Genomic DNA, 56531 nt, shown 5'->3' on the forward strand with positions numbered 1-56531 from the left:
CGCGGGCGAGCGCTGGTCGCGCGCGGGGGCGCGGGCGGCGGGGGGGGGGCGGGGCGTCCGGCGGCGCCCCCCCCCCCCCCGCCCGCGCGGCGCGGGGGCGCCCCCGGCCCCGCACACAACGACGACAGTGGAGGTGGCACAGCCATGACACACGAGGACTTCGACAGCACCGACCCGGTGGACCTCTTCCGGCTGGACGGCCGGGTCGCGGTGGTCACCGGGGCCTCCAGCGGGCTCGGCGCGCACATCGCCCGGGTGCTGACCGCGGCGGGCGCCCGGGTGGCGCTGGCCGCACGCCGGGAAGCACCGCTGAAGGAGCTGGCCGAGCGGCTGCCGGGGGCGCTGGCGGTGCCCTGCGACGTGACGCTGGCGGCGGACCGGGAGCGGCTGGTGCGCACGGTCACCGAGGAACTCGGGCCGGTGGACGTGCTGGTGAACAACGCGGGCCTGTCCGAGACGGTGCCCGCCGAGCAGCAGTCGGTGGAGACCTTCCAGAACATCCTGGCGGTCAACCTCACGGCGGTGTTCGCGCTGAGCCAGGCCTTCGGGACGGGCATGCTGGAACGCGGCCGCGGCTCCATCGTCAACATCGCCTCGGTCTACGGCCTGGTGGCGAGCGGCAGCCTCCCGCAGGCCGCGTACACCGCGAGCAAGGGCGGGGTGGTCAACCTGACCCGGGAACTGGCCGCCGAGTGGGGAGCGCGCGGGGTCCGGGTGAACGCGCTGTGCCCGGGCTGGTTCTGGTCGGAGATGACGGAGTCCATGCTGGGCACGGAGAAGGGCCGCGCCTGGGTGGAACGCCGCACCCCGATGCGCCGCCCCGGCCGCCTCGACGAACTGAACGGCGCCCTCCTCTTCCTCACCTCGAACGCCAGCTCCTACATCACGGGCACGGCCCTCCCGGTGGACGGCGGCTACGTGGCCGTGTGAGCGCGGCTTGGCGGGCGGGTGAGCGAAACGCCCACCTCACGCCGCCCCCCGCCTCCGCTGCCGTACCCCCGGCACCCGTATCGCCCCCACCTCCACCGCCTTGTTCACCGCGTCCAACCTCGACACCGCCCCCAACTTGTCAAAAATCTTCCGCATATGCCGCTTCACCGTCCCCTCCGTGATCCCGAGCCGCACCCCGATCTGCCGGTTGCTCAGCGCCACGGCGACCAGCGTCAGCACCTCCGCCTCCCGCTCGGACAACCGCTCCCCCGGCGCCACCCCGGCCCCCGCCTGGTGCGGACCCCCGGTCGGCATGGTCACGGTCACCGTCCGCCGCCCGGCATCGGCCCGCTCCCGTATCGCCGCGACCAGCGTCTCCCGGCTGACACTCTTGTGCAGATAGCCCCGCACCCCGAGCCCGAGCAACTGCCGTACCAGCACCGGGTGGTCGTCCATGCTGACGACGATGATCCGCAGCTCGGGCCGCCGGGCGAGCAGCCGGCGCACGGTGGCGGCCGGGTCCTCGTTGTGCGGCATCTGCACATCCAGCAGGGCCACGTCGGGCCGTACCTCGGCGGCCTGCCGGATCGCGGCCTCGGCGTCACCGGCCCGGGCGACGACCTCGAAGTCCGGCTCGGCGGCGAGCAGATCGCACAGCGCGTCCCGCAGCAGGGTGTGGTCGTCGGCGACCAGGATGCGGGTGGTCTTCTCGGTCATGCCCGGTTCTCCTCGGCTCGGTCGTCCGAACGGTCGTCCGGACGGTCCTCCTCGACCGGGATCCAGCAGGTGATCCGGGTGCCGCGGCCGGGCGCGGAGGTGATGGTGGTGACGCCGCCGAGGGCACGGGCGCGCTCCTCCATGCCGTGCAGCCCGTTCGCGGCGCCGGCGCGCCGGGCGGCCTCGGGGTCGAACCCGGTGCCGTCGTCGGTGACGCTCGCGTGCACGTCGTGGTCGCCGATAACCACGTCGACGGTGACCCGCCGGGCCCCGGCGTGCGCGAGCACGTTGCGCAGCGCCTCGCGGACCACGAGGAACACCTCGTCGGCCAGGCGCGGGCCGAGCCGGCCGTCGTCGCCGTCCACCTGGACCCGGACATGGGGACGGAGCGGGGCCATGGAGACGAGGAAGCCGTCCAGGGCCTGCCGCAGGGAGCGGGCGGCGGCCGGTGCGGCGGACGGCAGGCTGCGCAGCGCGGAGGCGACCTCGCGGGCCACCGAGAGGGTGTCGACGAGGGCGTCGCGGGCCTGGACGAGCCGGGCGCGGTCGGCCGGCGCGAGGGAGGTGGCGGTCGCTTCGAGGAGTTCCAGCCGGCGCAGGGCCACCGCGAGCCCGGTGCCGATGCGGTCGTGCACCTCGCGGGCCAGCAGGGTGCGTGTTGCCGTGTCGAGAGCACCTTCCATGTACGTCACTACGGTCCTGCCTTCCTGCGTGGGACACACAGGCGTCCCCCCGTTGCCGGGCGACTGAGAGGCCCGGCGAGCTGACACCAAGAAGAATAGAGAACGCTCGTTATGTTTTCCAGGCGAGAGGCGCCGGGAAGGGTAAGAATCAGGAAAGGAACTCGGCAGGTCCGTTCGAAAGCAGAACCACCGCTCCGGATAACGGACTTGGCCGCACCGCGGGCCGTCGCTCAGACCCGCTCGGCGGCGACGCCCCGCTCGGCCGCGACACCCCGCTCCACCAGCGGCCAGATCCGGTCCAGCCGGCCCACCAGCCCGCTGCTCCCGGCGCTCGCCCCCGGCCCGGCGGGGTGTGTCTCGACGCCCGTGAGCAGGTACTCCACCAGGTCCGTGACCAGCTGCGGAGCCGCCCCGGGCCGCAACTCGCCCGCCGCCTCGGCGCGTTCCAGCGAGCGGCGCAGCACGGCCGTCCAGGACGGGCTCCAGGCGCCGACGGGCGTCGGCCGCTCCCGCTCCAGCCGGGCGGCCGAGCGGACGACGACATCCTCCTCCAGCAGTCCGGCGACCGCCCTGACCAGCGCGGTGACCGACGCCAGCGCGGCCCCGCCGCGGGCCGCCGCGCCTTCGGCGCACTGGCGCGCGGCGGCGGCACCGGCCTCGCTGACGGCGAGCGCGAGCTGGAGCTTGCTGCGGAAGTGAAAGGTCAGCGCACCGAGCGAGACCCCGGCCACGGCGCAGATGCCGTTCACGGTCGCGCCCCGGTACCCGTTGCGGTCGATCTCGGCGGCGGCCGCCAGGATGAGTGACTCGCGCGTACGTGCCGCCCTGGCCTGCGTCATCCCACTCTCCCACGTTGGATGAGGTCGTACGTCGACGGTAGCCCCAGCAGCCCGCAAAAGCAAAGCGATCGTTCGCTTTCTTATTGGCTGGAAACTTGCCGCTGCAAAACGGAAGGGGCAGCCCCGTCACGGAATCCCGTCACGGAACTGCCCCTTCGGACAGGGTGTTCACACCGCGGTGGCGCCCCCGTCCACGGCCAGCGCGGCGCCGGTGACGAAGGAGGCCTGGTCGCTGCACAGCCACATCGCGGCCCGCGCCACCTCCTCCGGCGCGGCCATCCGCTTCTGCACCGACTCCGCCATGAAGGTCTGCTCCAGCCCCGGTACGACGCTGATCGCCCGGTCCAGCATCTCGGTCCGGGTCGCGCCCACGACCAGCGCGTTGACCCGGATGCCCTGCTCGCCGTAGTCCGCGGCCGCCGCCCGGGTCAGCCCCAGCACCGCGTGCTTGGCCGCCACGTACGCGGCCGACGCCCCGGTGGCCGACGTACCGGCCACGCTGGAGGTGTTGACCACCGCGCCGCCCGCGCCGTCGCGCAGCATCACCGGCACCTGGTGGCGCAGGCAGTTCCACACCCCGCGCACATTGACGTCCATGGTCAGGTCGTAGTCGTCCTCGCCGAGCAGGTGCAGCGGCACGCCCGCGGTGCCGTACCCGGCGTTGTTGAAGGCGGCGTGCAGCCCGCCGAACTCGGTGACGGCGGCGTCCACCGCCCGGCCCACATCGGCGGACCGGGTCACGTCCCCGGCGACGGCCAGCGCCCGGCCCCCGGCGGCACGCACCTCGTCGACCAGCCGGTCCAGCCGTTCGGCCCGCCGGGCCATGAGGACGACGGCGGCTCCCTCGGCGGCGAACAGCCGGGCCGCGGCGGCGCCGATCCCGCTCGACGCCCCGGTGATCATCGCGACTTTCCCCGTCAGCACGTCACGCCTCCCAGACCCGGCCGGCGGCCGCCTCGGCGTCCACCGTGCGCAGCAGTTCCTCGTCGATGGCGTCCAGCCCGTCCACCAGGTGCCGTACGCCCGCGGCGCGCATCAACTCCCGCTGGTGCCCGTGCTCGTACGGGCTCGGCAGGCCGATGAAGGCGGTGCCGAGCCGGCGGGCCTCCTCGGCGACCCGGGCCACGTCGTCCACGAACAGCGCCCGGTCGTACCGGAGTCCGAAGATCTCCGTGGTGATCTCGTGCAGACCCGGCCGGAACGCGTCGGTGCACACATAGCCGGGGCCGTCGAACAGCTCGGCCCAGGCGCCGAGATGGGTGTCGAAGTGGTGCTTGGGCAGACCGCCGTAGCAGACCACGCGCAGGCCCAGGGCGCGCAGCCGGTGCAGCAGCTCGGGCACGCCCGGCTGGACGACGACCGGGTGGTCGGCCAGATAGCGGTCGCGTTCGGCGAAGTACGCGGCGAGCACCTGCTCGGCGCTGAGCCCGCCGCCGACCGCGTCGGCCAGCCGCCGGGCGGCCACCGCCTGCGGCTGCGAGAACACCGCCCGCTCGGTCTCGGCCGTGTAGCTGCCGCCCCGGGTGGTGACGAAGCGGTGGATGACCGGGCTGAAGGTGTCGTTGAGCAGCACTCCGTCGATGTTGAGCGCGGCGAGGCCGAGCTGGGTGAGCCGGCGTCCCATAGGTGATTCCCCCTTAGCTGAACGGCGCGCGCGCCGCCCCCCGCGCGGCCGGAGACCGCGCGGGGGTGAGTGGCGGGCGGCCGCGGCTACGCACCGGCCGCCCGGAAGGCGGTGGGCCGGACGGCCGTGGAAACGTACCGGTCCGCACCCCGAAGCCGACTGTTCCAGTCCTCCGGTTCCGGCCGGGCGAATCGGCCGGAAGCTGCCCCCGACCATGACCGGTACCTGCTCCCGACCATGACCGGTACGTGCTCCCGGCCCGGACCGAGCGGGGCCGGGCCGGGCCGGAAGGGGAGCCCCTGAGGACCCCTTACTTCTGTGCCGGGCCCTCGTCCGCCGGCACCAGCGTGGTGATGCTGGAGAAGACGCAGCCCTGGTCCTGGAGGGCGAACACGAGGACTCTGCTGCGGCCCCGGCTGTCGGCCGGGAGCGGGTTGACGTGGATCCAGCAGGGCGTGTCGAACTCGACGTACCGGTAGAAGGCGGCGTCCATCGCGGCCGGGATCATCGGGCGCGGGTACGACATGGTGTGCGCGGCCTGGCGCGCGGCCTCCAGCAGGAGCATCCCGGGGACGTGGTCGACCGCGTGGTCGAACAGCGTCGGGTGGTTGACGTCGATGCGCAGCTGGGTGCGGCCGGGCGCGTCGGTGGGCGAGAGGACGACGTCCTCGAAGTGCTCGCGGCCCACCCGGGCCGGCGGCATGGGCGGTGCGAGCGGCACCACCCGGGCCATGGCCTCCGCGGCGTCGGCGTACCGGCCGCGCAGCCGGCGGTAGACGCTCGGGGTGTGGCCGACGTAGTCGACCTCCCCGGCCCCGACCCGCACGCCGTCCTTGACCACGTCGACGCGTACGGTCATGGCGGCGAGCCGTCCGCCGCGCCGGACCGCGTCGGCGCAGACGACATGCAGTTCGACCTCGGCCTCGGCGCCGTCGGTGGCGAGCGGGACCGGGTCGACGGTGTAGCGGAACTGGCTCCAGGACTGCGGGTTGCCGAACGGGACGCCGTACGCCGCGTGCCCGAGCAGCAGCACCGACTGGCGGATCGATTCGGCAACGAGCAGCGGGTCGTGGCAGCCGTGGACCGGCGGGTGGAACGGGTGGTCCTGCGGCCACCGGGCGTTGACGACGAAGGTGTCCTCCCCCTCGGGGCGCCATCCGGTCACCAGGACTTCGGACGCCGCGTTCTTGTGCACGTAGGACTGGATGCTCTGCACAGTGCTGGACATGCGCTTCCCCCTAGAAGCATGCGTGAGTGGCACCTGAGCCGCCTCAAACATAAAGAGCGTTCTTTTTTCCTTCTTTCAACGGCGTGCAAAGTTTCGGCCAGGCCGCAGCCAAGTGACGGATCGCCCGCCCGTATTTACCCGGCTCCACCCCATTTCTCCGCAGCTCAGAGGCGGCCGAACTTGACTGACCCCACCCAGCCGGATACCTGTTACCTAGCGAACGTTCTAATTTTTTGGAGGCGTCATGCGGCAGCCGAAGCAGCAACGCGCCGTGCAGACTCGCGAAGCGATCCTTCGTGCGGCGGCGGCCGTCTTCGACGAGCTGGGCTACTCGGGCGCGAGCATCAACCGGATCCTGGAGCGGGCCGGCACCACGGCGGGGGCGCTGTACTTCCACTTCAAGTCCAAGGAGGGGCTGGCGCACGCGGTGATGCTCGCCCAGCCCGAGACCGTCGTCCCGGCCTCCGACTCGCACGGCCTGCAACGGGCCGTGGACATCACCCTGATCTGGGCGCAGCAGCTCCAGGAGGACCTGATGCTGCGCGCGGGTGTCCGCCTCACCACCGAGCAGACCACCTTCGGCATGGAGGACGCCGCCAAGCCGTACCAGCAGTGGGCCGAGATCATGGAGGCGCACCTGCGCGAGGCCGCCGGCAACGGTGAACTCCAGGCCGGTGTCGAGCCGCGCGAACTGGCCGAGTACATCGTGGAGTCCTGCACCGGCATGCAGCTGTACTCCAAGGCGGTCAGCGGCCGGGAGGACCTGATGGACCGCGTGCTGCGCATGTGGCGGCTGCTGCTGCCGGGCATCGCCGTCCCGGCGGTCGCGGTCCGCACCCGGCTCGACCCCGACCGCGTCCAGCCCGTCCCCGCGGCCGCGGCGGCGCCCTGACCGCCCGCACGGCCCTTCCCATCTGACGGTCCGTCACCTTCAATGGGCGGGTGATGGGACACGCGGGGGCGGCCGCCGCAGCCGTCCGATACCTGACACCTCGGCGAGCGGCCCACGGACCGCCGGAGCCGCTGCCACGCCCGCGGCTGCGGTGCGTCGGGGAGAACGAACGGCCCGCGGTGGAGCAGGCCGAGTTCCGGCGGGTGCTGGGCACCTTCGCGACCGGGGTCACCGTGATCACGGCACCCCCCGCCGACGCGGCGCAGGGCCCCGCCGGCTTCGCCTGCCAGTCCTTCTCCTCCCTCTCCCTCGACCCGCCCCTCGTCTGCTTCCTGGTGGGCCGTACGTCCACCACCTGGCCGCGCATCGCCCGCGCGGGCGTCTTCTGCGTCAATGTGCTCGGCGCCGGCCAGGAGGCGCTGTGCCGGGCCTTCGCGGTGAGCGGCGCGGACAAGTTCGCGGGGGTGGCGTACGACCGCGCACCCGTCTCCGGTGCCCCGCGCCTGACCGGCGCCACGGCCTGGATCGACTGCGCCGTGCACGCCGTCCACACCGGCGGCGACCACCTCGTGGTGGTCGGCCGGGTCACCGCGCTGGGCGCCCCCCAGGATCCCCCGGAGCCGCTCCTCTTCCACCGCGGCCGCTTCACCCGCCTCGCCTCCCCCTGACCCGCAATTCGGTTGCGGTGACACCGACGCGCCCGGTGAGCTGGGCGAATGAGCGGTGTCACGGAGTCACGGCGGCCCGCGGCCGAACGGCGACCGTCCCTGCGGCGCAGATCCGCCGTGCTCGGAGCGCTGATGCTGGCCGCCTTCACCTTCAACACCGTGGAGAGCCTGCCGGTCGGCCTCCTCGAACCGATCGCCGCGAGCCTCGGGGTGTCCCTGTCGGCCGTCGGGCTGCTGGTCACCGGTTACGGCGTGACGGTCGCCGTGACGTCGGTGCCGCTCGCCCGGCTCGTGCGGGCCGTGCCCCGGCGCCATGTCCTGGCAGCCGTCCTGGCCGCACTGGCCGGCTCCAGCCTGCTCGCCGCCTCGGCCACCTCCTACCCGGTGCTCCTCGCGGCCCGGCTGCTGACCGCGCTCGCGCAGGCGCTGTTCTGGGCCGTGCTGGGGCCGGTCGCGGTGGGGCTGTTCGCGCCCGTGGTCCGGGGACGGGTGGTCGGGGCGCTGTCCGTCGCCGGTTCGCTCGCCCTCGTGCTGGGGGTGCCCGCCGGCACCTGGCTGGGCCACCGCACCGGCTGGCCGGCCCCCGTCGCCCTGCCGGCGGCACTGGGCCTCGCCTCACTGGTGACGATCGCCACGCTGCTGCCGACCACACCCCCGGACACCGAGCCCGCCGCCTACGCCCCCCACCCCGACGCCCGCCGCTTCCGAACGGTCCTCGCGGCCGGGGCCCTGTCCGCCACCGGCGCCTTCGCGGGCTACACCTATCTCACCCCGTACCTGACCGAAACAACCGGCTTCTCCCCCGGCACGGTCGCCGCCCTGCTCATGGCCTTCGGAGCCGCCTGCCTGGCCGGCACGGGCATCACCGGGGCGGTCCTGGACCGCTTCCCGCGCTCCGCGCTGCCCACCGCCGTGGCCGCCCAGTCGGTGGGCATGCTCGGCCTCTACGCCGCCGGCCCCCACCCGGCCGCGGCGGTGCCGTTCCTCCTCCTGACCGGCGCCGCCCTCGGCCCGGTCTTCCTGACCACCCAACACGCGATGCTGGCCTGCGCCCCCGCCCGCACCGACCTCGCCCTCGCCGCCAACTCGGCCAGCTACAACGCCGGCATCGCCTCAGGCGCCGCCCTGGGCGCCCTCACCCTCCCCCTCACCGGCCTCCACACCATCTTCCTCACGGGCGGCCTACTGACGGCGACGGCCTGCGCGCTGCTGCTGAGCGAAGGGCGGGCGGGGGCGCGGGGGCGGTGAGACCGGGGGAACTCGTCGGAGCCCTGGCAGGGCAGGTGGAGGAGCGGGCCGTCCTGGAGTACCGGAGGCTCCTTCGCGACCGGTCGCGTGATCAGTCCGTCTGAAGCTCCTCGACGATCTCCTCGGCCATGCGCCGGGCCGGCTCCAGCCGGGGATCCTCCGGGTGTGCGTACGGACCGAGGATCCTGGAGCAGACGAACAGTGTCATCAGCTTGCCGTCCCGGCTGTCGAAGTCCCGCCGGCGTTCCCGCCGTACACGATCGGCCAGAGACGGGACGGCGAGCGAACTCGCCCACAGCGTGGCCGAGTCCAGTCCGCGCGGGGCGTTCCCCCAGTCCTCCCAGTCGAAGAGACCGAACACCGGGGCCGTCACGTTGGCCCAGTTCAGGTCCGCGTGCGCAGGCACCCACCGCTGGACGGTCGTATCGAAGTCACCGGGAAAGACAGCTCGGACGGAGTCGGTGACCGAGGCCTGGGTGATGGGCTCGGTGTCGGGTGTGGCGACGCGCCTCGTCCGGTGCGTCGCCAGCGCGTCCAGAGAGGCGTTCAACCCCGCCCACCACTCGCCCGGGAGTTCGGGGGCCTCGCTCAGAACGGCGTTTCCGACGGGAGCGGCCGGCAGGAGGTCGGTCTCGTCGGCCCGCCACATCACCGGCTCGTCCGCGTCCCGCCACACCACACATCCGTGCCATGCCGGCCGGGCGACGCCGTCCAGACGGGCGGCGCACTCCGTGCCGTTCCATCCCTGATCGCCGATCTTGTCGAGCGGGCGCCGTTCGATCCGGACCCAGGTCGCGCGGTCCGTCCGGGCGCCTACGGACCGGCGCTTGCGCACCACCGTGTCCGGGAGGAAGCGCACCTGAAGAGACCGCGCGACGCGGTCCAGCACTTGGTCAACTGGCCGTACACGTAGGTCAACAGCCTGACCCGTGGAGACCGGGAGCGTCATACACGCGACCGTAGCAGTGGGCGAGATCACCTGAGCCTGTTCGCAGCGACCATCCGGACTCATGCCGCCCCCAGCCGCCACAGCGAGGTCCTTTCCGCCGCGCGGGCTTGGTGCAGCGGGGCGGTGGGGTCGGTTGCTCGGGGGTGGGTGGGGTGGGTGGTGGTGTGGGCCAGGATGTGGAGGCCTGCGGCGGTGATCGCTTCGAGCAGCTCGGTGCGGGTGCGCAGGCCGAGGTGTTCGGCCAGGTCGGAGAGGATCAGCCAGGCTTCGCCGCCCGGTGCCAGGCGGGCGCGGGCGCCGGAGAGGAAGGCGTGCAGCATGGTGCCGCCGGGGTCGTACACCCCCTGTTCCAGGGTGGAGGTGGGGCGCGCCGGGAGCCAGGGCGGGTTGCAGACGATCAGGTCGGCCCGGCCCGGCGGATACAGCTCGGGACCGGTGACCGTGACCCGCCCGGACAGCCCCAGCCGCTCCAGGTTGGCGCGGGCGCAGGCGCGGGCCCGGGGGCCGAGGTCGGTCGCGGTCAGCCGGGGCACCCCGCGCCGGGCCAGGACGGCGGCCAGCACACCGGTGCCGGTGCCCAGGTCGAAGGCGGTGCCGCCACCCGGGGCCAGGGCGCCGGGCGGCAGCGGTGCCTCGGCGACGAGGTCGACGTACTCACCGCGGACCGGGGCGAAGACGCCGTAGTGCGGGTGGATGCGGGCGCCCAGGGCGGGCACCTCGACACCCCGCTCGCGCCACTGCCGGGCGCCGAGGACGCCGAGGAGTTCGCGGAGCGGGACCAGGGTGGGTCCGGTCGGCGGTCCGTAGGCGTCGGCGCAGGCGCGCCGGGTGTCGGGGGCGCGGCGCAGGGCGAGGCTGTGGTCCGCCTCCAGCAGGACCAGCAGCCGGCCCAGGGTGCGGGCCCGGTGGGCGCGGAAGCGGCGCTGGAGGTGGAAGGCCTCGGCCGGGGTGGCCGCCGGCCCCGGTGCCTTGCGGTCGATACGGCGCTCCAGCGCGCGCAGCAGCTGGCGGGCGCCCTGGTAGTCGCCCCGCCACAGCAGCGCGGTGCCCTCGCAGACGAGGCGATGGGCGGTCGCAGCGCGGATGCGGTCGTCGGCGACGACCAGGCGGCGGGGGTGCGGAAGCCGGCTCTCAGAGTGCCAGCGGGCGGAAAGGGGTGTGGCCTCCTCGGTCCAGCGGACCGTGGGTGTGGCGGACACGGAATGCTCCTCGGGGTCGCGGTCGGTCGTGGGCGGGCGCGCGCAGGGCGTCGCCCAGGACCAGGCCGGGGACCAGTGGGAGGGGCATTCCGGATGTCATCAACTCACCTTTCGTACGGGTGGGTTCAGGATACGGCCGGCAGTGGCTGCGGTGCCGGGGCGCGGCGGATCACCAGCGCCATCAGCGCCGCCGCCGCGCACAGCGTGCCGGCCGCGTACCACACCACGTCGTAGGAGCCGAAGACGTCGCGGGCGACGCCGCCGAGGTAGGCGACGAGGGCCGCGCCGACCTGGTGGGAGGCGAGGACCCAGCCGAAGACGATGGCGCTGTCCTCGCCGAACTGCTCGCGGCAGAGCGCCAGGGTCGGCGGGACGGTGGCCACCCAGTCGAGGCCGTAGAAGACGATGAAGAAGATCATCGGCGGGTGGACGGACGGGCCCAGCAGCATGGGCAGGAAGAGCAGGGAGAGGCCGCGCAGGGCGTAGTAGACGGCGAGCAGCCGGCGCGGTTCGAAGCGGTCCGTGAACCAGCCGGAGGCGACCGTGCCGACGACGTCGAACACGCCGACGACCGCGAGCAGCGAGGCCGCCGTGGTCACCGGCATGCCGTGGTCGTGCTCGGCGGGTACGAAGTGGGTCTGCACCAGGCCGTTGGTGGAGGCACCGCAGATCGCGAAGGTGCCGGCGAGCAGCCAGAAGGTGCCCGTCCGGACGGCGCCGGACAGGACCGAGAGGGTGCGCCGGGCGGCACCGGCGACCGGGGGCGGCTTGGGTATGAATTCCTGGGCGCCGTACGGCTTTTCGCCGACGTCGGCCGGGTGGTCGCGGAGCAGGAGCCAGACGAAGGGCACGACGGCGAGCGCGGCCAGGGCGACCGTCACGGCGGCGGGCCGCCAGTCGTGGTGCTCCACGATCCAGGACAGCAGCGGCAGGAAGATCAGCTGGCCGGAGGCGGAGGCGGCGGTGAGGATGCCGCTGACCAGGCCGCGCCGCTCGGCGAACCAGCGGTTGGTGACCGTCGCGGCGAACGCGAGGGCCATCGAGCCGGAGCCGAGGCCCACCAGCAGTCCCCAGCAGAGCCACAGTTGCCAGGGCGCCGTCATCCACACGGTCAGCCCGGAGCCGAGCGCGATCACGGTGAGCGCGACGGCGACCACCCGGCGGATGCCGAAGCGGTCCATGAGGGCGGCGGCGAACGGCGCGGTGAGGCCGTACAGCGCGAGGTTGAGGGAGACGGCCGCGCCGATCGTGCCGCGCGACCAGCCGAACTCCTGGTGCAGGGGGTCGATGAGCAGACCGGGCAGGGAGCGGAAGGCGGCCGCGCCGATGATCGTGACGAAGGTGACGGCGGCGACGAACCACGCCCGGTGCACTCGGCGGCGCCGGGCGAGCGGGGCCTGGACGGGGGCTGCGGCTGGACTTGTCTGGGTCACGTCACCGATCTTCCCCGGCCGGTTCCCTTCCATCGAGTGGCCCGAGGGACAGCGTTCGCTAGGATCGGGCCATGACGGAAGCAGCCGATCGGGCCATGGCAGGACCAGCCGACTGGGCCAGGGCGGAAGCAGGCGACCGGGTCATGGCCGATACGACCCACCGAGTCATGGCCGATATGGCCGATGCGGACGACCGGCGGGCCGTCGCCGCCCCCGGCGCCTTCCGTCCGCACCGGGTCGCCGTCCTCGCCCTGGACGGCCTGCTCCCCTTCGAACTCGGCATCCCGCACCGCATCTTCGGCCGCCCCCGGGACGCCCGGAAGCGGCATCTGTACGAGGTCGTGACCTGCTCGGTACGGCCTCCCGGCCCGGTCGAGACGGACGCCGACTTCGCCATCCACGTCGCCCACGGCCCCGAGGCCCTGGCGGCGGCCGACACGGTGATCGTCCCGGCGTCGTACGAGATGGGCCCCGTCTACGAGGAGGGCCGGCTCACCGCGGAACTGGCCGCCGCGCTCGCCCGGGTCCGCCCCGGCACCCGGCTGGCCTCCATCTGCACCGGCGCCTACGTCCTCGCCGCCGCCGGCTTCCTCGACGGCCGCCCGGCGACCACGCACTGGGCCGACGCCGAGCGCTTCCAGCGGATGTTCCCGCGGGTCAGGGTGGACCCCGAGGTGCTGTTCATCGACGACGGGGACGTGCTGACCTCGGCCGGGGTGGCCGCCGGCATCGACCTGTGCCTGCACATGGTCCGCAGCGACTTCGGCACGGCCGTCGCCAACGACGTGGCCCGGCGCACGGTCGTACCGCCGCACCGCGACGGCGGGCAGGCCCAGTACATCGAACGGCCGGTCCCCGACCCCCAGTTGGCGACCACGACCGCCGCCCGCGCCTGGGGGCTGGGCCGTCTGCACGAGCCGATCCAGCTGCGGGACATGGCCGAGCAGCAGGCCATGTCGGTGCGCACCTTCACCCGCCGCTTCCGCGAGGAGGTCGGCATCAGCCCCGGCCAGTGGCTCACCCAGCAGCGCGTGGAACGGGCCCGGCACCTGCTGGAGTCCACCGGCCTGTCCATCGACCAGGTGGCCCGGGAGGCCGGTTTCGGCACCGCCCAGTCGATGCGGCAGCACCTCCAGCAGGCGCTCGGGGTGACCCCGACCGCCTACCGCAGGACGTTCCGGAGCGGCGTCAGAACGTGAGCACCGCCCGCGCCACCCGTCCCGCCTCCGCGTCCGCCCGTGCCTTCTCGAAGTCCTCCACCGGGTGGACGGCCGTCACCAGCTCGTCGAGCAGCAGCCGGCCCTGCCGGTACAGCTCGGCGTACCGGGCGATGTCCCGCTGCGGGCGCGAGGAGCCGTAGCGGCAGCCGAGGACGGACTTGTCCAGATAGAGCGAGGAGACCAGGAAGGAGGCCTCGGCGCCGGCCGGGGGCACGCCAAGCAGGACGGCCTGGCCGTGCCGGTCGAGCAGGTCGATCGCCGCCCGGATCAGCTCCACCCGCCCCACGCACTCGAAGACGTGGTCCGCGCCGGCGGGCAGCAGCTCCCGCACCTGTCCGGCCGAGGTACGGAAGTCCGTGGCGCCGAACCGCCGGGCCACCGCCTCCTTGTCCGGGTTGGTGTCCACGGCCACGATCCGGCCCGCCCCCGCGAGCCGGGCCCCCTGGAGCACGTTCAGCCCGATCCCGCCCGTGCCGATGACGACGACGCTCTCCCCGAGCCCCACCCGGGCCCGGTTGAGCACCGCCCCCACACCCGTCAGCACCCCGCACCCGATCAGCGCGGCGGACGGGAAGGGGATGTCGTCGGGGATCCGCACGGCCTGCACCGCCCTGACGACCGTACGCTCGGCGAAGGCCGAGTTGGCGGCGAACTGGTACACCGCCCCCGCCCCGCCCCGGGTGAACGGCCGCGCCGGACGCCCGATCGCCTGCCGGCACATCGTCGGCCGCCCCCGGTCGCACTCCGGGCAGGTGCCGCAGTTGGCGAGCGTGGACAGCGCCACATGGTCGCCGGGCGCGACATGGGTGACGCCCGCGCCGACCGCCGCCACCACCCCGGCGCCCTCATGGCCCAGGACCACCGGCACGGGGAACGGGATGGTGCCGTCCACCACCGACAGATCGCTGTGGCACAGCCCGGCCGCCGCGATGTCGACCAGCACCTCCCCCGGCCCCGGTTCCCGTACGGCGAGATCGTCCACCACCCGGACCCGTTCGCCGTCGAACACCACACCCCGCATCACCCGGCCCCCTTCGGCTCCCTGGGCAGACCGAGCACCCGCTCGGCGACGATTCCGCGCTGGATCTGGTCCGTGCCGCCGTACAGGGTGTCGGCCCGGGAGAAGAGGAACAGGTGCTGGGCCGCGTCGATGCGGTACGGCGCCGAGGGCGACCAGTCCGCCGGCCCCACGGTGGCCGCCGCACCCCTGACCTGCACGGCCAGCTCGCCCAGCCGCTGGTGCCAGCCGGCCCACAGCAGCTTGGCCACGCTGGGCGCGCCCGGGTCGGCCGAACCGCCCAGGGTGCGCAGGGCGTTCCAGCGCAGCACCCGCAGCTCGGCCCACTGCCGTACCAGCCGCTCGCGCAGCACGGGGTCGTGGACGGCGCCGGTCTCCCGGGCCACCCGGACCACCTCGGCCAGCTCCGCGGCGAACCCGATCTGCTGGGCGAGCGTCGACACGCCCCGCTCGAAGCCGAGCAGGCTCATCGCCACCCGCCAGCCCTCGCCCTCCGCGCCGACGCGGTGCGCCGCGCGTGCGCGTGCGCCGTCGAAGAAGACCTCGTTGAACTCGCTGGTCCCGGTCATCTGCCGGATCGGCCGCACCTCGACGCGCCCGGGCTGGTCCATGGGCACGAGCAGGAAGCTCAGCCCGTGGTGGCGGCGGGAGCCCGGGTCGGTACGGGCCAGCACGAAGCACCAGTCGGCCTCGTGGGCGAGCGACGTCCAGATCTTCTGCCCGGTCACCCGGTAGTACGACCCCTCGCGCACCGCCGCCGTGCGCACCCCGGCGAGGTCGGAGCCCGCGTCCGGCTCGCTGTAGCCCTGGCACCACAGCTCCTCGCCGGCCGCGACGGCGGGCAGGAAGCGGGCCTTCTGCTCGGCGTCGCCGTGGGCGAGGAGGGTGGGGGCGAGCAGGTTCTCGCCGATGTGCCCGGAGCGGGGCGGCGCCGCGGACCGGGCGTACTCCTCGGCCCACGCGACCTGCTGGGTGAGGGTCGCGCTGCGGTTGCCGTACCCCTCCTCACCCCACCCGAGCCCGATCCACCCGGCCTTGCCGAGAGTGCGTTCCCAGGTACGGCGATCCGCACAGACCCCGCCGTGAGCCGCAAGCCACTCCCGCGCCTCCCTACGGAACACCCGGTCTTCCTCACTGAACCCGAAGTCCATGAAGCCCCCTTAGGCTGAGCGCCCCAAAGGGGCGCGGGGAACTGCGCGAACAACCACAACGCACCCGCAGCCGCCACACCACAACGCGCCCCGAGCTACTAGGCGTTAGGCCGGCCCCCGCCACGGGCAGCCTCTTCCATCGCCCCCAGCTGGGACAGCATCGGCATCGGATCCACCCCCACCGCCCCCGGCAGCACCTCCGCGATCCGCTCCGGCGTCCACGCCGCCTCCCCGTACACCGAGCGGATTTCCCTCGGCTGCGCCCACACCGCGATCCTGGGCCCGGCGACCGTGTACACCTGCCCGGTGACGCCCTGCGCGGCAGCCCGCTCGGACAGCAGGTACACCACCAGCGCGGCCACGTCCTCCGGCTCCCCGATCTCCGCCAGTTCCATCGGCACGTTCGCGGACATCCGGGTCCGCGCCACCGGCGCCACCGCGTTCGCCGTCACCCCGTACTTGTGCAGGCCCAGCGCGGCGCTGCGGACCAGCGAGATGATCCCGCCCTTCGCCGCGCTGTAGTTGGCCTGGGAGACCGAGCCCTGGTGGTTGCCGCTGGTGAACCCGATCAGCGTGCCCGACCGCTGGGCGCGCATCACCGCCGAGGCCGCCCGGAAGACGGTGAAGGTGCCCTTGAGATGGGTGGCGACGACGGGGTCCCACTCCTCCTCGGTCATGTTGAACAGCATCCGCTCCCGCAGGATCCCGGCCACGCACACCGCCCCGTCGAGCCGGCCGTACGCGGCGAGCGCGGTGTCCACGACCCGCTGTCCGCCCGCCATGGTGGAGATGTCGTCGGCGACCGCCACCGCCTGTCCGCCCGCCGCCTCGATCTCCTTGACGACGGCCTCGGCGACCTCGCTGGTGGGCGAGGCACCGTCGACGGAGACGCCGTAGTCGTTGACGACGACCTTCGCCCCCTCGGCGGCGGCGGCCCGCGCGACCGCCCGTCCGATCCCGCGCCCGGCGCCGGTCACGGCGACGACCTTTCCGGCCAAGAAGTTCCCCACGCCCGGCCCCTTCCCGCAGTTTCTGACGGTCCGTTAGATTTTATGGCCCGTCGGACGCGCGGACACAAGCCCCGGGGAGGCACCGGATGGCACTGCCGAAGGAGTTCCACGACATCGCCGAGCGGGTGAACAACTGGGGGCGCTGGGGCGCCGACGACGAGATCGGCACGCTCAACCTGATCACGGACGAGGTCGTACGCGCCGCCGCCGCCGAGGTCCGCACCGGCCGCCGGGTCCCGCTGGCCCTCCCGCTCCGGCAGGACGGGGTGCAGACCGGGGTGATCCCGGGCCGGGTCAATCCGCTGCACGCGATGGTGCAGATCAACCAGGAGCTGTTCGGGCCGGGCACGGTGGCGTGCAGCGACGACACGGTGACCATGGGGCTCCAGTCCGGCACCCACTGGGACGCGCTCAGCCATGTCTCGCACTCGGGCCGGCTCTACAACGGGCGCCCCGCGGCCAGCGTCACCGCGCACGGCGGGGCGGAGTTCGGCGGGATCGACAAGGCGCGGCACATCGTCTCGCGCGGGGTGCTGCTGGACGTGGCACGCGCGCGGGGCGTGGACCGGCTCGCGGGCGGGCACGCGGTCACGCCGGAGGATCTGGCGGCGGCGGAGGAGTTCGGCCGGGTGCGGGTGCGGTCCGGGGACATCGTGCTGGTCCGCACCGGACAGATACAGGTGTACCTCGCCGGGGACCGGCACGGTTACGGCTATCCGTCGCCGGGGCTGTCGATCCGGGCGCCGGAGTGGTTCCACGCGCGCGATGTGGCCGCCGTGGCGAACGACACGCTCACGTTCGAGATATTTCCGCCGGAGATCGAGGATCTGTGGCTGCCGGTGCACGCGCTGGACCTGGTGGAGATGGGGATGGTCCAGGGCCAGAACTGGAATCTCGAAGAGTTGTCCACAGCCTGTGGAGAGGCCGGGCGCTACGCGTTCCTGCTCGCGGCGACGCCGGAGCCGTTCGCGGGCGCGACGGGAACACCGGTGGCGCCGGTGGCCGTCCTCTGAGGAACCTCACCCGCCGTCGGCCGGGAGGCGGCCCTCAGACCACCTCGAAGGCCAGCTGCTCGTACGCGGACAGTGCACCCCCGCAGGCCGTCGCCGCGCTCTGTGCGGACTCGGCACAGCGGTCCAGCTCGCACCAGATGTTCTTGCCCTCCGACTCCGGGCTCCAGCCCCAGCGGTCGGCGAGACAGTCCACGAGCGCCAGGCCCCGGCCGCCGGTGGCGTCCCCGTCCGCGCAGCGCGGCACGGGCGCGCGGGAGCTGGCGTCGGCCACCTCCACCCGGACCGTGACCGACGCGTCGTCCGCGGCCGCCGGAGCCGGCAGACACAGCCGCAGCACGGCCGGACGGCCGGTGTGCACCACGGCGTTGGTCACCAGCTCGGAGACGAGCAGGATCAGCGTCTCGGCCAACGGCTCGTCGGCCGCTATCCCGGACCCGGCGAGCCGCGAGCGGGCCCATCTCCTGGCCCGCCCCACCTCCGCGGGGTCGGGCCGGATCTCCAGCTGCACTTGAAGCACCTGCACCGCTCACACCATCCGAACCGGCGGACTCATGACCCCACGCCATCCGGACGCCACGGCACGGACCGCGACGACGATCACGACGAGGGCCACGATCGTAGCCATTTTCTGCATGGCCAGAACAACGGCCAGAGCAAGGGTCACGGAACGTGATTCCCTTACGAGACAGCATGGTTGACGTACAGTCACCCCAACAAGCGCTTCGGGCATATTCCCGCGCGAAGGAGTACGCGTGAGGCATACTGTGCGACGCTCGTGCCGGGGAGTCGAACAGGCGGGGACGGGGGTTCCGACCGCCTCGTGAGCAGCGGCGCGCACCGCGCGACCCGGCAGCGCCCCTGGGACGCCGTCGACCCGGCCCGTGCTCGCAGCCACTCGCATCCCACACAAGGTACCGGAGCGGACCGTCGACTCCGGGCCGTGACGAGCCCCGCGCAGGACACAACCCGGTATCGACGCTGAGTGATTCCGGAGCGCCACGATCCGCGACATCTTGGGCCAAAGCTTGGCCGTCGGTGCAGCCCAGCGGGGTACCGCCCGATCAGCTCACCAGCCCCTCGGCGAGCAGCTCCTCACTCTCCGTGACTCCACCGCCACGCTGGGACCGCACCCATGCCCGCTTCAGGTACAGATGCACGTCCGCCTCCCAGGTGAACCCCATGCCGCCGTGCACCTGGAGGCAGTCCCGGGCACCGCGCACGGCGGCCTCGTCGGCGAGCAGCCGGGCGGCGGCGATGTCGGCGGGGTCGGCGGTGACGGCGGCCGCGTAGACGGCGGCGCGGGCGGTCTCGGTGCGCACCAGCATCTCCGCGCACAGGTGTTTGACCGCCTGGAAGGCGCCGATGGGCTGTCCGAACTGCACCCGCGTCCGGGCGTGTTGCACCGCCAGCTCGCCCACCCGGGCCGCGGTGCCCAGCTGTTCCGCGGCGGTGAGCAGCGAGGCCTCGGGCACCGGGCCGGCGTCCGCCGCGGGCAGCCGGTGCAGCGGGGTGAGCGGGTCCACGGACCGCAGCGGCACCGCCCCGGACACCTCCCCCTCCACCGCGTCCGCCGCGTCCAGCCACTCCACCAGCCGCCCCTGTACGGCGGCCACGACCGTCTCCCCGGTGGCCGCGCCCGGCACCCGCCCGGCGGCGAGCTGCGTGGCGACGAGCGGCCCGGGCAGCAGGGCCCGCCCCGCCTCCTCGCAGGCCAGCACCGCCTCCGGCAGCCCGAGCCCCGCACCGCCCGCCGCCTCCGGCACCCGCAGCGCGAAGAATCCCGCCTCCCCGAGCGCCCGCCACAGCCCCCGGTCGAGCCGTCCCGGCACCGCCACGGCCGCCCGCAGCGCCTCCCGCCCGAACCACCGCCCCATCAGCCCCCGCACCCACTCCTGCAACGCCCGTTGCTCGCTACTCAGTTGAAACCGCACACTCCCTCTCCTCTCCGACAACCACCCGTCACCCCGCCCCCAGCGACCCCCTCATCTCCCCTTCGGCAGGCCCAGGATGCGCTCGGCCACGATGTTCCGCTGGATCTGGGAGGTGCCGGCGGCGATGGTGTAGGAGAGGGAGGACAGGCGGTCGAGGACCCAGGGGTGCTCCAGGTCGAGGGAGTCGGGGCCGAGGACGTCGGCTGCGGTGTCGTACAGCTCCTGGCGGGCGTGCGAGTAGCGGAGTTTGAAGACCGAGCCCCCGGTCCCGGGCACTCCGCCGCGCGCCTCCGCCTCGCTCACGTTCCACTGGGTCAGCCGCCACAGCGCCCGGAACTCCGCCTCCAGCCGCCCGAGCCGGCGGCGCAGCGCGGGGTCGTCCCAGCGGCCGTTCTCCCGGGCCATGGCGGCGAGCCGGCGCAGCTCCCGGCGGCAGGCGACGACCTCGCCGACGAACGCCGTGCCCCGCTCGAAGGAGAGGGTCACCATGGTCACGCGCCAGCCGTCGTGCTCGGCGCCGACCCGGTTGGCGGCCGGCACCCGCACCTCGTCCAGGAACACCTCGGCGAACTCCGCCGACCCGGCGAGGGTGCGCAGCGGCCGTACGGTGATCCCGGCGGCGTCCATCGGCAGCGCGAGCCAGGTGATGCCCCGGTGCCTCGGCGCGTCCGGGTCGGTGCGGACGAGGAGTTCGCACCAGTCGGCGACCTCGGCGTGCGAGGTCCAGATCTTGGACCCGCTCACCACATAGTCGTCGCCGTCGCGCCGCGCGCGCGTGCGCAGCGCGGCCAGGTCGGAACCGGCCTCCGGTTCGCTGAAGCCCTGGCACCACACCTGCTCGCCGCGCAGGATCGGCGGCAGCCAGCGCGCCCGCTGCTCCGGCGTGCCCTCGGCGGCGATCGTCGGCCCCGCGTGCAGCAGCCCCACGAAGTTGGCCCCCACATAGGGCGCGCCCGCCCTCTCCGTCTCCTCCAGAAAGATCAGCCGGGTGGTCGGGGAGGCGTCCCAGTGCACGCCGGCGTACCCGGCGTCGTACAGCATCCGCTGCCAGCCGAGGTCGTAGGCGCGGCGGCCGGGCCAGTCGTCCGGGGAGGGCCGGGCCGGGAGGGTGGGCAGCACCGCGCCGAGCCACTCCCGCAGCCGGGCCCGGAACTCCTCCTCCTCGGGGGTGTACGACAGGTCCGTCACCGGTCGAGGTCCAGGCCCAGCATGCGGATGGCGTTGCCCCGCATCAGCTTGTACACGGTCTCCTCGTCCAGGCCCTTCACATGCTCGAGGGCGACCTCCTTGGTGTGCGGGAACGTCGAGTCGACGTGCGGGTAGTCGGTCTCGAAGGTGGCGTTGTCCCGGCCGACGGCGTCCAGCGAGGCGACGCCGTGCCGGTCACGGAAGAAGCAGCAGAAGATCTGCCGGTAGTAGTACGTCGAGGGCGGCTCGGGGACCAGGTCCCGCACCCCGCCCCAGGCACGGTGCTCCGCCCAGACGTCGTCCGCCCGCTCCAGGGCGTACGGGATCCAGCCCATCTGCCCCTCGGAGTAGGCGAGTCGGAGCCGCGGGAACCGCACCAGCACCCCGCTGAACAGGTAGTCCATCATCGAGGCCATCGCGTTGTTGAAGCTGAGCGAGGCCTGGACGGCGGGCGGGGCGTCCGGCGAGGCGGCGGGCATCTGCGAGCTGCTGCCGATGTGCATGTTGACGACCGTCCCGGTCTCCTGGCACACCGCGAAGAACGGGTCCCAGTAGCCGGAGTGGATGGAGGGCAGCCCGAGGTGGGTGGGGATCTCGGAGAAGGTGACGGCCCGCACCCCGCGCCCGGCGTTGCGCCGGATCTCGGCGACGGCCAGCTCCACGTCCCACAGCGGGACCAGGCACAGCGGGATCAGCCGCCCCCCGCTGTCCCCGCACCACTCCTCCACCATCCAGTCGTTGTAGGCCCGTACGCAGGCGAGGGCGACCTCCTTGTCGTGCGCCTCGGCGAAGGTCTGCCCGCAGAAGCGGGGGAAGGTGGGGAAGCAGAGCGAGGCCTCCACATGGTTGAGGTCCATGTCCGCGAGCCGGGCCACGGGATCCCAGCAGCCGCGCCGCATCTGCTCCCGGGTGATCCCCTCCAGGGTCATCTCGTCCCGGTCGAAGCCGACGGCGGCGATGTTGCGCTTGTACGGGAACTTCAGGTCCTCGTAGATCCACCAGTCCGTCGGCGGCCCGTCCGGGTCCATGGTGATCTGGTAGCTGCCGCCGACGTAGGCGAGCCGGCCGATCCCGGCGGTGAGCGGCTGCGGACCGCGGTCCCGGTACCGGGCCGGCAGCCAGGTCTCGAAGAGGTGCGCGGGCTCGATCACATGGTCGTCGACGCTGATGATGCGGGGCAGTTCGCTGGTCATGGCCTCTCCCCTCCACCGGACCGGGCGCCGGACCGGCGTCATCTGATGGTCCGCCAGATAGCATGTCAGCTGACGAGTCGTCAGCCAAGCAGGGGGCAGCCGCCGTGAACGAGACCCCGCACTCGCTGAGTTCCGCACCGACGCTGTGGCAGCTGGTGGAGCGCCGCGCCCGGCTCACCCCCGACCGCCCGGTGCTGCTCCAGCGGGACCGGGTCCTCACCTTCGAGGGGCTGCGGGCTCGCTCCGAGCGCGCCGCGGCGGGCCTGTACGGCATGGGCGTACGCCCCGGCACCGTCGTCGCCTGGCAGCTGCCCACCCGGATCGAGACGGTCGTCCTCTCCCTCGCGCTGGCCCGCCTGGGCGCCGTCCAGTCCCCGCTGATCCCCTCCTACCGCGACCGCGAGGTCGGCTTCGCGCTCCGGGAGTCGAAGGCCCGCTTCTTCGCCGTACCGGGTGTCTGGCGCGGCCACGACCACACGGAGACGGCCCGCCGGGTCGGCGCGCGCGGGATCTTCGAGGCGTACGACACCCTTCCGGACGGCGACCCCTCGGCGCTGCCCGCCCCGCCCGGCGACGGCACCCCGGTGCGCTGGATCTACTGGACCTCGGGCACCACCTCCGAGCCCAAGGGCGTGCTGCACACCGACCGCTCCCTGATCGCGGGCGGCTCCTGCCTGGCCCACGCGCTGCGCCTTTCCCCCGACGACGTCGGCTCCATGGCCTTCCCGTACGCCCACATAGGCGGCCCGGACTATCTGGTGATGCTGCTGCTGTACGGCTTCCCTGCGGTGCTGTTCGAGCACTTCGCGCTGCCCGGGGCGCTGGCGGAGTACCGGCGGCACGGGGTGACGGTGGCGGGCGGCTCCACGGCGTTCTACTCGCTGTTCCTGGCCGAGCAGCGCAGGCGGCCCGGCGAGCGGCTGATCCCGACGCTCCGCCTGCTGGCGGGCGGCGGCGCCCCCAAGCCGCCGGAGCTGTACCACGCGGTGGTCCGCGAGATGGGCGTCCGGCTCACTCACGGGTACGGCATGACCGAGGCCCCGATGATCACCATGGGGGACCCCGAGGACACCCCGGAGAACCTGGCCACGACCGAGGGCCGCCCGTCGGCGGGCATGGAGATCCGGATCGTCGACGGCGAGATACGACTGCGCGGCGAGGCCGTCTGCCGGGGCTATCTCGACCCCGCGCACACCGCGGCGGCCTTCGACCCCGAGGGCTTTCTGCGCACCGGCGACCTGGGCCGGATCACCGGCTCGGGGCATCTGGTGCTCACCGGCCGGGCCAAGGACGTGATCATCCGCAAGGGGGAGAACATCTCGGCGAAGGAGATCGAGGACCTGCTGGCCGGGCACCCCTCGGTGTCCGACACCGCCGTGATCGGCCTGCCGGACGCCGAGCGCGGCGAGGTGGTCTGCGCGGTCCTCGAACAGCGCCCCGGCACACCAGCCGTGACCCTCCCCGAACTCGTCTCCTACCTCCGCGGGAAGGGCCTCGCCGTGCACAAGCTCCCGGAGCGCCTGGAGGTGGTGGACGCCCTGCCCCGCAACGACACCCTGCGCAAAGTCCTCAAGTACAAGCTCAGAGAGCGGTTCGCCGCGGCTACACGGGGACGCTGAAGTACCGGGCCAGGGCCGGGACCAGCTCCGGCTCGCCCACCAGGCCGTCGCCGTCGGTGTCCAGTGCCGCGGCGGCCGTCCGGGCGGTCTCCTCCGGCACCCCGAACACCCGCAGCGCCCGCACGGTGTCGGCGACCGTCACCCGGCCGTCCCCGTCGCCGTCCGCCACGGCCAGGGCCGCGTGCAGAAAAGGGCGGGCGATCTCGGCGAAGCGCTCGGGGCTGTCGTGCAGCCGGCGGACCGCGCCGGTGACGAACTCCTCCCGGGTGATGCGCTGGTCACCGTCGCGGTCGGCGATCCCGGCCATGCCCTGCCAGAACGCCTCCGCACCGGCGTACAGCGACTGCCCCGCGGCGGAACGGGCGGCCACGGTGAACTCGGCCAGCAGCGCCTTGGCCGCCGCACAGAAGTCCTGCCGGTCGATCCAGCCGTTGCCGTCCTGGTCGAACGTGGTGAACCGGGCGGCGATCCTGCGCTCGTACTCGATGCTGACCATGCCTGTTCGGCCGCCTTACGTGTGAAGCCTGCGGATGCCCTGGCGGCGAGCGTACGACGCGGATGACGGAAAACAGGCGGTGAACCGACGGGAAACCGGCGGTTGTGCCGGGACCGGGGGGAATTCCGAGGCCGTGGTGTGACCTTGTCGCGGAGGTGGCGGCTGTCGGGGGGGCGTCAGGCGGAGAGGGGGTCGGCGTCTTCCGTGGTGGCGGAGGTGAGGTCGGGGCGGACGTCGAAGAGGCGGCGGACGCCGAGTGCGCCGAGGACCCGGTTGACGTGTGAGCCGTCGTCCGCGCCCCGGTCGGGCAGGATCAGCCGCAGCCGGCCCTGGCAGGAGCGGATGAGGCGGCGGGCGGCGACCAGCACGCCGACGCCGCTGGAGTCGCAGAAGAAGACGTCGGAGAGGTCGACGACGAGACTGTGGTGGCCCTCGGCCACGACGTCGTGCACACGTTGGCGCAATACCGGCGAGGTCATCAGGTCCAGCTCCCCGGACACCCGGAGCACGGCCCACTCGCCCTCTTCGACGCCGGTCACGTTGAATGCCACGGCCTAGCCCCTCCGCTCGCCGGAACCCACCGGAACCGCCCAGAACCGGAAGCAGTTCCTACGCTTCTTTCCGCGCGGCTGCCCAGCGGCCGTTCCCTGAAACTTCCACTGGCAAACCACGGATGATCATCAAAGGGCTTGTTCCGGTCACTATCGATCCTGTTCGATCGGACTTGGAACGGAGTTGTACCCGGCTCGTGTGAAGGTTATGTGAAGAGGGCACTATCACCTGCGGTGCCTCGGGGGCGCGCGTGGACACAAAGGGGCGTGCGCTGTCAGAGGTGCCGACTACATTCGGGATGACGGTGCAGACACGCTGGACGGGCCGGACACGGGCGAGGGGAGGGACCGCATGGCCGGGAAGGACGTACCGCCCCGCTGGGACCGCAAGATGCAGCAGCGGCTGGCCCGCGGCGAGGCGGCCGCCCTGGGCGAGCTGTACGACCGGTTCGCCTCGCTCGTGCACGGCCTCGCGCACCGCGTCCTCGCCGACGAGTCCGCGGCCGACGCGGTCACCCGCGAGGTCTTCGCGTACGCCTGGGAACACCCCGAGACCTACGACCCCCGACAGGGCCCGATGCGCACCTGGATGGCCGCCGTGACCCACCGGCTCGCCGTGCAACGCCTGCGGGACCGGCAGGAGCGGGAGCGGCCGGAGGGCGGGGAGCCGGACCACGAGGCACTGGAGCGCACGGTGCGCCGCGCCTCGGTCGCCGCCCGCGCCGACTACATCGTCCACTCCATGCCCGCCCCGCTGCGCGCCGCCCTCGAACGGGCCTACTTCCAGCGCCGCGACTACCGCCAGACCGCCACCGACCTCGGCGTCACCGAGGACGAGGCCCGCCGCAGGCTCCGCCTCGGCCTGCAACTCCTGTCCACCGCCCACGACACCGGGACACCCCCGGGACACGGAGGTGGTGCGGCATGAGCGGCGCGGAAGGCTTCGGGGCGTACGACGGTGAGGGTCCGGAGGATCCGGAGGGGCAGCAGCCTTCCGGAGACGCCGGCCAGGTGCCGCCGGGAGACGGGCCCGGTCCGGACCGGGCGCCCCGCATACCGCTGCCCCGGGCCTCCGTCGAGGACGGCGGCCGGCCGCTGCCCGACCTCGCCGGCCAGGAGCCCGCGCCCGCCCCGCTCGACCTGCCGCACGGCGTGCTGAAGTCGCTGCTCGGCGCCTGGGCGCTGGCCGCCTGCTCGGCGGCGGAGACCGAGGCCGTGGAAGAGCACCTGGGTGACTGTGGCGCTTGCGCCGACGAGGCCCGGCGGCTGCGCGAGGCGGTCGGTCTGCTGCACCAGCCGGAGAGCCTCGACCTCGACCCCGCCTTGCGCACCCGGGTCCTGGAGGGCTGCCTGGAGCGCCGCCCGCCGCGCATCCCGGTACCCGGGTGGGCGGCGCCGTACGACGCCGAGACCGCCCGCCTGGACGCCCTGCTCCAGGACATCGGGGACGCGGAGTGGCACGCCCCGGTGCGGCTGCGCTGGTTCGAGGCCGACCGCCCGACGAGCCGTCGTACCACCGTCGCCGGGGTCATCGCCCATCTCCTCGCGGTCGACGGACTGGTCGCCGCCGCCCTCGGCCTGGCCGACCCGCTGGCCGAGTCGGCCGACGCCGGGACAAAGCCCCTGGGCCCGGCCGAGCGCACCGAGGCGTACTGGCGGGCCGCGCACTTCCCGCCGGGCCGCTCGGTGCGGGCGCCCTGGCGGGAGCAGAGCCACGCCCTGGTGCGCACGGTGGCCTTCACGGGCAGCCACTCCGGCGGCCTCGCGGTCTCCTACGACGACTTCGAACTCCCGCTGCACGACGCGCTGCTGGACCGCGCCTTCGAGTGCTGGGTGCACGCGGAGGACATCGCGGAGGCGGTGGACTACCCCTACGAGCCGCCCGCGCCCCGCCATCTGCGCGCGATGATCGACCTCGCCGCCCGCACCCTGCCGGCGGCCCTCGCCGAGCGGCGCCGCGCGGGGCTGTCCGCGCCCGGCCCGGTCCCCCATCTCGTGCCGGCAGGCGCGCCCGGGCGCAGCCTGCGCCTGGAGATCGAGGGCGCGGCGGGCGGCGAGTGGCTGATCCCGCTGGACTCGCCGGCGGCGGTGGGCTCCGCGGAGTTCGAGGTGGCCCATGTCGCCCTGGACGGCGTGGAGTTCTGCCGCCTGGCCGCGGGCCGCATCCCTCCGGAGGAGGCCGCGGCCGGCCAGCTCGGCGACCGGGAGGCGATCAGAGACGTCCTCTTCGCGACGGCCTCACTGAGCCGGATGTGACCAGCCCGCCCGGCAGGCCGTAAACAGGACCGAATCTGTCCTCTATGTCTCCTAGCTTGCTTGCGACTGCACGCCGTCGGCACAGCCAAGGAGATACCCATGGACTTCGTCTCGATCCGCATCATCACCAGCGACGTCGCACGCCTCGTGGAGTTCTACGAGCGAGCCACCGGGGCGCGGGCGACGTGGGCCACCGAGGACTTCGCCGAACTCAGGACCACGGGCGCCACCCTCGCGATCGCCGGCACCCGCACGGTCCCGCTGTTCGCCCCGGGCTCCGCCCGCCCCGCGGCCAACCACAGCGTGATCACCGAGTTCCTCGTGGACGACGTGGACCGTGTGCACCGGAACCTGACCGGCTTCGTCACCGATGTCGTCACCGAGCCCACCACGATGCCCTGGGGCAACCGGTCGCTGCTGTTCCGCGACCCCGACGGCAACCTCGTCAACTTCTTCACCCCCGTCACCCCGGCGGCGATCGAAAAGTTCGCCCGCCGTCGCGATGCCTAGGCGAAGACCACCGTCCGGCGGCCGTTGAGGAGGATGCGGCGCTCCGCGTGCCACTTCACCGCGCGCGCCAGCGCCTGGCACTCCACGTCACGGCCGATCGCGACCAGCTGGTCGGGGGTGACGTCATGGCCGACCCGCTCGACCTCCTGCTCGATGATCGGGCCCTCGTCCAGGTCGGCGGTGACGTAGTGAGCGGTCGCGCCGATCAGCTTCACGCCCCGGGCGTGCGCCTGGTGGTACGGCTTGGCGCCCTTGAAGCTCGGCAGGAAGGAGTGGTGGATGTTGATGATCCGGCCGCTCAGCTGCTTGCACAGGTCGTCCGAGAGGACCTGCATATAGCGGGCGAGGACGACCAGCTCGACGTTCTCCTCGCGCACCAGCTCCAGCAGCCTGGCCTCGGCCTCCGGCTTGTTCTCCCGCGTCACCGGGATGTGGTGGAAGGGGATGTTGTACGAGCCCACCAGCTCGGCGAAGTCGGTGTGGTTGGAGACCACGGCCGCGATCTCCACCGGCAGGGCGCCGATCCGCGCCCGGAAGAGCAGGTCGTTCAGACAGTGGCCGAACTTGCTGACCATCAGGACGATGCGCATCTTCTCGTCGGCCCGGTTGATCTGCCAGTCCATGTGGAAGGAGTCACCGATCGCGGCGAAGCTCGCCCGCAGCTTCTCCACCGTCACCGGCGCGTCCGCCGAGAAGTGCACCCGCATGAAGAACAGACCCGTGTCGTGGTCGCCGAACTGCTGGCTGTCCTCGATGTTGCAGCCCGTCATGAACAGATAGCTGGACACCGCGTGCACGATGCCCTGCTTGTCCGGGCAGGAGAGGGTGAGGACGTACTGGTCGGCCGGGGCGGCGGCGGGCGAGGGCTGCTCGTTCATGCACTACAGGGTCCCACACCGCCGTACCCCCGTGGGCGGTCGTCCCGCAGGACGGGACGGCTGCCCGCCTGCCGGGACCGGCCCGGCTACGCGGTCCGGGTCATGATCCGCAGTACTTCCAGCGTTTTCGGCGGCGCGTCCGGGTCCTCCCCGTCGCTCGCCGACATCCGCACATGCGCGTCCCGCGCCGCCCGCACCGCCTCCGGCCACCCGGCGTGCTCGAGATAGGCGGCGACGGGGGCGTCCGGGCCGACCTGGTGCATGATCCGCAGCACCCGCAGCACGGCGGTGTCGACCAGCGCCGCCTCCTGCGAGTCGCGGAAGATGGTGCCGACGTATTTCTCCGCGGACCAGTTGTCCAGCCAGGTGTCCTCCACCAGCCGGTACACGGCGTCGGTGACGTCGCCGTACCCGTCCACGCCGGCCAGCCAGACCTCCCGCTGGAAGACGGGGTCGGAGAGCATGTGCAGCGCCGAGCGCACATTGCTGCGCCAGCGCCACCACGGCATGTCGTTCAGGGGCATGCCGCCCATGGTGGAGGAGCGACGGCCACGACGGGAAGAGTTCTCCGAACCTTGCACGGTCACCGATCGTACGTTCTTCGCACCACCGGCCACACCGGCCCCCGTAATTCACCTCGGCGTCACCTTTCGTTGACCGAGGGTCACTCCCGGGTTACCGGTGTGGGGGAATGGTGTGGGGACATGACCGGCAGGCGACATACGCGCAGCACCTTCTCCTCCCTCCGATCCCGGCCCGTCAGGGCCTCCGCCCGCGCGGCGGCCATCCTGGCGCTGTGTACCTCGTTCGCCGCCGGGTGCGGGGTCGTCCCCGGTGCCACGGGGGGCTCCGGGGACGACCCGGTCAAGGTGATGACCTGGGCGCCGGAGAACACGGACGCGACCAACAAGCCGGGCATGCCCGCGATGGCCCGCGCCTACGCCAAGTGGATCAACGCCCACGGCGGGATCGCGGGACACCAGCTCGAGGTCCTGACCTGCAACGACCACAACGACTCCGTCGGTGCGGCGAAGTGCGCCCGGCGCGCGGCGGACGAGGACGTGGTCGCGGTCGTCGGCTCCTACAGCCAGTTCGGCGACTCCTACCTCGCCCCGCTGGAGGGCGCCGGCATCCCCTACATCGGCGGCTACGGCGTCACCAACGACGAGTTCACCGGCCCGATGTCGTACCCGGTCAACGGCGGCCAGCCCGCCCTGCTCGCCGGTCTCGGCAAGGCCCTCTCGGCCGTCTGCGGGCAGGTCTCCCTGGTCCGCCCCGACAGCATCGCCGGCGACGAACTGCCCACGCTGCTGAACTCCGGCCTGAAGGCGGGCGGGCACCGCGACGCCGTCGACCAGCTCGCGCCCGAGGACGCCACCGAGTACGGCGACCAGGCCGCGCAGGCGCTGCGCTCCGCGACGAAGGACACGGCCACCACGATTGCCACGGGGACGACCGGCCTGGCGAAGAAGGGCTGTGTGGTGCCCGCGCTCGGGGACCGCACGGACACCTTCATGGACTCCTTCCGGCGCAGCCGCGAGAACTTCCCCGAGGTACGGACCGCGACCGTGCTCGGCAGCGTCGACCAGACGGTGATCGACGCCACGGGCGGGACGGGCGGGCCGTACGAGGGGGCGTACATCACCGGCTGGTACCCGCCGGCGTCCGACGCCCGCTGGGCCACCATGAAGAAGGTGATCAACGAGGAGGCCTTCGGCGACAACCGCATCGACCCCGCGGACGCCGGAGTGCAGACCACCTGGATCGCCTACACCGTGCTCAAGGCCGTCCTGGAGCGGATCGGCTCCGGCGAGGTCAGCGCCGACACCGTGCGGCACACCCTCGACGGCGGCCTGCGGGTGTCCACCGGCGGCCTCACCCCGGCCCTGCACTGGCCCTACCAGGGCAAGCTCGCCTCGGTCGGCTTCCCGCGCCTGGTCAACGCCGATGTGACCCTCCAGGTGGTCCGGGGCGGCCGGCTGGTCGCGGCCCGGGGCGCCCTCGGCGGCACCGGCAGCGGCACCGCCGACGTGACCCGGATCCTGGCGGACGCGGACATCCAGTGACGCCCGCGCCCGGCGTCAGAGCTGGGTGGGCTGGCGCTGGGTCAGGCCGTACTTCCGGGCGATCGCGTTCCACAGCGCCGCCGCCTTGGTCTTCTGCACGCTGGCGGTGCCGCTCTCCTTGTTGGCCGCCTGGGTCTGCCCGGTGACCCGGGCATGGCCCTTGTGGCAGCCCTTGCGGCCCTTGGCCTGGTCGGCCCAGGCCGCGTAGTGGTCGTCGGCCGCCGCCGACGCCTGCCAGGCCTTGGTCAGCGCGTCGGTGAGCTGTCCGTTCGCCGGCAGCTTGTCCACGGACAGCTTGCCGAGCCGGGTGACCAGCCCGGTGCGCTGCTTGGCCGCGTCCCGCAGGTCGGAGGCGGCCTGGTCCAGGTTGTCGCAGCGGCGGACGTCGCCCACCGCCTGGATCACCGAGGCGCGGCTGCTGCCGCTGTCGGCGAGCAGCTTGTCCAGCTCGACCGCCTGGGCCCGGGCCGGGTCGGCGGACGGCGAGGCGGATCCCTGGGTGGCCGGGGAGGCGGCGGCGACGGTCTTGTCGTCGTTGCCCTGGCTCTTGTCGCCCCCGCCGCCGCTCAGCAGCGCACCGGCGCCCACACCCACGACGACGAGGCCGACCCCGATCGCCGCGATGAGCGGCACCCGCGACCGCCCGCGCGGCCGGTCGTCCCTGTCGTGCGCCGCGTCGTACGACGGCTGCGCCGGGCTGTACGACGAGGGGCCCGGGCCGTACGACGAGGGGGCCGGGCCGTACGACGAGGGGGCCGGGCCGGGGTAGGCGTCCGGCTGCTGGACGAGCGGGAGCTGCTGGGTGGAGCCCGCCGGACCGTCACCGCCGCCCGGGCCGCTGCGGAAGAGGCTGTCGAACTCGGCCGGCGGCTGCCGGTCCCCGTCGGCCTGCGCCGCCGCGGCGAACGGCGGGATGTACTGGGTGGCCTCCGCGTCCGACGACCCGGGAGCGGGCGCCGACTGCGGGATCGCGCGCCCCAGGTACCGGGTCTCCTCGGCGCCCGACTCGGCCGGCAGCGCGCCCGAGGCGGCCGGCGGGACCGGCGGTATGTACTGGGTGGCGCCCTCGTCGGCCGGCGCCGGAGCTGCGGGGATCGGCGGCAGGTACTGGGTGGCGGCCTCGCCCCCGGGCGCACCGGGCACGCCCGGAATGCCGGGCAGGCCGGAGCCCACCGGGCCGCCCGGGACGGGCGGCAGGTACTGGGTGGCCGCGTCGGCGGCGGGCGGCAGCGGGGCGCCCGCGGCCGGATGGGCGGGCGGCAGCGGCCCGGCCGACCCCTGCGCCGCCGGGTGGGGCTGCCCGCCCTGCTGGTACGGGTCCTCGTGCTGACCCTGCTGGTACGAGTCCTGCTGCCCGCCCTGCTGGTACGAGTCCTGCCGCGGACCCTGCTGGTAGGGGTCCTGCTGCGGGTACTGGCCCTGCTGGGCGTACGGTCCGGCCGCCGCGCCGTATCCGGCGTCCTGACCGCCGTAGGAGTACCCCTGGCCGCCGTACGACGGTGCCGGGGCGCCCTCGGGCGGCAGCGGGCCGGGGTGGGCCGCGGCCGGCGGCTGCTCGGGGCCGGCCGGGGCCTCCCACTGCTGGTCGGCCGCCGGGGGCCAGCCCTCACCCGGCTGCGGCGTCTGCTGCCCGGGGCCCCACTGCCCGCTCCAGGCCTGCCCGCCGGCCGGTGCCGTCGGGGCGGGTGCGCCGGCCATGCCCGGCAGCAACGGCTCGCCTCCGTCGGAGGGCAGCACGATGCCTTCGCGCGCTTGCCGCGCCGAGGGCTCCTCGCCCTGTCCACTCTGCGTCACCGGGACTCCTACCAATGGGGGACCTTGTGAATCGTCGGCTCACGCTACCGGGTCCCCCGAGCCGGGTGCTACGCAGCTCAGGGCGCAACCTTGGGGCCTGTGACGGCCGCAACACCACCGCCCCGCGATCCCGCTCCCGGGCACCGCACGCGCACCCGGGCGGTGTTGGCCGTGCGTTCACGCAATCGCGGGGCGGGTGTTCACGCTGCCTGCTGGAGGTCGAGGCGCGCCCCGAACTCCCGTACCACCGCCTCTTCCCGGAACGGGGCCAGCCGCTGCTGAAGGTCGTCCAGATACTCCGCGCCCCGGGTGGAGCGGAGGTTCTCCAGCAGTTCCACCGCCTTCAGTCCGGTCGCGCAGGCCTGTTCGACCTCGCGCTGCTGCACCTGGGCCGTGGCGAGCAGCACATAGCCGATGGCGCGCCGGCGGGCCCGGGACTCGGGGTGCCCGGCCAGCGACTGCTCGGCGTACCGGGCGGCCTGCTCGGGCTGGCCGAGGTCGCGGTGGCAGTGGGCCAACTCGTCGGCGAGGTAGGCCTCGTCGAAATGCCGGATCCACACCGGGTCGTCCCCCGAGTCGGGGTCCACCCGCTCCATCGCCGCGACCGCGCGTCCGGTGCACGCCTGCGCCGCGCGCGCGTCGCCGAGCAGCGCGTGCCCGCGTGCCTCGGCGGCGTGGAACATCGCCTCCGCGCGCGGGGTCACCTGTCCGCGCGCCCCTTCCTGCGCGGCCCGCGCCAACTGCGCGATCTCGCGCGGGTTCCCGAGCTGTGCGGCGAGATGGCTCATGGAGGCGGCCAGCACATACCCGCCGTAGCCGCGGTCGCCGGCGGCCTGGGCGAGCCGCAGCGACTGGATGTAGTACCGCTGGGCCAGGCCGGGTTGCCCGGTGTCGACGGCCATGTACCCGGCCAGCTCCGTCAACCGGGCCACGGCGGCGAAGAGTTCCCGCCCGACCGCCTCCCGGTAGGAGCCCGCGAGCAGCCCGGAGACGACGCTGTTGAGGTAGTGCACGACCACCGGGCGCACATGCCCGCTGCCGAACTGGTGGTCCAGGTCGGTCAGCGCCTGGGTCATGGACCGTACGGCCGCCACGTCGGCCTGGCCCACGCGCGGGCCCGCCTGCCGGGCCACCTGGGCGTCCGGTGCCGAGATCAGCCAGTCCCGGCTGGGTTCGACCAGCGCCGAGGCGGCGACGGAGGAGCCGGACAGGAAGTCCCGCCGGCCCACGTCGCTGCGCCACAGCTCACAGACCTGCTCGATGGCCCCCAGCACCGTCGGCGAGAACTGGAGACCGACTCCCGAGGCGAGGTTCTTGCCGTTGGCCATGCCGATCTCGTCGATCGTGACCGTACGGCCGAGCTTGCGCCCGAGCGCCTCCGCGATGATCGCCGGCGCCCGGCCCCGCGGCTGCTGTCCGCGCAGCCAGCGGGCCACGGACGTCTTGTCGTAGCGCAGATCGAGCCCGTGCTCGGCGCCGCACATGTTCACCCGCCGGGCCAGGCCGGCGTTGGAGCACCCCGCTTCCTGGATGAGAGCTTGCAGCCGTTCGTTCGGCTGCCTCGCCACGAGAGGCCTTGCGGCCATGTGCTACCCCCTGCGTTGGGAACCCTGGAGCGTGACGATCAGGCCGGTGATCCGGTTGCAAAGATCACTGCCCAGCTGACATACCGTCAATGCGTGACATATGCGGTTTGCCGGGGTAAAGGCGGACGCCCACCCCACCCCTGGCTACCCACCGCACGCCCCGCCTCCTCCTGCGCGCCCCCGTCCATGCACCCATGCGCCCCGGCTGCGGAATCGATGCTCCTCCCCCGCGCGCGCTACGGCCGTAACTCCGGGTGAGTGCGGGAGTTGAGAGGGGCGTGGAAGAGACGATCGCCGGCCCCGAAGCCGCCCAGATTCCGCAGCAGCGCGGGGAATCGCTGCTGGAAACCGCCGTACGCTACGCCGAGGAGCGGCACTGGGACGTGTTCCCGGGCACCTGGCTGGAAGCCGTCGACGGGATGCAGCGCTGCTCGTGCGACGACGCCTCCTGCCCTGCGCCGGGTGCGCACCCCGCGCGCCCCGACTGGGCGACCCAGGCGACCGGCAGTGCGACCGTCGCCCGCCGGATGTGGCAGAAGCAGCCGACGGCGTCGATCCTGCTGCCGACCGGGCGCACCTTCGACGCGCTGTCCGTCCCGGAGAGTGCGGGGTTTCTCGCGCTGGCCCGCATGGAGCGAATGGAGCTGACGCTCGGCCCGGTGACGCTCACCCCGGACCGGCGGATGAACTTCTTCGTGCTGCCGGGGGCCTCGGGCAAGGTCGCCGAGCTGGTGCGGAAGCTGGGGTGGTCGCTCTCCTCGCTGGACCTGGTGGCGCTGGGCGAGGGGGCGTACGTCGCCGCTCCCCCCACCCGGTTCGGCTCCCGAGGCGCGGTGCAGTGGGCTCGCCGGCCGACTCCGGCGAACCGCTGGCTGCCGGACGCGGAGGAGCTGATCTCTCCGCTGGCGTACGCGTGCGGCCGGGACCGGTAGGGCCTCTCTTTCGGATCTTGCCGGCGTCGCGGGCCCTAGCCGGGGGCGCTCAGTCCGCGAGCAGCCGGTCCAGGAAGGGTGTGACGGCCGAGCGCCAGGCCTCCGGCGTCTCGTAGTGCGCGAGGTGCCCGGCGTCGGCGACCTCCGCGTACTCCCCGTGCGGCAGCACCCGCACCATCTCCTGGGCCTCCGCCCGCCCCAGCTCCCCGTCCAGGCCACGCACCACCAGCGTGGGGCAGCGGACCTGGGTCAGCTCGTCCCAGTGCGCGTCGTACACCCAGGTCTCGCGCGAGGCGAGCATGTGCTCGGGGTCGAATACGGGCCGCCAGCCGTCCTCGCCCTCCTGCATGACCTCGGCGTAGAAGGCACCGCGCGCGGGGTTCGGCCGCTCCACCCAGGGATCGTCCTCGCCGAACCACGTGCGGACGTCGGCGAGCGTGGCGAAGGGGGCGGGCCAGGAGCGGAACCAGTCGGCCCACTCGCGCTGCGAGGCCGCGCCGAGCGCGGAGGCCCGCATGTCGCAGATGACCAGGCCGCGCACCAGGTCGGGGCGCTTGGCGGCCAGCTGCCAGGCGGTGAGCGCGCCCATGGCATGGCCGATGAGGACGACGGGGGCGAGACCGAGCTGTTCCACGGCGGCCTCGGCGTCCTCGACGTACGCCTCGCGGGTGTAGCCGGCCCGTGCGGGCCTGCCGCTGCGGCCGTGGCCGCGCTGGTCGAGGGCGACCGCGCGATGGCGGGCGGACAGCCAGCGGGCGGTGGACGCCCAGTGCGAAGCACGGCCCATCAGGCCGTGAAGTAACAGCACTCCGGGAGCGCTGCCGGTGTCCGGCCCGCCCTTGGGAGGATCGGCGAACTCCCATGCGGCCAGGCGCACCCCGCCCGCTCCCGTCACTTCGATACGCCGCGCCATGGACCTGGCACCCCCCCAGCTCCGCCTGCTCGATCGGTGGTTTACCGCCGCACACTATCGAATGCGTATTCGAAAATGCTGTCCCTGCGGACAACACCCCTCATTCGAGTGACACCCCTCAAGGAATGATCGCCGCCGCCGAGGGGATCTCTTCTGGCGGGAGGCGGACCGCTCGGGGAAACCGGTCCGAGGGGAATGACCCTGAGAGCTCGGGGCTCCGGGTCAGCAAAGGGGAGGACAGGCCCCGGCGCCCACAGGGTGCCGGGGCCCTCTCCTGTCCGTGACGCGCTCGGGAGGTCAGCGCTTGGCGACGAACACGTGCGAGGCGACGTCCGCCTCCAGCTCGGCCGCCTCGCCGCCGCTGCCCACCAGCACCCCGCCCGGCGACTCGGTCACGCTCACCACCGAACCCGGCTGCACACCGGCCCGCCGCAGCGTGTACATCAGCTGCGCGTCCGTCTGGATCGGCTCGCCGATCCGGCGGACCACGACCGTCTTGCCATCCGTGCCCGGGTCGAGGTCGGCCAGCGACACCATGCCCGCGTCCAGGAACGGATCGGCGCCGTCCTTCTCGCCCAGCTCCTCCAGGCCCGGGATCGGGTTGCCGTACGGCGACTCGGTGGGGTGCCGCAGCAGCTCCAGCACCCGGCGCTCCACGGCCTCGCTCATCACGTGCTCCCAGCGGCACGCCTCCGCGTGGACCTGCTCCCACTCCAGGCCGATCACATCGACCAGCAGACACTCGGCAAGGCGGTGCTTGCGCATCACGCGCGTGGCGAGCCTCCTGCCCTCGTCGGTCAGCTCCAGGTGGCGGTCGCTGGCCACGGAGACCAGCCCGTCGCGCTCCATCCGCGCCACCGTCTGGCTCACCGTCGGACCACTCTGGTCCAGCCGCTCCGCGATGCGCGCGCGCATGGGGACGACGCCTTCCTCTTCCAGCTCGAGGATGGTGCGGAGATACATCTCCGTGGTGTCGATCAGTCCGGACATACGTGCCCCTCGATTACCTCTGCCGGAAGGTCACCCGGCGCGTGCGCTGGCCCTGCCACCAATTCTGCCGGATCCCACTGACATCCGGGGGGTGCCGGGGAAACCGGGTGCCCGCGGTGACCTGCGGCCGTATTGACACCGCACTGGTCCAGACCGCACGGTGATCCGCGACACAGACGCTGCGAAGGGGCACCGCATGAGCGACGGCACGCCTGCCGACCTGTTCTTCGACGCCGCCATCGGCCTGCTGCAACGGGTCCGCGAGGAGGAGGCCGGAGCGATCGCCGCGGCCGGGACGCTGCTCGCCGACACCGTCGCCGCCGGCGGCCGCCTGTTCGCCTTCGGCGCGGGGCACTCCTCGCTGGCCGCCCAGGACGTCGTCTACCGCGCCGGCGGCCTCGCCCTGATGAACCTGCTCGCCGTCCCCGGCGTCGTCGGCGTCGACGTCACCCCGGCCACCCTCGGCTCCGCCCTCGAACGCGTCGACGGCCTGGCCGGCGCCGTCCTCGACACCTCGCCGGTCCGCGCCGGCGACGCCCTCGTGATCATCTCCCTGTCCGGCCGCAACGCCCTCCCGGTCGAGATGGCCCAGAGCGCCCGCGCGCGCGGGGTGAAGGTCATCGGCGTGACCTCGGTCGCCTACGCCGCCGAGACGACGTCCCGGCACGCCTCCGGCACCTTCCTGAAGGACCACTGCGACGTCGTCCTCGACTCCAAGATCGCCGTCGGCGACGCGGAACTCACCCTCGACACCATCCCGGCGCCCTTCGCCCCCGCCTCCACGGTCGTCACCAGCGCCCTGATGCAGGCCGTCATGGCGACCACCGCCGCCACCCTCGCCGACCGCGGCCTCGAACCCCCGCTGCTGCGCTCCGGCAACGTCGACGGCGGCCACGAGTGGAACGGCCGGGTGATGAAGGAGTACGCCGACCGCATCTTCTACCGCCACTGAACGGCGGCTAGGACTTCTCCCGCGTCGACTCCGCCAGGTCCAGGGAGGTCGCGATGCGGACCGCGACGTCCTCGGCGTAGGCCGTGTCGGAGCGTTCGAAGCGGCTGCGGCCGGGGCCGCGCAGGAAGGTCACCACGCCCAGGGTGCGGCCCCGGCTGCGCAGCACCGCGCACAGCGCGTGCACCGCGTCGCCCGGCCACTGCCGCTCCACCGCCCACTCCCGCGCCCGCTCGGCGGGCACCGCCCCGGCGTCCGCCCGCACCGTCCCGGCCCGCGCCACGCACTGGAGCGCCGGATGGCCCTCCGGGTAGCGCACGGGCAGCCCGGCCGCGCCCGTCAGCAGACTCGGCCCGGGCGCACCGGCGGGCGTGGCGGCGAGCCGTACCAGCCGTACGGCGCTCTCCTCGGCCCCGTCCTCCGCGCGCGCGGGGGCCGGCGCCACCCGGTCGATCAGCGCGTGGTCGGCGAAACCGGCGAGGGCGAAGTCCAGATGGACGGTGGCGGCCTCGGCCGGGTCCTCGCACTCGGCGGCGGCCCGCGCCGCGCGGTGCAGCTGGTTGGTGCGGAACCGCAGCAGGGCCGCCTCCTGCTCGGTCTGCTTGGCCTCGGTGACGTCCATGAAGAACCAGCCCACGCCGAGCGGCACCGGTTCCTCGGCCAGCGGTGAGGCCAGCCGCAGGAAGCCGTTGCGCCAGCACCGCCGCTTCTCGCCCTCGGCGGTGCGCAGCGTCACCCACATCTCGGCCGGTGCCGGGGGCGCGCCCTCGGACAGCACATGGGTCAGCGCGGCCTCCAGCTCCTCCACGCCCTGCGCGAGCAGCTCGCCGAGCGGCCGCCCCAGCGCGGAGGTGCGTCCGGTGCCCAGCGCCCGGGCCGCGTACGCGTTCACCACGGCCGGCCGCAGATCGGCGTCGATCAGGACGACCCCCCAGGCCGCGTCCTCGAACAGCGCCTCGCTCAGCGCGATGGACCGCTCCAGGTCGATCTGCGCGTGCACCTCGCTGAACGCGCAGTACAGCCCGGCGGGCTTGCCGTCCGGCCCGCGCACGGCCGCGGCCTGGGTCCGCACCAGCACCCGCCCGCCGTCCTTGGTGACGAGCGCAAACTCGTGCACCTGGCGTCCGGGCGCGTGCATCGCCGACATCAGGCGCGACTGGACCTCCTCGGCGTCGGCGCTGCGCACCGCCCACCCGGCGAAGCCGTGCCGCCCGACCGCCTCGGCCGCCGTCCAGCCGAGGATCCGCTCGGCCTCGCGGTTCCAGTGGGTGACGACCCCGTCGGCGTCGAAGGCGCACAGGGCCGCGTCCATGCCGTCCAGCAGCGCGGCGAGCAGATCGGACCCCCCGTGCTCACCGGACTCGCCGGGGTCTTCCGGCCCCAGCTCGTCGGTGGTCCCACTCCGCCGGGAAGCACTCACCCTGGACCCCCTGAAGCCGCGTCCACACGCCCTGACGGCGCGTTCGCTCACTGCCTTCATTCAACTCGAACGTGACACACCCCACACCCTGTTCCCACAAGAAGTTCCCTCAAGAAGTTCCGCGCGAAGTTCCCTCGAGAAGTTCCCGCGAAAAAACAGTTGAGGCGGTCCCCGGGCACTTTCTAGTGTGGCGGTACACGAGAAGGGAGGTGGTTCGGCAGATGTATGAATACCGGACGCGTGAGGTGGCTGCGGGCTAGCGGCCCGTCACCACACACTGTGCGGTGCCGGACCGGCACGTGAGAGACACGTGCAGCCGGCCCCATTCCCAAGCAGTCACCCGACCCGCGGGCTGCCGGTACGTCCGGCCGGCTCCTCCTCGGAGGAACCCAGCCCGCGGGTCGTCTGCGTTCTCAGGCGCCAGGTTCCTCAGGGGCTGAGGCGCTCGGTCGTCCAGGTGCCGTCGGGCCGGGCGACGTACCGGAACCGGTCGTGCAGGCGGTTCTCCCGGCCCTGCCAGAACTCGACCGTCTCCGGGGTGACGCGGTAGCCGCCCCAGTGCGGGGGCACCGGGACCTGCTCGCCCTCCGGGTAGCGGGCCTCCAGGTCGGCGTAGGCGGCATCCAGTTCGGCGCGGGAGGCGATCACCGCGGACTGCACACTGGCCCAGGCGCCCAGCTGGGAGCCGTGCGGGCGGGTGCGGAAGTACGCGGCGGTCTCGTCCCGGCCGGTGCGGCGGGCGGTGCCGGTGACGACGACCTGGCGGGCCAGCGGGTGCCAGGGGAAGAGCAGGGAGACCTGGTCGTTCTCGGCGAGGTCGCGGCCCTTGCGGGAGTCGTAGTTGGTGTAGAAGACGAAGCCCTCGGTGTCGTACTGCTTCATCAGGACCATGCGGGTGCTGGGCCGGCCGGCGGCGTCCGCGGTGGCGACGACCATGGCGTTGGGTTCGTAGAGGGTGCCGTGGAGGGCGGCGCGGGCCGCCTCCTCGAACCAGCGGGCGAACTGGTCCATCGGGTGCGTGGCGAGGTCCCGCTCGTCGAGACCCTCGGCTCGGTACTGCTTGCGCATGGCCGCGGGGTCGAAGGCGGGGTCGAGGAGCGGGTTGCGGTCGGTCACGCGGCCATCCTGCCACCGGGCGTCCGCGCCGTACCGGGCGTCCGCGGCCTCATCGCACGCGCGCGTGTGTGGCACTCAGTGTCTTATGGGCTGCCCATGTATGGCACTGGGGGATATCGTGCTGGTCCCTTCGCGGTTTGGGTGACCACCGGTCCGTCGGGGCATCACCGGGGTGACCGCCGCCGCCACATCACGCACGAGGAGCCGCCTCATGTCCGAGTTCGTACCCGGGCTCGAAGGAGTCGTCGCGTTCGAGACGGAGATCGCCGAACCCGACAAGGAAGGCGGGGCCCTGCGCTACCGGGGCGTCGACATCGAGGATCTCGTCGGCCATGTCTCCTTCGGGAACGTCTGGGGGCTGCTGGTCGACGGCGCCTTCAACCCGGGGCTGCCGCCCGCCGAGCCGTTCCCGATCCCCGTCCACTCCGGCGACATCCGGGTGGACGTCCAGTCGGCGCTGGCGATGCTGGCCCCGGTGTGGGGGCTGAAGCCGCTGCTGGACATCGACGAGGGCCAGGCGCGGGAGGATCTGGCGCGGGCCGCCGTCATGGCGCTGTCGTACGTCGCCCAGTCCGCGCGCGGGCAGGGGCTGCCGATGGTGCCGCAGCGGGAGATCGACAAGGCGAACTCGGTGGTCGAGCGGTTCATGATCCGCTGGCGCGGGGAGCCCGACCCGAAGCATGTCGCCGCCGTGGACGCGTACTGGACCTCCGCGGCCGAGCACGGGATGAACGCCTCCACCTTCACCGCGCGCGTGATCGCGTCCACGGGCGCGGACGTCGCCGCCGCGCTGTCGGGTGCGGTGGGCGCGATGTCCGGGCCGCTGCACGGCGGGGCGCCCTCGCGGGTGCTCGGGATGATCGAGGAGATCGAGCGCACCGGGGACGCGGAAGGCTACGTCAAGCAGGCCCTGGACCGCGGTGAGCGGCTCATGGGCTTCGGGCACCGGGTGTACCGGGCGGAGGACCCGCGCGCGCGGGTGCTGCGGCGTACGGCGCGGGAGCTGGGGGCGCCGCGGTTCGAGATCGCGGAGGCGCTGGAGAAGGCCGCGCTGGAGGAGCTGCACAACCGGCGGCCGGACCGGGTGCTGGCCACCAACGTGGAGTTCTGGGCCGCGATCATGCTCGACTTCGCCGAGGTTCCGGCCCACATGTTCACGTCCATGTTCACGTGTGCCCGCACCGCGGGGTGGTCGGCGCACATTCTGGAGCAGAAGCGGACGGGGCGGCTGGTGCGGCCGTCGGCCCGGTATGTCGGTCCCGGGCCGCGCCGCCCGGAGGACGTGGCGGGGTTCGTGGACATCGCCCACTGAAGGGGTGCCCGAGGGGCGCTTCCGCGCCCCTCGGGACCGGCCGCTCAGGCCGGTGTCAGAAGACCTGTGTGGTGCCGCTCGGCCACCAGCGGGTGGGCCCGCAGCTTGCCCTTCAGCTCGTTGTAGCCGTACTCGGCGAACAGCGGGTTGGACGGGTCGGTGGTGATGCCGGGGGCCCGGGACGCGTGCGGGAAGGGCAGCGGCTCGATCCGCGCGTCCAGGCGGGGGTTGTAGAAGAAGGGCACCGAGAAGCGTTCGGTGGCGCCGGGCGGGCTGACCACGCGGTGGTTGGTGGCCACCAGGTAGCCGTTGGTGGCCACCTCCAGGAGTTCGCCGAGGTTGACCACGAAGGCGCCCTCGATCGGCGGTACGTCGTGGAAGCGGCCGTCCTCGCGCTGGACCTGGAGGCCGCCGACCGTGTCCTGGAGCAGGAGGGTCAGGAAGCCGTAGTCCTTGTGCGCGCCGACGCCCTGGTCGGTGCCGTCGCCCGCGCTGCCCGGGTAGCGGACCAGCTTGAGGTGCGGGTGGGCGTGGTCGCCGAAGGCCGGGGCGTAGAAGTCGGCGGGGGCGCCGATCGCCGTGAGCAGCTCGCGCAGCAGCCGGTCCGCGACCGCGCTCAGCTTGTCGATCCAGGCCAGGGCGGCGGTGCGCAGCTCGGGGAGGGCGGCCGGCCACTGGTTGGGGCCCTGGAGCCACCAGTACGGCGGCTCGTCGGGGCCGGGGACGCGGGCGGGGCGTTCGGCGCCTATGTCGAGCTGGTCGCGCCAGTCGCGGGCGCCGCCGGTCCGCTCGTCGCCGGTGCGGGTGTAGCCGCGGAAGTGCGGGGAGTTGACGTTGTCGAGGGCGAGCCGGTCGGCCTCGGGGAGGGCGAAGAAGGCGCGCATGGCGGTGAGCAGCGCGTCGGTCTCGGCCGCCGTCACTCCGTGGCCGACGAGCTGGAAGAAGCCCACGTCGTGGGCTGCGCTGTGCAGCTGGGCGTGGAGCAGGTCGCGGGCCTGGGGGCCGCGGTCGGCGGCCGACAGGTCGATGATGGGGAGCTGGTCGTACGACGTCGCTCTGTGCGTGGTCATGGTGCGTCCGCGGGGTGTACGGGGCACGGGTGGCCGCCGAGGGGTGAGGGCGGCCCCCGGTGCCGAGATCCGGTTCCGGAAAAGGAAAAGAAGAAGAGGGGGCTGGGTCAGGCGGAGAAGCGCCGACAGCCCATGCTCGTGACGCGCACGTAGTCCACGTGGCGGCGGCGGACGAGCATCGGAAGCATGCGGCAAGGGTACTGCCCCTGGCCGGATCCCGATGTGACCCGGATCACCCGTGCGCGGACCGGCTCACCCCGCGGCCTGGAAAGACCGTGACCGGCGCCCCTGACAGTGGCTCAGTCCAGGGCGTGGGCCAGCAGCTCGGCCCACTGGGCGACGACTCGTTCGCGGCGGGCGGTGTCATCGGTGAGGAGGTTGGCGAGGCCGAGGCCGCGGGCCATGTCCAGGAATCCCTGGACGGTCTCGCGGGCGCCGGGGCGGGACTCGTCGGCGCCGAGCAGTTCCACGGCGATGCGGTGGGTCTCGCGGCCGACGCGGGCCTCCAGCTCGGTCACGCGCGGGCGCAGCTGCTCCTCGTTGGAGGCGGCGACCCACAGGTGCAGGGCGGCGCGGAAGAGCGGGCCGGTGTAGAGGTCGACCAGGGCGGAGACGACGGCCCGGCGGTCGGCGGCGCCCTCGGGGAAGAGGTCGCGCAGGGCGGTGGAGCGCTGCTCGGCGACGTACTCGACGGCTGCGGTGAACAGGTCCTCGCGGGTGGGGAAGTGGTGCTGGGCGGCGCCGCGGGAGACGCCGGCGCGTTCGGCGACGACGGCGACCGTGGAGCCCGCCCAGCCGTGTTCGGCGAGGCAGGCCACGGCGGCTTCGAGGAGCCGCTGCCGGGTGGCCCGGCTGCGGTCCTGTTTGGGCACGCGCTCACGTTCCGCCGTCGGTCTCACGCGGTCACACCACCCATGCCGGGTCCCGTCTCTCCAGGAAGGCCGTCATCCCCTCCCTGGCCTGGTCGGAGGCGAACAGCCGGGCCGAGAGCGCGGTCAGGGCGGCCGCGTCCCGGTCGAATGCCTCCAGCACCCTAGCCGTGAGCAGCCGCTTGGTCTCGGCCAGGGCCTCGGGTGAGGAGCGGCGCAGGCCGTCGAGGACGGGGGCCAGGGCCGCGTCCACGTCGTCGGCGGCGGTGGTCAGCAGGCCCACGCGCACGGCCTCCTCGGGGGTGAGGCGTTCCCCGGTGAGGCAGTACCGGGCGACGGCCCGCGGGTCGGTGCGCGGGAGCACCGGCAGGGAGATCACCGCGGGCGCCACGCCGATGCGGACCTCGGTGAAGGCGAAGGTGGCCGCCGTCGACGCGGCCGCGATGTCACACGCGGCGAGCAGGCCGAGGCCGCCCGCGCGGACGTGTCCGGTGACGCGGGCGACGACCGGGCGGGGCAGTTCGACGATCTGCCGGAGCAGCGCCACCAGCGCGTCCGGGTGGGGCGGGTCGCGCAGGTCGGCGCCGGCGCAGAAGGTGGTGCCGGTGTGGGTGAGGACGACGGCCCGGACGCCCGGGTCGGCGGCGCAGTCGGCGAGGGCGGCGGCGAGGCCGGAGACCAGGGCCGTGGACAGGGCGTTGCGGGTGTCGGTGGCGTCCAGGCTGAGGGTTTCCACGCCACGCGCGCGTGTACGGCCGATCGGGGTCACGGCAGCTCCCTCAGTTCCCGGCGCAGGATCTTGCCGGAGGCCGCGCGCGGGACGGTGTCGAGGAAGGTGACGGCGCGGACGCGTTTGTAGGGCGCGACGCGTGCGGAGACGTACGCCATGATCTCGTTCTCGGTGAGGTCGTCGGCGGTGCCGGTGCGGCGGACCACGAAGGCGTGCGGGATCTCGTTGCCGTCGGGGTCGTCGGTGCCGATGACGGCGGCGTCGGCGATGCCGGGGTGGGTGAGCAGCAGGGCCTCCAGTTCGGCGGGGGCCACCTGGTAGCCCTTGTACTTGATGAGTTCCTTGACCCGGTCGACGATGTACAGCCAGCCGGCTTCATCCACCCGCCCGACGTCTCCCGTGTGCAGCCAGCCGTCGCTGTCGATCAGGGCGGCGGTGGCGTCGGGGCGGCCGAGGTAGCCCTTCATCACCTGCGGGCCGCGGATGAGGATCTCCCCCGCCTCCCCGGGGCCGAGGTCCCTGCCGGGCTCGTCCAGGGAGACGATCCGCATCTCGGTGCCGGCGACGAGTCTGCCCACCGTGCCCGCGGGTGCCTCGCGCAGCCGGTCGAGGGGGACGACATGGCTGCCGGGGGAGAGTTCCGTCATGCCGTAGGCCTGGCCGAGCGGGGGCACGCCGAGGCGTTCGGCGCACGCGCGCGCGAGGTGGGCGTCGAGCGGGGCGGCGGCGCTCATGACGTACTGCACCGAGGAGAGGTCGTAGCGGCCGACCGCGGGGTGCCGGGCGAGGGCGAGGACGATCGGCGGGGCGACGTAGAGAGCGGTGATGCGGTGCTTCTCGATCGCCGCGAGGAAGGTCTCCAGGTCGAAGCGGGGCAGCACGACGACGGTGGCGCCCCTGCGCAGGGGGCCGTTCATCAGGGCGGTGAGGCCGTAGATGTGGAACAGCGGCAGTACGGCGAGGATGCGGTCGCCGGGGCCGAGCGGGACGGCCGGTTCCAGCTGGGCGAGGTTGGTGGCGATCTGCCGGTGGGTGAGCATGACGCCCTTGGGGACGCCGGTGGTGCCGGAGGAGTACGGCAGCGCGGCGAGGTCCTCGGCCGGGTCGAAGGCGAGCCGTGGCTCGGGGGCGGTGGTGGCCGCCATGTCGCCGAGCGAGCGGTGTCCGGAGGCTTTGTCGCACACGAAGATCTCCCGTACCCCGCCCGCGAGTTCGGCGGCCCGGCGGGCGATGTCGAGCAGCGGGGAGACGGTGACGATCCAGCGGGCCGCGCTGTCGCGCAGCTGCCGGGCGAACTCCTCGGCGGTGGCGAGCGGGTGCACGGTGGTGACGGCGGCACCCGCGCGCGTGGCCGCGTAGAAGGCGGTCGGGTAGGCGATCGTGTTGGGGCTGTGCAGGGCGAGGACGTCGCCCTTGCGGACGCCGGCGTCGGCGAGGGCGGCGGCGAGCCGCCGGTGGAACCGGTCCACCTGCGCGTAGCCGAGGGTGGTGCCGTCCGTGCCGTCGATCAGGGCGGGCAGGTCGCCGAAGGCGGCGGCGCCGCCGAGGACGGCCTCGTGGATGGGGAGGTCTACGGGCGGGACGTCTGCGTACTCGCTGCGGAACATGGTTCCTCCTCGCACGGCCGGGTGCGATCAGTACGACTTGGGCAGGCCCAGGGTCTGGTGGGAGACGTAGTTGAGAATCATCTCCCTGCTGACCGGTGCAATACGAGCCACGCGCGCGGCCGTTATCAGCGAGGCGAGCCCGAACTCGCGGGTGAGCCCGTTGCCGCCGAGGGTGTGCACGGCCTGGTCGACGGCCTTCACACAGGCCTCTCCGGCCGCGTACTTGGCCATGTTGGCGGCCTCGCCCGCGCCGGTGTCGTCGCCCGCGTCGTAGAGGCGGGCGGCCTTCTGCATCATCAGCCGGGCCAGCTCCAGGTCGATGTGGGCCTGTGCCAGGGGGTGCGCGATGGCCTGGTGGGCGCCGATGGGGGCCTGCCAGACGGTGCGGTCGCGGGCGTACTCGACCGCCCGGGACAGGGCGTAGCGGCCCATGCCGATCGCGAACGCGGCCGTCATGATCCGCTCCGGGTTGAGGCCGGCGAACAGCTGGAGCAGACCGGCGTCCTCGTCGCCGACGAGCGCCTCGGCGGGCAGCCGTACGTCGTCCAGGGCCAGCTCGAACTGCTTCTCGGCCGCCTTCAGTTCCATGTCGATGGGCCGCTTCTGGAGGCCCTCGGCGTCCGTCGGCACGATGAACAGGCAGGGCTTGAGGCGTCCGGTGCGGGCGTCCTCGGTGCGGCCGACGATCAGGACGGCGTCCGCCAGGTCGACGCCGGAGATGAAGACCTTGCGGCCGGTGAGCAGCCAGTCGGTGCCGTCGCGGCGGGCGGTGGTGGTGATGCGGTGGGAGTTGGAACCGGCGTCGGGTTCGGTGATGCCGAAGGCCATCAGGCGGCTGCCGTCGGCGAGTCCGGGGAGCCAGGCCCGCGCTTGCGCCTCGGTGCCGAAGCGGGCGATCACCGTGCCGCAGATGGCCGGTGAGACGACGAGCATGAGCAGCGGGGAGCCGGCGGCGCCCAGCTCCTCCAGGACGACGGAGAGTTCGCTGATGCCGCCGCCTCCGCCGCCGTACGCCTCGGGCAGGTTGACGCCGAGGTAGCCGAGCTTGCCGGCCTCGGTCCACAGCTCGGTGGGCGGCTTGCCCTCGGCGACGGTCCGGGTGACGTAGTCGCGGCCGTAGCGCCTGCCGAGGGCGGCCACGGCGGCGCGGAGGGCCTGGTGCTCTTCGGATTCGATGACGGGGGTCATGGGGCTCCTAGGAAGAGGTGTGCTGTACGACCGCCAGCAGCGTGCCGGGCTCCACCTGCTGTCCCGGCTCGGCGTGCAGCGCTGTCAGCGTTCCGGTGACCGGTGCCGAGATCTGGTGCTGCATCTTCATCGCCTCCAGCCAGACCAGCGGCTGGCCCGCCGCCACGGCCGTCCCCTCGGCCAGACCCTCCGCGACGCGTACGACCGTGCCGGGCATCGGGGCGAGCAGGGAGCCGGGGGCGAGCTGGGCGACCGGGTCGGGGAAGCGGGGCAGGGCGGTGAGGCGGGTGGCGTTGACATGGATCTCGTCGCCGTAGCGGGCGATGTCGAACCTGCGCCGCACGCCGTCCACGTCGAGGACGACCAGGTGCGGGTCGGTGTGCACGACGTGCACCCCCTCGGCCACGGGTCCCTGCCGGGTGTGGCGGTAGCGGACCTCGTGCTCCTCCCCCGCCCTCGCGTACCGCTTCACCTGCGGCTGCGCGGGAACGTTCCGCCAGCCGCCGAAGCGGGACCGGCCGTGGGCGTCGGCGAGGGCGGCGGCCAGCGGGGCGTACGGGTCGGGGGCGGGCTCGGTGAGGGTGGCGAGGTGGCGGTCGTAGAAGCCGGTGTCCATGCGGGCCCGGACGAACTCCTCGTGCCGCAGCGAGCGGACGAGGAGGTCGCGGTTGGTGACCGGGCCGTGCACCGCCGCCTGCTCCAGGGCTCCCGCCAGCTTGCGGATCGCCTCCGCGCGCGTGGGCGCGTGCGCGACGACCTTGGCGAGCATCGGGTCGTAGTGCACGCCGATGGTGTCGCCGTCGGTGTAGCCGGTGTCCAGGCGGACGCCGGGCGGTACGGCGAGCCGGTGCAGGGTGCCGGTCTGCGGGGCCCAGTCCCGGGCGGGGTCCTCCGCGTACAGGCGGGCCTCGATCGCGTGCCCACGCGCGCATGGGGGGTCCTTTTCGAGGGCGCGGCCCTCCGCGACACGGATCTGTTCCGCGACCAGGTCGATGCCGAACACCGCCTCCGTGACGGGGTGTTCGACCTGGAGGCGGGTGTTCATCTCCAGGAAGTGGGGGCGCCCGTCGGCGACCAGGAACTCGACGGTGCCGGCGCCGACGTAGGAGACGGCGCGCGCGGCGCGCACGGCCAGGGTGCGCAGCTCGGCCGCGAGCCCCTCGGTGAGTCCGGGCGCCGGGGCCTCCTCGATCACCTTCTGGTGGCGGCGCTGGAGGGAGCAGTCGCGGGTGCCGAGCGGCCAGACCGTGCCGTGGGTGTCGGCGAGGATCTGCACCTCGACATGGCGGCCGTGTTCCAGATACGGCTCCACGAACACCTCGCCGTCACCGAAGGCGCTCGCCGCCTCGGCGCGCGCGCCCTCCAGCGCACCGGGCAGCTCCTCCAGACGGCGCACGATCCGCATCCCGCGCCCCCCGCCGCCCGCGGCCGCCTTCACCAGCACCGGCAGGTCGGCCTCGGTGACCTCGGTCAGCGGCGCCAGCCCCATCAGCCGCTTCGCCCGGGTCTTGGACGCCATCGCCTCGATGGCCTGCGGCGGCGGCCCGATCCAGGTCAGTCCGGCGGCGTGGACGGCACGGGCGAAGCCGGGGCTCTCCGAGAGGAAGCCGTAACCGGGGTGCACGGCGTCCGCGCCGGCGGACAGGGCCGCCTTCACCAGCAGATCGCCACGGAGATACGTCTCGGCGGGCGCCGCCCCCGGCAGCCGTACCGCCAGATCGGCCACGCGCGCGTGCAGCGCGTCCGCGTCGGCGTCGGAGTGCACGGCGACCGTCCGGATCCCCAGCTCGCGGCAGGTCCGGACGATCCGGCAGGCGATCTCGCCCCGGTTGGCCACAAGGAGTGTCGAAATCACGTGATGCCTCACATCCGGAAGACGCCGAAGCCGCCCCGCGCACCCTCGTAGCGGGCGGTGTGGATCGCGGACAGGCACAGGCCGAGGACGGTGCGGGTGTCGCGCGGGTCGATGACGCCGTCGTCGTACAGCCGCCCGGACAGGAACATCGGCAGCGACTCGGACTCGATCTGCTGCTCCACCATCGCGCGCAGGGCGGCGTCCGCGTCCTCGTCGTACGGCTGCCCCTTCGCCGCCGCCGACTGCCGGGCGACGATCGACAGCACGCCCGCGAGCTGCTGCGGGCCCATGACGGCCGACTTGGCGCTGGGCCAGGCGAACAGGAACCGCGGGTCGTAGGCGCGGCCGCACATGCCGTAGTGCCCGGCGCCGTAGGAGGCACCCATCAGCACCGACAGGTGCGGGACGCGGGAGTTGGACACCGCGTTGATCATCATCGCGCCGTGCTTGATGATCCCGCCCTGCTCGTACTCCCTGCCGACCATGTAGCCGGTGGTGTTGTGCAGGAACAGCAGCGGGATGTCGCGCTGGTTGGCCAGCTGGACGAACTGGGCGGCCTTCTGCGACTCCGCGCTGAAGAGGATGCCCTGCGCGTTGGCCAGGACGCCGACCGGGTAGCCGTGCAGGCTCGCCCAGCCGGTGGTCAGGCTGGTGCCGTACAGCGGCTTGAACTCGTCGAAGTCGGAGCCGTCGACGATCCGGGCGATGACCTCACGCGGGTCGAACGGGGTCCTGAGGTCGCCGGGGACGATGCCGAGCAGCTCCTCCTCGGCGTACTTGGGCGGCTCGGCCGGGCCGGGGTCCGGGTACGCCTTGCGGTGGTTGAGGCGGGCGACCACCCGGCGCGCCTGCCGCAGGGCGTCCCGCTCGTCCACGGCGAAGTGGTCGGCGAGCCCGGACACGCGCGCGTGCATCTCCGCGCCGCCCAGGGACTCGTCGTCGCTCTCCTCGCCGGTGGCCATCTTCACCAGCGGCGGCCCGCCGAGGAACACCTTCGCCCGCTCCTTGACCATGATCACGTGGTCGGACATGCCGGGGACGTAGGCGCCGCCCGCGGTGGAGTTGCCGAAGACCACGGCGACGGTCGGGATGCCGGCGGCGGACAGGCGGGTGAGGTCCCGGAAGAGGGCGCCGCCGGGGATGAAGATCTCCTTCTGGGAGGGCAGATCGGCGCCGCCCGACTCCACCAGGCTGATGCAGGGCAGCCGGTTGGCGAGCGCGATGTCATGGGCGCGCAGGGCCTTCTTCAGGCTCCAGGGGTTGCTGGCGCCGCCGCGGACGGTCGGGTCGTTGGCGGTGATCAGGCACTCCACGCCCTCCACCACGCCGATGCCGGTGACCAGCGAGGCACCGACGGTGTAGTCACTGCCCCAGGCGGCCAGCGGGGACAGCTCCAGGAACGGGGTGTCCGGGTCGAGCAGCAGCTCGATGCGTTCCCGGGCGAGCAGTTTGCCGCGCGCGCGGTGCCGGGCGACGTACTTCTCGCCGCCGCCCGCGAGCGCCTTGGCGTGCTCCGCCTCCAGGTCGGCGAGCTTGGCCAGCATGGCCTCGCGGGCCGCGCGGTAGCCGGCGCTCGCGGGGTCCAGGGAGGTGCTGAGAACCGTCACAGGAGGGCCTCCGGAACGTCCAGGTGGCGGGAGCGCAGCCATTCGCCGAGGGCCTTGGCCTGCGGGTCGAAACGGGCCTGTGCCGCGACACCGGCGCCGAGGATGCCCTGCACCACGAAGTTCAGGGCGCGCAGGTTCGGCAGCACATGCCGGGTGACGGGCAGTTCCCGGCTCTCGGGGATCAGCTGCCGGAACCTTTCGGCGGTCAGCTCGTGCGCGAGCCACCGCCAGGCGTCGTCGGTGCGCGCCCACACCCCGACGTTGGCGTCGCCGCCCTTGTCGCCGCTGCGCGCCCCGGCGACCAGGCCGAGCGGGGCGCGGCGGGTGGGCCCGGGCGGCAGCGGGTCGGGCAGCGGCGGGGCCGGTACGTCCGTCAGGGGCAGGGTGTCCTGGGGCGGCGGCACAGGGATACGGCGGCCGTCGTCGAGGACGGCCACATGGTCGACGACGCCATGGGGGACGGCCACATCCTCGAAGACCCCATAGGGCGCGCCCTTCCCGGGTGGCGCCAGCACATGGAAGCCCGGGTAGCTGGCCAGCGCCAGCTCCACCGCGGCCCCGCTCAGCGCCCGCCCCACCACCTGCTGGTCCGGGTCCCGTACGACGAGCCGCAGCAGGGCGCTGGCCGTCTCCTCGGTACCGGCGTCCGCCCGGTCGGTGCGGACCAGCTCCCAGCGGACCTCGGCGGGCGGTGCCTTGGCCAGGGCGTCGCCGAGCTGCTCGCGCACCAGTCGGGCCTTGGCCTCGATGTCGAGACCGGTGAGCACGAAGACGACCTCGTTGCGGAAGCCGCCCAGCCGGTTGAGCCCGGCCTTCAGGGTGGGCGGCGGGGCCTCGCCGCGCACCCCCTCGATCCGTACCCGGTCCGGCCCGTCCTGGGCGAGCCGTACGGTGTCCAGCCGCGCGGTGACGTCCGGCCCGGCGTACCGGCCGCCGCCCGTCTCGTACAGCAGCTGCGCGGTGACCGTGCCGACGTCGACCAGGCCGCCGGTGCCGGGGTGCTTGGTGATGACGCTGCTGCCGTCGGCGTGGATCTCGGCCAGCGGGAAGCCGGGGCGGCGCACGTCGGCCTCCTGGAAGAAGGCGTAGTTGCCGCCGGTGGCCTGGGTGCCGCACTCCAGCACATGTCCGGCGACGACGGCGCCCGCGAGCCGGTCGTACTCCCCCGGGCCCCAGCCGAAGTGGGCGGCGGCCGGCCCGGTGACCAGGGCCGCGTCCGTCACTCGCCCGGTGACCACGACGTCCGCGCCCGCCCGCAGGCACGCGGCGATGCCGAACCCGCCGAGGTAGGCGTGGGCGGCGAGGGTGTCGGAGGGGGTCCCCCCTGGTCGAGCGGGGCCCAGAGCCTGAGGAAGGGCGCCGGTCAGATCGTCGCCCTCGACGTGCGCGACGCGCAGCGGAATGCCGAGCCGGGCGGCCGACGTCCGGACGGCGTCGGCGAGGCCCGCCGGGTTGAGCCCGCCCGCGTTGGTGACGATCCGCACCCCGCGCTCCCGGACCAGGCCGAGGCACTCCTCCAGCTGGCGCGGGAAGGTGCGGGCGTATCCGGCCGAGGGGTCCTTCAGCCGGTCCCGGGCGAGGATGAGCATGGTGAGTTCGGCGAGGTAGTCGCCGGTGAGGACGTCGATCTCGCCGCCGGTGAGCATCTCGCGCAGCGCTGTGAAGCGGTCGCCGTAGAAGCCGGAGAAGTTGCCGACGCGCAGGACCGTCACGCCTGGCCCCCCTTCGCCGGGCGGCCGCTGCCGGGCGGACCGGCGAAGGCCTGGGCGATGTCCAGCCAGCGGTCGGCGTCCGGGCCGGTGGCGGTCAGCGCGAGGTCCGCGCGGTGGGCCCGCTGGGTGACGAGCAGGCAGAAGTCCAGCGCGGGACCGGTGACGCGCTGCGGGGCGTCCTCCGGGCCGTAGCCCCAGATCGCGCCGGACGGGGGCGGGGCGGTCAGCTCCACGCGGAAGGCGTCGGCAGGTGGGGTGAGTCCATGGACGGTGAAGGCGAAGTCCCGGGTGCGCACACCGAGTCTCGCCACATGCCGGAGCCGGTCGGTGGGTGGGCGCATCACACCCAGCGCGTCGGCGACGTCCAGCCCATGGGCCCAGGTCTCCATAAGACGGGCCGTGGCCATCGAGGCGACCGACATGGGTGGGCCGTACCACGGCAAGCGCGCGTCGGGCGGGGCCGCGCGCAGCGCCCGGTCGAGGGCTTCGCGGCCCTCGCGCCAGGCCCGCAGCAGCTCGTCCGGCGGGCGCCGGGCGCCCTCCGCCGCACCCTCGTCCACGAACGAGTCCGGGGCGGTGAGCGCCTTCTCGACCAGCGCCTGGAAGGCGGCGGGGTCGGTGGCGGCCAGCAGCGCCGAGTGGTCGGTCCAGGCGAGGTGGGCGATCTGGTGGGCGAGGGTCCAGCCGGGCGCGGGGGTGGGAAGCGCCCACTGTGCGGCGCTCAACCCGGCCACGAGCAGGTCGAGTTCCTCACTCTCCGCACGCAGGTCGTCGATGACGGGCGTCGGGTCGGCCATGAGGGGAGCATGGCAGTGGGGGTGGAAACAATCAAGCGTGCTTGCATGGATTTCTGGCCGATGTAGGCGCCAAGGAGATGTGCGCTGACTCCATGTGCGCCTACGCCATGTGGGCCTACGACGTGGGGGCCTACGGCGTGTGGGCCTACGACGTGTGGGCGCGCCCCACCTGGGTGCGTACCGCGCCGATGCTCGCCGCGATGACCAGGGCGATGGCCGCCACCTGGGCCGGGGAGAGGGTCTGGCCGAGGATCAGGAAGCCGGCCGTCGCCGCGAGGGCCGGTTCCAGGCTCATCAGGATCGCGAAGGTGGAGGCGGGCAGGCGGCGCAGGGCCAGGAGTTCGAGGGTGTAGGGCAGGACCGAGGAGAGCAGGGCCACGGCCGCGCCGAGACCGGCGGTGGTGGGGTTCAGCAGGCGGGTGCCGGCCGAGGCGATGCCCAGGGGGAGGAAGACAAGGGCCGCGACGGCCATGGCGAGGGCCAGGCCGTCGGCCTGGGGGAAGCGGCGGCCCGTACGGGCGCTGAAGACGATGTAGGTGGCCCACATGGCTCCGGCGCCCAGGGCGAACCCGACACCTACGGGATCGAGGTCGCTGAAGCCCCCGCCGCCGAGCAGGAAGACACCGGCCAGGGCCAGGGCCGCCCATACCGCGTTGATCGCGCGGCGGGAGGCCAGCACGGACAGCGCGAGCGGGCCGAGGACCTCCAGGGTGACCGCGGGACCGAGCGGGATGCGGGCCACCGCCTCGTAGAAGAGGCCGTTCATCGCGCCCATGGCGAGGCCGAAGGCGACCACCGTGCCCCAGTCGGTACGGGAGTGGCCGCGCAGCCGGGGCCGGCAGACCAGGAGCAGGACGACCGCCGCCGCGACGAGGCGCAGGGTGACCACGCCCAGCGCTCCGGCCCGCGGCATCAGCGTCACCGCGAGCGCGCCGCCGAACTGCACCGAGACACCGCCGGCCAGGACCAGTCCGACGGGGCCGAGCGAGCCGAGGCGCCGCGGTGCGCGGGCGGAGCCGGTGGCGGTGGCGGTGGCGGTGGCGGCCGGGGTCGGGGTGGCGGTGCCGGAGGGGGTCACGGGCGGTCCAGGTGCTCGATCGGGCTCGTTCAGCGGGATGTACTACCTGGTCCAGGTTAGGGAACCCGGACAGGTGCGTGAACCCTTTATGCAACTGTCCCACATGCTGACATCGACTATCCGGCGAGACCTCCTCCCTCCGGCAGCGGTATGCGCAGTTCGCCCGTTATGAGCCTGGAGGCTCGTCCAGCGCCTCCGCCAGTACCTCCGCCAGGTGGCGGCCGCGCACTCCTGCCAGTTGCTCCAGTTGCGTACGGCAGGAGAAGCCGTCCGCGAGGACCACCGCCTGGGCCGGGGCGCTGCGCACGGACGGCAGGAGCTGTTCCTCCGCACAGGCCCGGGACACCTCGAAGTGACCTTTCTCGAAGCCGAAGTTGCCGGCCAGGCCGCAGCAGCCCCCGGCGAGTTCGCCGCTGAGTCCGGTGGCCTCGCGCAGCCGGCGGTCGGCGGTGTCGCCGAGGACCGCGTGCTGGTGGCAGTGGGTCTGTCCGGTGACCGGGCGGTCGACGGCGGGCGGGGTCCAGTGCGGGGCGTGGCGCTCCAGGGTCTCGGCGAAGGTGCGGACCGCGGAGGCGAGCCGGGCGGCGCGGGGGTCGTCGGGCAGCAGCTCGGGCAGGTCGGCGCGCAGGGCCGCCGCACAGCTAGGTTCGAGCACGACGACCGGGACCCCGGCCCGCAGCACGGGTTCCATCAGGTCCAGGGTGCGGCGCAGCACCGCGCGGGCGCGGTCGAGCTGGCCGGTGGAGACATAGGTGAGCCCGCAGCAGACGCGGCCCCGGCGGGCGGCCAGCAGCGCGGTCGCCGAACGGGTCCGGCCGTCGCCGATCGCGCCCCGGCGCGGCAGCAGCGTCGGCGGCAGGGCCACCCGCAGCCCGGCGGCCTCCAGGACGCGGACGGCGGCCCGCCCGACGGACGGGGACAGATGCTCGGTGAAGGTGTCCGGCCACAGCACCACCAGGTCCCCGGTGCCTCCGGCCGGTGCGCGCCGCCGCCACCAGCCGCTGAAGGTGCCGGTTGCCAGCCGGGGCAGGTCCCGCTCGGGGGTGATCCCGCCCAGGCGTTTCGCCACGGCCGCCACTGCCGGTACGGCGGCGAGCGCGTTGACGAGGGGGGCCGTGCGGGTGCGGGCGACGGCGCGCAGCCACTCGGGCAGCCGGCCCATGGTGTGGTGGGCGGCCGGGCGGCGGCGGCCGGCGTAGTGGTGGTGCAGGAACTCCGCCTTGTAGGTGGCCATGTCGACGCCGACCGGGCAGTCCGAGCGGCAGCCCTTGCAGGACAGGCAGAGGTCCAGGGCGTCCTTGACCTCCGGTGACCGCCAGCCGTCGGTGACCAGTTCGCCCGCGAGCATCTCGTGCAGCAGGCGGGCCCGGCCCCGGGTGGAGTGCCGCTCCTCGCCGGTGGCGCGGAAGGAGGGGCACATCACGGCGGGGCCGGAGACGGTCGTCGTACGGCACTTGGCGACGCCGACGCAGCGGCGGACGGCCGCGCGGAAGTCGCCGCCGTCGGCCGGGTAGCCGAAGGCCACCTCGACCGGCTCGCGGGGCAGCACCGAGAAGCGCAGGTTCTCGTCCAGCCGGGCCGGGCGGACCAGCATGCCGGGGTTGAGGAGGTCGTCGGGGTCCCAGACCGCCTTGGCCCGCTCGAAGAGCCGGACCGTCTCCTCGCCGTACATGCGGGGCAGCAGCTCGGCCCGTGCCTGGCCGTCGCCGTGCTCCCCGGACAGCGAGCCGCCGTGGCCGACGACCAGGTCGGCCAGTTCCTCGGAGAAGCGGCGGAAGCGGCCCACGCCCGCCTCGCTGAGGAGGTCGAAGTCGATCCGGACGTGGATGCAGCCGTCGCCGAAGTGGCCGTACGGCGTGCCGCGCAGGCCGTGGGCCGCCAGCAGGGCGCGGAAGTCGCGGAGGTAGGCGCCGAGCCGGGCGGGCGGCACCGCGCAGTCCTCCCAGCCGGGCCAGGCCTCCGCGCCGAGTCCGCGGCCGGGCGCGGGCAGGTCGGGGGTGTACTGCCCCTCGGGAAGGGGCGGGGAGGAGGCGTCCCGCCCGTCGGGGACGGACCGGCGGGGGGTGCCGTGGGGAATGCGGGTGGCCGTGCCGCTCGCGTCCTCGCGGATGCGCCACAGGGTGCGCTGGGCGGCCGGGTCAACCACCACCGACGCGTCCAACACGTCGGCCGCGCGGACGATTTCCTCCGCACGCGCGCGTGCCTCGGCCGGCGACTCCCCGCCGGTCTCCACGAACAGCCAGGCACCGCCCCTGGGCAGCCCGGCCGGTGAGCGCACCAGGTCGGCCGCCATGCCCTCCACGGTCAGCGGCCCGAGGGGCAGCAGCCCGGCCGCGGCCTCGGCGGCGGCGCTCTCGTCGCCGTACCCCAGCACGGCCAGGGCGCGGGCGCGGGGTGCCGCCACCAGCCGTACGACCGCCTCGGTGAGGATGCCGAGGGTGCCCTCGGAGCCGCAGAAGGAGCGGGCGACGTCGGCGCCCTTCTCGGGCAGCAGCG

At 73.6% G+C, this 56531-nt stretch carries 51 protein-coding genes (1 of these 51 running past the window's edge); 14 read left to right on the forward strand and 37 right to left on the reverse strand.

Annotation, left to right across the window (positions count from 1 at the left end; genetic code table 11):
- Positions 1-144 precede the first annotated feature (144 nt).
- A complete protein-coding gene (locus ACFVIU_RS11045; RefSeq protein ID WP_385841984.1) occupies positions 145-930 on the forward strand; it encodes an SDR family NAD(P)-dependent oxidoreductase in 786 nt (261 codons plus the stop codon).
- A gap of 36 nt (positions 931-966) precedes the next feature.
- Here the strand turns inward: ACFVIU_RS11045 and ACFVIU_RS11050 are convergent, their stop codons facing one another.
- The 6 genes from ACFVIU_RS11050 to ACFVIU_RS11075 all read right to left on the reverse strand — a co-directional run bounded on the left by ACFVIU_RS11050 (position 967) and on the right by ACFVIU_RS11075 (position 6021).
- Complete coding sequence (locus tag ACFVIU_RS11050; protein ID WP_385841986.1) at positions 967-1647, reverse strand: response regulator; 681 nt, start codon at positions 1645-1647, stop codon at positions 967-969.
- On the reverse strand, positions 1644-2330 hold the full coding sequence (locus ACFVIU_RS11055) for a sensor histidine kinase (RefSeq protein ID WP_385841987.1): 687 nt from the start codon (positions 2328-2330) through the stop codon (positions 1644-1646). The genes ACFVIU_RS11050 and ACFVIU_RS11055 overlap by 4 nt, the downstream gene beginning before the upstream one ends.
- Positions 2331-2560: 230 nt before the next feature.
- Positions 2561-3169: a TetR family transcriptional regulator gene (locus ACFVIU_RS11060; protein WP_385841989.1), complete on the reverse strand. Its 609-nt coding sequence runs from the start codon at positions 3167-3169 to the stop codon at positions 2561-2563.
- Between the two features lie 168 nt (positions 3170-3337).
- The gene (locus ACFVIU_RS11065) at positions 3338-4093 is read right to left on the reverse strand and encodes an SDR family NAD(P)-dependent oxidoreductase (RefSeq protein ID WP_385841990.1); all 756 of its coding nucleotides are present in this window, start codon (positions 4091-4093) and stop codon (positions 3338-3340) included.
- Position 4094: 1 nt separating this feature from the next.
- Positions 4095-4793 (reverse strand): HAD family hydrolase, encoded by a 699-nt coding sequence (locus tag ACFVIU_RS11070; protein ID WP_385841991.1) that lies wholly within the window; start codon positions 4791-4793, stop codon positions 4095-4097.
- A 310-nt stretch (positions 4794-5103) separates the two neighbouring features.
- Positions 5104-6021 (reverse strand): ScbA/BarX family gamma-butyrolactone biosynthesis protein, encoded by a 918-nt coding sequence (locus tag ACFVIU_RS11075; RefSeq protein WP_385841992.1) that lies wholly within the window; start codon positions 6019-6021, stop codon positions 5104-5106.
- A gap of 244 nt (positions 6022-6265) precedes the next feature.
- Here ACFVIU_RS11075 and ACFVIU_RS11080 point away from each other — a divergent pair, with 244 nt between their 5' ends.
- From ACFVIU_RS11080 to ACFVIU_RS11090, 3 genes are all read left to right on the forward strand, one after another.
- Positions 6266-6913 carry a ScbR family autoregulator-binding transcription factor gene (locus tag ACFVIU_RS11080; protein WP_385841994.1) on the forward strand — a complete coding sequence of 216 codons (648 nt, stop codon included), beginning with the start codon at positions 6266-6268 and terminating at the stop codon, positions 6911-6913.
- 53 nt (positions 6914-6966) lie between these two features.
- Positions 6967-7581, forward strand: a complete 615-nt coding sequence (locus tag ACFVIU_RS11085; RefSeq protein WP_385842206.1) for a flavin reductase family protein — start codon at positions 6967-6969, stop codon at positions 7579-7581.
- Positions 7582-7713: 132 nt separating this feature from the next.
- On the forward strand, positions 7714-8829 hold the full coding sequence (locus ACFVIU_RS11090; protein WP_385842207.1) for an MFS transporter: 1116 nt from the start codon (positions 7714-7716) through the stop codon (positions 8827-8829).
- 91 nt (positions 8830-8920) lie between these two features.
- Here the strand turns inward: ACFVIU_RS11090 and ACFVIU_RS11095 are convergent, their stop codons facing one another.
- From ACFVIU_RS11095 to ACFVIU_RS11105, 3 genes are all read right to left on the reverse strand, one after another.
- Entirely contained in the window at positions 8921-9778 is an 858-nt protein-coding gene (locus ACFVIU_RS11095; RefSeq protein WP_385841995.1) for a hypothetical protein, read from the reverse strand.
- Between the two features lie 59 nt (positions 9779-9837).
- Positions 9838-10977, reverse strand: coding sequence for a methyltransferase (locus ACFVIU_RS11100; RefSeq protein WP_385841996.1), 1140 nt, complete (start codon positions 10975-10977; stop codon positions 9838-9840).
- Between the two features lie 125 nt (positions 10978-11102).
- On the reverse strand, positions 11103-12410 hold the full coding sequence (locus ACFVIU_RS11105; protein ID WP_385841997.1) for an MFS transporter: 1308 nt from the start codon (positions 12408-12410) through the stop codon (positions 11103-11105).
- A 167-nt stretch (positions 12411-12577) separates the two neighbouring features.
- On the opposite strand from ACFVIU_RS11105, the gene ACFVIU_RS11110 reads away from it, so the two are divergent.
- A complete protein-coding gene (locus ACFVIU_RS11110; protein ID WP_385841998.1) occupies positions 12578-13609 on the forward strand; it encodes a GlxA family transcriptional regulator in 1032 nt (343 codons plus the stop codon).
- Here ACFVIU_RS11110 and ACFVIU_RS11115 read toward each other — a convergent pair.
- The 3 genes from ACFVIU_RS11115 to ACFVIU_RS11125 form a co-directional block, all read right to left on the reverse strand.
- Positions 13599-14651 carry an alcohol dehydrogenase catalytic domain-containing protein gene (locus tag ACFVIU_RS11115; RefSeq protein WP_385841999.1) on the reverse strand — a complete coding sequence of 351 codons (1053 nt, stop codon included), beginning with the start codon at positions 14649-14651 and terminating at the stop codon, positions 13599-13601. The genes ACFVIU_RS11110 and ACFVIU_RS11115 overlap by 11 nt on opposite strands.
- The gene (locus ACFVIU_RS11120; RefSeq protein WP_385842000.1) at positions 14651-15799 is read right to left on the reverse strand and encodes an acyl-CoA dehydrogenase family protein; all 1149 of its coding nucleotides are present in this window, start codon (positions 15797-15799) and stop codon (positions 14651-14653) included. The genes ACFVIU_RS11115 and ACFVIU_RS11120 overlap by 1 nt, the downstream gene beginning before the upstream one ends.
- A 98-nt stretch (positions 15800-15897) precedes the next feature.
- On the reverse strand, positions 15898-16809 hold the full coding sequence (locus ACFVIU_RS11125; protein WP_385842002.1) for an SDR family NAD(P)-dependent oxidoreductase: 912 nt from the start codon (positions 16807-16809) through the stop codon (positions 15898-15900).
- Positions 16810-16895: 86 nt separating this feature from the next.
- Between ACFVIU_RS11125 and ACFVIU_RS11130 the strand changes: the two genes are divergently transcribed.
- Positions 16896-17822: a cyclase family protein gene (locus tag ACFVIU_RS11130; protein WP_385842003.1), complete on the forward strand. Its 927-nt coding sequence runs from the start codon at positions 16896-16898 to the stop codon at positions 17820-17822.
- A 34-nt stretch (positions 17823-17856) separates the two neighbouring features.
- On the opposite strand, the gene ACFVIU_RS11135 is transcribed toward ACFVIU_RS11130, so the two are convergent.
- The 4 genes from ACFVIU_RS11135 to ACFVIU_RS11150 all read right to left on the reverse strand — a co-directional run bounded on the left by ACFVIU_RS11135 (position 17857) and on the right by ACFVIU_RS11150 (position 22134).
- Positions 17857-18330: an ATP-binding protein gene (locus tag ACFVIU_RS11135; protein WP_385842208.1), complete on the reverse strand. Its 474-nt coding sequence runs from the start codon at positions 18328-18330 to the stop codon at positions 17857-17859.
- Between the two features lie 553 nt (positions 18331-18883).
- A complete protein-coding gene (locus ACFVIU_RS11140; protein ID WP_385842004.1) occupies positions 18884-19753 on the reverse strand; it encodes an acyl-CoA dehydrogenase family protein in 870 nt (289 codons plus the stop codon).
- A 51-nt stretch (positions 19754-19804) separates the two neighbouring features.
- On the reverse strand, positions 19805-20941 hold the full coding sequence (locus ACFVIU_RS11145; RefSeq protein ID WP_385842005.1) for an acyl-CoA dehydrogenase: 1137 nt from the start codon (positions 20939-20941) through the stop codon (positions 19805-19807).
- Positions 20938-22134 (reverse strand): amidohydrolase family protein, encoded by a 1197-nt coding sequence (locus tag ACFVIU_RS11150; RefSeq protein ID WP_385842006.1) that lies wholly within the window; start codon positions 22132-22134, stop codon positions 20938-20940. Before ACFVIU_RS11150 ends, ACFVIU_RS11145 begins: the two co-directional genes overlap by 4 nt.
- Positions 22135-22238: 104 nt before the next feature.
- Between ACFVIU_RS11150 and ACFVIU_RS11155 the strand changes: the two genes are divergently transcribed.
- Positions 22239-23753: a class I adenylate-forming enzyme family protein gene (locus ACFVIU_RS11155; RefSeq protein ID WP_385842008.1), complete on the forward strand. Its 1515-nt coding sequence runs from the start codon at positions 22239-22241 to the stop codon at positions 23751-23753.
- On the opposite strand, the gene ACFVIU_RS11160 is transcribed toward ACFVIU_RS11155, so the two are convergent.
- The gene (locus ACFVIU_RS11160) at positions 23737-24249 is read right to left on the reverse strand and encodes an EF-hand domain-containing protein (protein WP_385842009.1); all 513 of its coding nucleotides are present in this window, start codon (positions 24247-24249) and stop codon (positions 23737-23739) included. The two genes, ACFVIU_RS11155 and ACFVIU_RS11160, sit on opposite strands and share 17 nt — an antisense overlap.
- A 176-nt stretch (positions 24250-24425) precedes the next feature.
- On the reverse strand, positions 24426-24800 hold the full coding sequence (locus ACFVIU_RS11165) for an STAS domain-containing protein (protein WP_385842011.1): 375 nt from the start codon (positions 24798-24800) through the stop codon (positions 24426-24428).
- A gap of 352 nt (positions 24801-25152) precedes the next feature.
- On the opposite strand from ACFVIU_RS11165, the gene ACFVIU_RS11170 reads away from it, so the two are divergent.
- The 3 genes from ACFVIU_RS11170 to ACFVIU_RS11180 all read left to right on the forward strand — a co-directional run bounded on the left by ACFVIU_RS11170 (position 25153) and on the right by ACFVIU_RS11180 (position 27566).
- The gene (locus ACFVIU_RS11170) at positions 25153-25728 is read left to right on the forward strand and encodes a sigma-70 family RNA polymerase sigma factor (RefSeq protein ID WP_385842012.1); all 576 of its coding nucleotides are present in this window, start codon (positions 25153-25155) and stop codon (positions 25726-25728) included.
- Positions 25725-27056, forward strand: a complete 1332-nt coding sequence (locus ACFVIU_RS11175; protein WP_385842014.1) for an MDMPI N domain containing protein — start codon at positions 25725-25727, stop codon at positions 27054-27056. The genes ACFVIU_RS11170 and ACFVIU_RS11175 overlap by 4 nt, the downstream gene beginning before the upstream one ends.
- Positions 27057-27155: 99 nt before the next feature.
- A complete protein-coding gene (locus tag ACFVIU_RS11180) occupies positions 27156-27566 on the forward strand; it encodes a VOC family protein (RefSeq protein ID WP_385842015.1) in 411 nt (136 codons plus the stop codon).
- Here the strand turns inward: ACFVIU_RS11180 and purU are convergent.
- Positions 27563-28444, reverse strand: coding sequence for a formyltetrahydrofolate deformylase (purU, locus tag ACFVIU_RS11185; protein ID WP_385842016.1), 882 nt, complete (start codon positions 28442-28444; stop codon positions 27563-27565). The two genes, ACFVIU_RS11180 and purU, sit on opposite strands and share 4 nt — an antisense overlap.
- Positions 28445-28530: 86 nt before the next feature.
- On the reverse strand, positions 28531-29031 hold the full coding sequence (locus tag ACFVIU_RS11190; protein WP_385842017.1) for a hypothetical protein: 501 nt from the start codon (positions 29029-29031) through the stop codon (positions 28531-28533).
- Positions 29032-29148: 117 nt separating this feature from the next.
- Here ACFVIU_RS11190 and ACFVIU_RS11195 point away from each other — a divergent pair, with 117 nt between their 5' ends.
- On the forward strand, positions 29149-30510 hold the full coding sequence (locus tag ACFVIU_RS11195) for an ABC transporter substrate-binding protein (RefSeq protein WP_385842018.1): 1362 nt from the start codon (positions 29149-29151) through the stop codon (positions 30508-30510).
- Between the two features lie 15 nt (positions 30511-30525).
- Here ACFVIU_RS11195 and ACFVIU_RS11200 read toward each other — a convergent pair whose 3' ends face one another.
- Positions 30526-32304, reverse strand: a complete 1779-nt coding sequence (locus ACFVIU_RS11200) for a hypothetical protein (protein ID WP_385842019.1) — start codon at positions 32302-32304, stop codon at positions 30526-30528.
- A gap of 200 nt (positions 32305-32504) precedes the next feature.
- Complete coding sequence (locus ACFVIU_RS11205; RefSeq protein ID WP_385842020.1) at positions 32505-33890, reverse strand: transcriptional regulator; 1386 nt, start codon at positions 33888-33890, stop codon at positions 32505-32507.
- 278 nt (positions 33891-34168) lie between these two features.
- Here ACFVIU_RS11205 and ACFVIU_RS11210 point away from each other — a divergent pair, with 278 nt between their 5' ends.
- The gene (locus ACFVIU_RS11210; RefSeq protein WP_385842022.1) at positions 34169-34822 is read left to right on the forward strand and encodes a bifunctional DNA primase/polymerase; all 654 of its coding nucleotides are present in this window, start codon (positions 34169-34171) and stop codon (positions 34820-34822) included.
- Positions 34823-34871: 49 nt separating this feature from the next.
- Here the strand turns inward: ACFVIU_RS11210 and ACFVIU_RS11215 are convergent, their stop codons facing one another.
- Together ACFVIU_RS11215 and ACFVIU_RS11220 are read right to left on the reverse strand one after the other, a co-directional pair.
- Positions 34872-35735 (reverse strand): alpha/beta fold hydrolase, encoded by an 864-nt coding sequence (locus ACFVIU_RS11215; RefSeq protein ID WP_385842023.1) that lies wholly within the window; start codon positions 35733-35735, stop codon positions 34872-34874.
- Between the two features lie 297 nt (positions 35736-36032).
- Positions 36033-36725 carry a metal-dependent transcriptional regulator gene (locus ACFVIU_RS11220; RefSeq protein ID WP_385842024.1) on the reverse strand — a complete coding sequence of 231 codons (693 nt, stop codon included), beginning with the start codon at positions 36723-36725 and terminating at the stop codon, positions 36033-36035.
- 196 nt (positions 36726-36921) lie between these two features.
- Between ACFVIU_RS11220 and ACFVIU_RS11225 the strand changes: the two genes are divergently transcribed.
- Positions 36922-37677: an SIS domain-containing protein gene (locus ACFVIU_RS11225; RefSeq protein ID WP_385842025.1), complete on the forward strand. Its 756-nt coding sequence runs from the start codon at positions 36922-36924 to the stop codon at positions 37675-37677.
- Positions 37678-37684: 7 nt separating this feature from the next.
- Here ACFVIU_RS11225 and ACFVIU_RS11230 read toward each other — a convergent pair whose 3' ends face one another.
- Together ACFVIU_RS11230 and pdxH are read right to left on the reverse strand one after the other, a co-directional pair.
- Positions 37685-39094, reverse strand: coding sequence for a PAS domain-containing protein (locus tag ACFVIU_RS11230; RefSeq protein ID WP_385842027.1), 1410 nt, complete (start codon positions 39092-39094; stop codon positions 37685-37687).
- A 429-nt stretch (positions 39095-39523) separates the two neighbouring features.
- Positions 39524-40210: a pyridoxamine 5'-phosphate oxidase gene (pdxH, locus tag ACFVIU_RS11235; RefSeq protein ID WP_385842028.1), complete on the reverse strand. Its 687-nt coding sequence runs from the start codon at positions 40208-40210 to the stop codon at positions 39524-39526.
- A gap of 211 nt (positions 40211-40421) precedes the next feature.
- Here pdxH and ACFVIU_RS11240 point away from each other — a divergent pair, with 211 nt between their 5' ends.
- On the forward strand, positions 40422-41522 hold the full coding sequence (locus tag ACFVIU_RS11240) for a citrate synthase 2 (RefSeq protein ID WP_385842029.1): 1101 nt from the start codon (positions 40422-40424) through the stop codon (positions 41520-41522).
- 44 nt (positions 41523-41566) lie between these two features.
- On the opposite strand, the gene ACFVIU_RS11245 is transcribed toward ACFVIU_RS11240, so the two are convergent.
- The 11 genes from ACFVIU_RS11245 to ACFVIU_RS11295 form a co-directional block, all read right to left on the reverse strand.
- The gene (locus ACFVIU_RS11245; RefSeq protein ID WP_385842030.1) at positions 41567-42592 is read right to left on the reverse strand and encodes an isopenicillin N synthase family dioxygenase; all 1026 of its coding nucleotides are present in this window, start codon (positions 42590-42592) and stop codon (positions 41567-41569) included.
- Between the two features lie 299 nt (positions 42593-42891).
- Entirely contained in the window at positions 42892-43464 is a 573-nt protein-coding gene (locus ACFVIU_RS11250) for a TetR/AcrR family transcriptional regulator (protein WP_385842032.1), read from the reverse strand.
- A gap of 31 nt (positions 43465-43495) precedes the next feature.
- The gene (locus ACFVIU_RS11255; protein ID WP_385842033.1) at positions 43496-44230 is read right to left on the reverse strand and encodes an enoyl-CoA hydratase family protein; all 735 of its coding nucleotides are present in this window, start codon (positions 44228-44230) and stop codon (positions 43496-43498) included.
- On the reverse strand, positions 44227-45798 hold the full coding sequence (locus tag ACFVIU_RS11260) for a 4-coumarate--CoA ligase family protein (protein WP_385842034.1): 1572 nt from the start codon (positions 45796-45798) through the stop codon (positions 44227-44229). Before ACFVIU_RS11260 ends, ACFVIU_RS11255 begins: the two co-directional genes overlap by 4 nt.
- Before the next feature lie 27 nt (positions 45799-45825).
- The gene (locus tag ACFVIU_RS11265) at positions 45826-46986 is read right to left on the reverse strand and encodes an acyl-CoA dehydrogenase family protein (protein ID WP_385842035.1); all 1161 of its coding nucleotides are present in this window, start codon (positions 46984-46986) and stop codon (positions 45826-45828) included.
- A gap of 7 nt (positions 46987-46993) precedes the next feature.
- Complete coding sequence (locus tag ACFVIU_RS11270) at positions 46994-48841, reverse strand: biotin carboxylase N-terminal domain-containing protein (RefSeq protein WP_385842036.1); 1848 nt, start codon at positions 48839-48841, stop codon at positions 46994-46996.
- 8 nt (positions 48842-48849) lie between these two features.
- The gene (locus ACFVIU_RS11275; protein WP_385842037.1) at positions 48850-50448 is read right to left on the reverse strand and encodes an acyl-CoA carboxylase subunit beta; all 1599 of its coding nucleotides are present in this window, start codon (positions 50446-50448) and stop codon (positions 48850-48852) included.
- The gene (locus ACFVIU_RS11280; RefSeq protein ID WP_385842038.1) at positions 50445-52160 is read right to left on the reverse strand and encodes an acyclic terpene utilization AtuA family protein; all 1716 of its coding nucleotides are present in this window, start codon (positions 52158-52160) and stop codon (positions 50445-50447) included. Before ACFVIU_RS11280 ends, ACFVIU_RS11275 begins: the two co-directional genes overlap by 4 nt.
- Positions 52157-52957, reverse strand: coding sequence for a TIGR03084 family metal-binding protein (locus tag ACFVIU_RS11285; protein WP_385842040.1), 801 nt, complete (start codon positions 52955-52957; stop codon positions 52157-52159). Before ACFVIU_RS11285 ends, ACFVIU_RS11280 begins: the two co-directional genes overlap by 4 nt.
- Before the next feature lie 145 nt (positions 52958-53102).
- The gene (locus ACFVIU_RS11290) at positions 53103-54035 is read right to left on the reverse strand and encodes a DMT family transporter (protein WP_385842041.1); all 933 of its coding nucleotides are present in this window, start codon (positions 54033-54035) and stop codon (positions 53103-53105) included.
- A 166-nt stretch (positions 54036-54201) separates the two neighbouring features.
- Positions 54202-56531 carry the 3' portion of an FAD-binding and (Fe-S)-binding domain-containing protein gene (locus ACFVIU_RS11295; protein ID WP_385842042.1) on the reverse strand. The gene runs 658 nt beyond the window's last position, so the window shows 2330 of its 2988 coding nt (coding positions 659-2988); its start codon lies beyond the right edge, outside the window — the gene reads right to left on this strand; it ends in the stop codon at positions 54202-54204.

The organism is Streptomyces sp. NPDC127190 (assembly GCF_042672505.1).
In the GTDB taxonomy this organism is placed as follows: domain Bacteria; phylum Actinomycetota; class Actinomycetes; order Streptomycetales; family Streptomycetaceae; genus Streptomyces.

Excerpts from the sequence above, each read along its gene's own strand:
- ACFVIU_RS11260 (WP_385842034.1), bottom strand. The coding sequence starts at position 45,798 with ATGTTCCGCAGCGAGTACGCAGACGTCCCGCCCGTAGACCTCCCCATC.
- ACFVIU_RS11215 (WP_385842023.1), bottom strand. The coding sequence starts at position 35,735 with ATGGCGCGGCGTATCGAAGTGACGGGAGCGGGCGGGGTGCGCCTGGCC.
- ACFVIU_RS11045 (WP_385841984.1), top strand. The coding sequence starts at position 145 with ATGACACACGAGGACTTCGACAGCACCGACCCGGTGGACCTCTTCCGG.
- purU (WP_385842016.1), bottom strand. The coding sequence starts at position 28,444 with ATGAACGAGCAGCCCTCGCCCGCCGCCGCCCCGGCCGACCAGTACGTC.
- ACFVIU_RS11195 (WP_385842018.1), top strand. The coding sequence starts at position 29,149 with ATGACCGGCAGGCGACATACGCGCAGCACCTTCTCCTCCCTCCGATCC.
- ACFVIU_RS11120 (WP_385842000.1), bottom strand. The coding sequence starts at position 15,799 with ATGGACTTCGGGTTCAGTGAGGAAGACCGGGTGTTCCGTAGGGAGGCG.
- ACFVIU_RS11285 (WP_385842040.1), bottom strand. The coding sequence starts at position 52,957 with ATGGCCGACCCGACGCCCGTCATCGACGACCTGCGTGCGGAGAGTGAG.
- ACFVIU_RS11110 (WP_385841998.1), top strand. The coding sequence starts at position 12,578 with ATGGCCGATATGGCCGATGCGGACGACCGGCGGGCCGTCGCCGCCCCC.
- ACFVIU_RS11220 (WP_385842024.1), bottom strand. The coding sequence starts at position 36,725 with ATGTCCGGACTGATCGACACCACGGAGATGTATCTCCGCACCATCCTC.
- ACFVIU_RS11130 (WP_385842003.1), top strand. The coding sequence starts at position 16,896 with ATGGCACTGCCGAAGGAGTTCCACGACATCGCCGAGCGGGTGAACAAC.
- ACFVIU_RS11150 (WP_385842006.1), bottom strand. The coding sequence starts at position 22,134 with ATGACCAGCGAACTGCCCCGCATCATCAGCGTCGACGACCATGTGATC.
- ACFVIU_RS11085 (WP_385842206.1), top strand. The coding sequence starts at position 6,967 with ATGGGACACGCGGGGGCGGCCGCCGCAGCCGTCCGATACCTGACACCT.
- ACFVIU_RS11240 (WP_385842029.1), top strand. The coding sequence starts at position 40,422 with ATGTCCGAGTTCGTACCCGGGCTCGAAGGAGTCGTCGCGTTCGAGACG.
- ACFVIU_RS11175 (WP_385842014.1), top strand. The coding sequence starts at position 25,725 with ATGAGCGGCGCGGAAGGCTTCGGGGCGTACGACGGTGAGGGTCCGGAG.
- ACFVIU_RS11205 (WP_385842020.1), bottom strand. The coding sequence starts at position 33,890 with ATGGCCGCAAGGCCTCTCGTGGCGAGGCAGCCGAACGAACGGCTGCAA.
- ACFVIU_RS11225 (WP_385842025.1), top strand. The coding sequence starts at position 36,922 with ATGAGCGACGGCACGCCTGCCGACCTGTTCTTCGACGCCGCCATCGGC.
- ACFVIU_RS11070 (WP_385841991.1), bottom strand. The coding sequence starts at position 4,793 with ATGGGACGCCGGCTCACCCAGCTCGGCCTCGCCGCGCTCAACATCGAC.
- ACFVIU_RS11050 (WP_385841986.1), bottom strand. The coding sequence starts at position 1,647 with ATGACCGAGAAGACCACCCGCATCCTGGTCGCCGACGACCACACCCTG.
- ACFVIU_RS11245 (WP_385842030.1), bottom strand. The coding sequence starts at position 42,592 with ATGACCACGCACAGAGCGACGTCGTACGACCAGCTCCCCATCATCGAC.
- ACFVIU_RS11115 (WP_385841999.1), bottom strand. The coding sequence starts at position 14,651 with ATGCGGGGTGTGGTGTTCGACGGCGAACGGGTCCGGGTGGTGGACGAT.
- ACFVIU_RS11055 (WP_385841987.1), bottom strand. The coding sequence starts at position 2,330 with ATGGAAGGTGCTCTCGACACGGCAACACGCACCCTGCTGGCCCGCGAG.
- ACFVIU_RS11080 (WP_385841994.1), top strand. The coding sequence starts at position 6,266 with ATGCGGCAGCCGAAGCAGCAACGCGCCGTGCAGACTCGCGAAGCGATC.
- ACFVIU_RS11160 (WP_385842009.1), bottom strand. The coding sequence starts at position 24,249 with ATGGTCAGCATCGAGTACGAGCGCAGGATCGCCGCCCGGTTCACCACG.
- ACFVIU_RS11180 (WP_385842015.1), top strand. The coding sequence starts at position 27,156 with ATGGACTTCGTCTCGATCCGCATCATCACCAGCGACGTCGCACGCCTC.
- ACFVIU_RS11095 (WP_385841995.1), bottom strand. The coding sequence starts at position 9,778 with ATGACGCTCCCGGTCTCCACGGGTCAGGCTGTTGACCTACGTGTACGG.
- ACFVIU_RS11265 (WP_385842035.1), bottom strand. The coding sequence starts at position 46,986 with ATGACCCCCGTCATCGAATCCGAAGAGCACCAGGCCCTCCGCGCCGCC.
- ACFVIU_RS11060 (WP_385841989.1), bottom strand. The coding sequence starts at position 3,169 with ATGACGCAGGCCAGGGCGGCACGTACGCGCGAGTCACTCATCCTGGCG.
- ACFVIU_RS11170 (WP_385842012.1), top strand. The coding sequence starts at position 25,153 with ATGGCCGGGAAGGACGTACCGCCCCGCTGGGACCGCAAGATGCAGCAG.
- ACFVIU_RS11075 (WP_385841992.1), bottom strand. The coding sequence starts at position 6,021 with ATGTCCAGCACTGTGCAGAGCATCCAGTCCTACGTGCACAAGAACGCG.
- ACFVIU_RS11090 (WP_385842207.1), top strand. The coding sequence starts at position 7,714 with ATGCTGGCCGCCTTCACCTTCAACACCGTGGAGAGCCTGCCGGTCGGC.